This window comes from Stenotrophomonas sp. AG209 (assembly GCF_003550055.1).
Lineage (GTDB): Bacteria > Pseudomonadota > Gammaproteobacteria > Xanthomonadales > Xanthomonadaceae > Stenotrophomonas.
Genome location: NZ_QXDB01000003.1, coordinates 336259 through 392317 on the forward strand (window position 1 = coordinate 336259; position 56059 = coordinate 392317).

The window sequence follows — 56059 nt, forward strand, 5'->3', positions numbered from 1 at the left end:
AGCCACTGTACCTGACGCCCCTTCATTGCCGTGCGCACCAGCTTCCAGCCGCCCGCCAGGCGTTGCCCATGCAGCACGAAGTCGATCTTTCCAGCGGCCAGCGCCTGCAGTGGATCGCCTTCACAGGCCCAGGTGCCGTGATCGAAGACATCCACGTGGCCAGCACCATAGTGGCCTTCAGGAATGTCTCCTTCGAAACCGGCGTAGGACAGCGGATGGTCTTCCACTTCCACGGCCAGCCGCTTCTCACCGACACGCAGCGAAGGTCCCTTCGGCACCGCCCAACTCTTCAGTACACCGTCCATCTCCAAACGGAAGTCGTAGTGGCGCGAACTGGCATGGTGCAGCTGGATGACGAAGATCGGCCGCCGCTTGGGATCAGCACGTACAGGCGTTTCGTCAGGTTCCGGCGTCTGCCCGGCGCCACCTCCAAGTCGGCGCTTGCGCCTGTACTGGTGCAACGACATGGCTCAACCTGCCTTGCGCCGTGGTGCGGTCTTCTTTGCAGCCTTCTTCGTCGCCTTTTTTGCGGCCTTTTTCACCGTCGACTTTGTGGCTGCCTTGCGCGTTGCGGTCTTCTTCGCTGGCGTACGTTTGTTCGCATCAAGGCTCTTCTGCAGCAGCGCCATGAAATCAACCACATTGGTGGTGGCGTCCTCGCGTGGTGCGGGCTCATCTTCCACCCGGGTGGTGCCGCCCTTGGACTTGATGCGCTTGTTCAACACCTGCTGCAGTCGCTCGCGGAACTCGTCGTGGTATTGGGATGGGTCCCAATCACCGGCCATCGACTCGATCAGCTGCTCTGCCATTGCCGTTTCCTTGCTGCTGATGCGGTAGTCGGAGAGTTTTCCGGTGGGCAGCTTGTAGTCCTCGGGATCCACCAGTTCCTGCGGATAGCGCAGGATCATCAGCACCAGCGCGTCCTCATGCGGCATCACCGCGCACAGGTATTCGCGCGTGCGCACCACCACCCGTGCGATGCCCACCTTGCCGGTGCTGCGCAAGGTCTCGCGCAGCAGCACGTAGCCCTTTTCGGCCTTCTTGCCGGGTACCAGCAGGTACGGTTTCTCGTAGTAGCGCGGGTCGATCTGCGCCGCATCCACGAACGATTCCACTTCCACCGCTTCGTGGCTTTCCGGTGCTGCCGAGCGGATATCCCCTTCCTCCAGCACGACATAGCTCCCCTTGTCGTACTCGTAGGCTTTGACGATATCCTTCCACGGCACTTCCTCGCCGGTATCGGCATTGACCCGCTCGAAGCGGATCGGTTTGCGGTCGCGCGAGTCAAGCATGCGGAACTGCAGGTCGACCTTGCGTTCGCCTGACATCAGCGACACCGGCACGTTGAGCAGGCCAAACGACAGCGTGCCGGTCCAGATCGGGCGGGCCATGGGTGCACCTTTGATGGGGCAGGGTGCCCAGCGTGTTCCGGGCGGTGTAAACCGGCCGTGTCGATGTCGTGCAGGTGGCTTCTACGGAAAACGGTAGTGCCGGCCGCTGGCCGGCAACCACAGCACACCCGCGCGTGTACGCAGAACCCCAGCGTTACTGCAGCAACGGCCTCACTGCCGCCGCCGGAATATGGTCCAGCGCACGCCAGGCGTCTTCCACCACCGGCCGCGCCTGTGACCAGCCCAGCCGCGACTGCCCGCGCATCTGTTCCCAGTGCTCGGCCAGTTCCTCGCAGGTATCGGCGGCGTCACCGCGCGGCCAGTCGGCAGCATGGGTGGTCAGCGCGAAGGCATAGACCGGGCACAGATCTCGCCAGTTGCGATGGCTTTGCCCGCGACGTTCCTCGTAGTCAGTGAGCATGTATTGCAGGTAGTCCTGGGCCACCGCCTGCGGATCCTCATGGCGACGCGTGCGGCGCTGCGCGGTGCGCTGGCCAAGCGGATCGAGCAGGGCGTTGAACACGGACGGTGCGGGTCGTTCAAGACGGGGCATGGCCGGCTCCTGCAGCGGGGGCGGGTGGGCAGGAATACGCGCGGTGCCGTTACCGGGGGGTGAGCGAGATGTTCATGACGCCAGGTTCGCGGTGGCTTTACCTGTGGCGCGGTGTAGTGGGAACCCCCGAGCGCAGGTAGCCAGACCATGAGCCGAGAGACCTCCCGCGATCCGCTGCGCGCGAACCATCCGCCCATTCCCGGCGAGCAGCGCGGCAAACATGATGCCGACAATGCCGACTACCGCGGCACCGGCGCGCCGTTCTTCGATGCCGGGCACGCCGGAGAGCATCTGCCGGTGAAGCACGAGGCTGAACAGGCAGCCCAGGACCGCAAGGACGGCGGTGACCGCCATCGCGGCGGCCAGGAAAGCCCGCTCAAGCGGCGCGAACGCAAGCAGCGCGCCAGCGACAACCAGGACGAGGCGCTGGAGGAGACGTTCCCGGCCAGCGACCCGACCTCGCCCTTCGTGCCGGCCAAGGCGCCTGACTGATGGGTAGTGCCGGCCGCTGGCCGGCACCTTGAATACCCGAGGCGAAGCGATGCCGGCCAGCGGCCGGCACTACCCTCCTAGCGCCACGACCATTGCAGGCCGACGTTGGCCCGCCGTCCTGGTCCCGGCTCGTAGAAGCGCCCGTTGCCATCGTTGACGATCACCGAGCCGATGTAGGCCTGGTCCAGCACGTTCTCCAGCCGGGCGAAGGCGCGCAGCTCGCCACCCGGCAGGGTCCAGCGACGGCCGGCTTCCAGATGCAGCAGGGCGAAGCCGGGCGCGCGTTCGGTCGCCACGTCGTTGACCACGGTATCGCTGCTGGCGGCGGCCTCCAGCGCCCACTGCCACTCGCCGGGTGACCATTGCAGCCGGGCGAAGGCCTGCTGGCGCGGTACCCCGGGAAGGCGGCTGCCGGCAGCAACCAGGGTATTCGAGGTCAGGTACGGCGAACGCACCTGCGCCTGCAGCCAGGTCCACGCCAGCTGCAGCTCCAGCTGCTCGGCCAGCGGCTGGCGATACTGCAGTTCAACCCCCTGGCGGCGGGTGCGGCCGATGTTGCGATAGGTGCTGCGACCTCCGTTGTTGCTGGCAACTGCCAGCTCATCGTCGGTATCTGCGCGGAACAGGCTGACATCAAGCTGGGTTCCATCCTGTGCGCGCCACTTGCTGCCGACCTCCAGGCTGCGGCTGCGCGCCGCCGCCAGATCCAGCGCCAAGCCCGCCTGGCCGTCGGCGCGATAACCCAGCTCGTTGAAGGTGGGTGTCTCGAAGCCGCGGCCCACGGCGGCATGCAGGCGCCACTGCGGGCTGGCCTCGAAGCTGATCCCGGCCACCGGCGTGGTCGCCTGGTAGCGGCGGCGGCCACTGTCATCGGGGTTGGCGCCGACGATGTAGCGGTCGTCGGACGCGAAGCGCACCGCGCTGTGGCGCACGCCGGCCAGCAACGACCAGCGCGGGCTCCACTGCCACCAGGCCTGGGCGAACTGGTCCACGTTCTGCACGGTGTCGATCTGGTCGCGGCGCAGGCGCCCGCGCACACCCAACGTACTGCCGATGAAGTTCTCGAAGCCGGTGCGGTGCTGGCGCTGCCGGTCCGCGCTGAGCCCGGCCACCACGTCCAGCGGCCGGCCGACGAGGTCGCCGTGCCAGCCCCAGCGCGCGTCCAGCCCACCATAGCCGCCCTCCAGATCGATCACCCCGCCGGCATGCAGTGGGTTGGCCTGGGCAGCCGGCGGAATCGGCAGGTATTGGGTCACCGCGCGCTGGCCGGCATAGCCCATCAGCTGCCAGCGCTGCGCCCCGGTCTCCCGGGTCCAGCGCAGACCGGCCTGCTGCTGGCGCACCGATTTGCGGGTGTTGTACTGGTGCGCCACGGCGGTGGCCTGGCGCGGATCCGCCGCCACCTGGGCACGGCTCAGGCCCAGCGGGTCCTGCGCATCGGGGGCATCCAGCGCATTGAGCAGCAGCTCCAACCGCCCACCGCCCAGATCACCACCGATGCGCGCATTGAGCGATTCACGGCGCGCGCGGCTGTGGTCGGGCCAGCCATCGGTGCGGAAGTGGTTGGCGGCGATGTTGTAATCCAGAACACGGCCGGCACCCTTCAGTTGCGCGCCGACGCTGAGCGTGTTGTCGGCACCGGCATTGAGCCGCAGCCGCCACGGGTCGCCGGGCTGGCCCTGCGCGCTCCACACCTGCAGCACGCCGCCGGAGGAATTGCCGTACAGCGCCGAGAACGGCCCGCGCAGCACCTCGATGCGTTCGGCGCCCAACAGGCTGGCGTGCGACAGCTGGCCCTGGCCGTCGGGCATGGTCGCCGGTACCCCGTCGATCAATACCCGCACCCCGCGCACACCGAAGGTCGAGCGCGCACCGAAGCCACGGATCGACAGCTGCGTGTCCTGCGCGAAGTTCTGCCGGTCGCGCGCGACCAGGCCCGGGACCCCGGCCAACGCCTCGGACAACTGCGCGCCGGCGCCGGCGCGGCTGGCATCGATCCAGACCGTATCCAGGCTGGCGGGCAGCGCGAACGGGTCGATGCCCGGCACCCGCGCAGCCTGCACCTGCACGCTGGGCAGGGCGGTCGGTGCGGGCTCGGCCACGGCCGCCCAGGGCGACAGCAGCAGGGCGGACAACGGCAGGCAACGGCGGCGTGCGGCAGGATTCATGATTCAGGTTGATGGATCGGGCGGCAACGCACGCCATGGTACGGGGCCGCGGATGACGATGGCGGCGGCCAGCCCCGGCAGGCTTTGTTACGATGGGCTGTTTCCGGCCGAAAAGCCGCAAGCCGCGTAGCGCACTTCCTCCCCCTTTCCGTCTACCGAACGAGTACCGCCGTGTCCTTCTTTGCAAACGTGGAACTGGTCCCAGGCGACCCGATCCTGGGCCTGACCGAGGCGTACAACGCCGACAGCCGCCCGACCAAGGTCAACCTGGGTGTGGGCATCTACTACGACGAGAGCGGCCGCATTCCGCTGCTGCGCGCCGTCAAGCAGATCGAGCAGCAGCTTGCCGCTGAAGCCAAACCGCGCGGCTACCTGCCGATCGATGGCCTGCCGGCGTACACGCAGGCCACGCGTGAGCTGGTGTTCGGCAAGGACTCGCCGCTGCTGGCCGCCGGCCGCGTCACCACCGCACAGACCGTCGGTGGCAGCGGTGCGCTGCGCGTCGGCGCCGACGTGCTGAAGAAGCTGCTGCCGCACGCCACCGTTGCGCTGAGCAACCCGAGCTGGGAAAACCACCGCGCCGTGTTCAGCGCGGCCGGCTTCGAGGTGGTGGAGTATTCCTACTTCGACCCGACCACCCATGGCGTCAACTTCGATGCCCTGCTGGCCGACCTGGGCAAGCTGGACGCCGGCACCGTGGTGCTGCTGCATGCCTGCTGCCACAACCCCACCGGTGCCGACCTCACGGTCAGCCAGTGGAAGCAGGTGGCACAGCTGCTGAAGGACCGCCAGCTGTTCCCCTTCATCGACATGGCCTACCAGGGCTTCGACAAGGGCATCGAGCAGGACGGCGCCGCCGTGCGCATCATCGCCGAAGCCGGCATCGACAGCTTCATCGTCGCCAACTCGTACTCCAAGTCGTTCTCGCTGTATGGCGAACGTGTGGGTGCGCTGTCGATGGTGGCGCCGACCGCCACTGACGCCAAGGCCGTGCAGTCGCAGGTCAAGCGCGTGATCCGCACCATCTACTCCAGCCCGTCCACCCACGGTGCTGCGCTGGTGGCCGGCGTGCTGACCAACCCGGAACTGCGCGCGATGTGGGAGCAGGAGCTGACCGAGATGCGCGAGCGCATCCACGCCCTGCGCCATGGCCTGGTCGAGAAGCTGGCCGCTGCAGGTGCACCGCAGTTCGGCTTCATCAACGAGCAGGCCGGCATGTTCTCCTACTCCGGCCTGAGCCGTGAGCAGGTCGAGCGCCTGCGCGACGAGTTCGGCATCTACGCCGTCGGCACCGGCCGCATCTGCGTGGCCGCGCTGAACCAGAACAACCTGGAATACGTCGCCAAGGCCGTGGCCACCGTCGCCAAGGGCTGAAGCAACGCTCCAGTGGTTTGAAGACAAAGGCGCCGAAAGGCGCCTTTGTTTTTTGCTCTTGCTCTTGCCTTTGCCATCCCCACCGCGCTCGCGGCGAACCCTGAAGCGCGTGGGAGGGGGAGGTGATGCAGGACCGTTGGCGCCATGGATGGCGCCATCGAGCTTACATGGACGTACTTGCAGCGTGTCCTGCATCGCCTCCCCCTTCCACGCGCCTCGACAAAAGGAAGGCGCCACGAGCGCAACGCATCTGGAAACGATTACGCCTTCCCGCGCTCACGCACGGCCCCGCCATACGGGCGACAATAGGCGTTTTCCCGCTGCCGAGACCTGCCCGCTCATGTCCCGTACTTCGTTGACCCGCTTCCTGATCCAGGAACAGCACGCCGGCCGCATCAATGCCGACCTGCGCCAGCTGATCGCGGTCGTCGCCCGCGCCTGCACCAGCATCTCCATCGCCGTCAGCAAGGGCGCCCTCGGTGGCGTGCTCGGCGACGCCGGTACCGGCAACGTGCAGGGTGAAGCGCAGAAGAAGCTGGACGTCATCAGCAACGAGATCCTGCTCGAGGCCAACGCCTGGGGTGGCCACCTCGCCGCCTGCGCCTCGGAGGAAATGGACCACAGCCAGCCGGTGCCGGACATCTATCCGCGCGGTGATTTCCTGCTGCTGTTCGATCCCCTCGATGGCAGCTCCAACATCGACGTCAACGTCTCCGTCGGCACCATCTTCTCGGTGCTGCGCTGCCCGACCAACGTCGAACTGCCGGGCGATGACGCGTTCCTGCAGCCGGGCAGCAAGCAGATCGCCGCCGGTTACTGCATCTATGGGCCCAGCACCCAGCTGGTGCTGACCGTCGGCCATGGCACCCACGCCTTCACCCTCGATCGCGAGAAGGGCGAGTTCGTGCTGACCACCGAGAACATGCAGATTCCGGCGGCTACCCAGGAATTCGCCATCAACATGTCCAACCAGCGTCACTGGGAAGCGCCGATGCAGGCGTACGTCGGCGACCTGCTGGCGGGCAAGGAAGGCGCACGCGGCAAGAACTTCAACATGCGCTGGATCGCCAGCATGGTGGCCGACGTGCATCGCATCCTGACCCGCGGCGGCATCTTCATCTACCCGTGGGACAAGAAGGATCCGTCCAAGGCCGGCAAGCTGCGCCTGATGTACGAAGCCAATCCGATGGGCCTGCTGGTCGAACAGGCCGGCGGCGCTGCCTGGACCGGCCGCGAGCGCATCCTCGACATCCAGCCCGACCAGCTGCACCAGCGCGTGCCGGTGTTCCTCGGTTCGCGCGAGGAAGTGGCCGAGGCCGTGCGCTACCACCACGCGCACGACGACGCGCAGGGCTGAGGCAGTTCCTCCGACAGCGGTCGTGGCAGAACGATGACATGACCGTGGGGTGACACCGAGGGCGGCAAACGGCACCATCAAGCCGTTGCCGCCTAAGGAATGCACGCATGCACGAGCAGGGCCCGGTCGATTTTATCGAAGTCATCCACAACGCCGTCCCCAGCGAGGTCTGCGCCGCCATCGTTGAACGCCTGCGCGCCACGCGTGGCCTGCAGCCCGGTGCGGTGGGCAGTGGCGTGTTCCCGGAACTCAAGCACAGCAAGGATCTGCGCATCAGTGGCCTGGACGGCTGGCAGGATGTTGATCAGCAGCTGCAGATTGCGGTGTTCAACGGCCTGCTGACTTATCTACGCCGTTATCCACAGGCGTTGATTGCGCCGCTGATGTTGCAGATCCAGGACAGCAACGGCCAACCGCGACGCCTGTCTGCCGAGGACTTCCCCGACATGCCGCCGCAGCAGCTGGCCGATCTGGCCCGCACCTGCCTGCGCCCGGGCGCGATCAACCTGCAGTGGTATGCGGCAGGCGAGGGCGGTTACCCGTACTGGCACTGCGAGCTGTACCCGAAGGATGCGCAGGCCGAGACCCTGCACCGGCACGTACTGTGGACGCTGTACCTCAACGACGACTTCGACGAAGGCGAGACCGAATTCCTGTTCCAGGGGCGCAAGATCGCGCCGCGCACCGGCAGCCTGCTGATCGCCCCGACGGCATTCACCCACACCCATCGTGGCAACCGGCCACAGGGTGGCGACAAGTTCATCGCGACCAGCTGGATCCTGTTCCAGAGTGCGCAGAAGTTGTTTGGGGGAGGGTGAGACTGTCGCAGCTACTTGGTCGGTCCAAAAGACCGCCAGAGATTGCCGTTGCCACCTTGCCAGGCACTGAGCTTCTCGACGGGGATTTCCCTGGGTTGACAGGTGAACTGGAGATAGAAGGAACGGTCTTCTTTTCGATAGCTGTTCCATCCGACAGACGTCACTTTGACTTCCATCGGACTATCGCGCTTGTGCGGTCGATGTAGCTCGATATCCGCCGAATCGGACAACCAGTAGTCTCCCTTGTGCGCGAAGCCCGCGCCACCACTGGTCATGCGTGCGTCGAGCACCTCCGGAATCCCTTCAGCGGACGGAGTGTATCCCTTCAGGATACCGGTGACCTTGGTGAACTCTTGGGAATCCATCACGCCCGGTGATTCCGAGAACAGGCGAAGCAGAAGAAGGGTGTCGGTGCCCTTGCTCACCACCTGACCCGCATTTGCTGTCCACAAACGCTGTTCGAACTCGTCCAGGCCAGCCGGCATGTCAGTGACGACCGTGGCCTGCGGAACGACGATGCATTCGTGCAGGGCGCGGGCCTGGACCTGCAGGGTCGCAAGGCATAGAAGAAGACCACTGGCACGGAAGCAGTGACTGCATTTCATCGTGTACAACACCAGGCGATGCGGCAAGGCTTGGATTGTTACCGGTGGGTCGCACTGCGGTCCAGCGTCCTAGAACAGACTGCCCTGCGGCGTATCCTTCTTCGGCGGCAGCGGCTTCTGGAACCGGCTGCAATCCAGCTTCGGCCAGTGGCTGTTCTGTGCATTGAATCCCAACCGTTTGCGCGCCAGCTTGAAGCGGTTGTTCAACAGATCGGCATATACGCCCTGGCCGCGCATGCGGGTGCCGAACCGGCTGTCGTAGTCCTTGCCGCCACGCAGCTGCTGGATGGTGCTCATCACATGCGCAGCGCGATCGGGATGGTGCGTATCCAGCCAGTCGCGGAACAGCGGTGCCACTTCCAGCGGCAGGCGCAGCAGCACGTAGCCGGCGGTGCTCGCACCTGCATCGTGTGCGGCCTCCAGCACGGCTTCCAGCTCACTGTCGTTGATCCACGGAATCACCGGCGCCACCATCACACCGACCGGAATGCCAGCGTCATGCAGGCGTTTCATCGCGCGCAGCAGTGCATGTGGCGCTGATGCGCGCGGTTCCAGCTTCGCGGAGAGATGCGGATCCAGCGAGGTCACCGAAAAATGCACGCTGACCAGGTTCTCCGCGGCCAGCGGCGCGAGCAGATCGATGTCGCGCTCGACCAGTGCGTTCTTGGTGATCAGCGAGAACGGATGCTTGGTCTCCAGCATCACTTCAATCAGTTGGCGCGTCAGCTTGAACTTGCGTTCGATCGGCTGGTACGCATCGGTGTTGATGCCCAGCGCGATCGGCTGCGGCACGTAACCCGGCTTCGACAGTTCCTTGCGCAGCAGTTGCGGCGCATTGGTCTTGGCGAACAGCTTGGTCTCGAAGTCCAGGCCCGGCGACAGATTCAGATAGGCATGCGAGGGGCGTGCAAAGCAGTACGAGCACCCGTGCTCGCAACCGCGGTACGGATTCACCGACTGGCTGAAGCCGACGTCCGGCGAGTTGTTGCGGGTGATGATGCTGCGCGCGGTTTCGGCGCGCACTTCAGTGCGCAGGCGCGGGGCGAGGAATTCCTCGCTCTCGTCGACCGCCCAGCCGTCGTCCACCGCCTCGCTGACGGTGCTTTCAAAGCGCCCGGCAAGGTGGGACGTGGAACCTCGGCCCTTGATCGCAATACCCATTGCGGCAGGGTACGTCGCCACCGTCTCAATGGCTGCGACGGCCGCCTGAAGGGTTCAGCCCCCTCGTAGAGGCGAGCCATGCTCGACTGCCTCCGGACGGATGGGAAATGGAGTCGAGCATGGCTCGACTCTACAGGGGAGGGGTCAGAGCAGCGCCAGGTACCCGCGCACGGTGGCATCCAGCCCGTCATACAGCGCCTCGCCGATCAGCGCGTGGCCGATCGACACCTCCAGCACCTCCGGCACATGGGCCAGGAAGTCGCGCAGGTTGTCCTGCGACAGGTCGTGGCCAGCATTGACGCCGAGGCCGACGGCCTGCGCGCGGCGGGCGGCAGTGGCGAACAACGCCAGCATCGCGTCGGCGTCGCCAGCCGCATGCGCCTCCGCATAGGGCCCGGTATACAGCTCGATGCGGTCCGCACCCACGTCGGCCGCCTGCTCCAGCAGCGGGTTGCCCGCGTCGACGAACAGGCTGACCCGGCAGCCCATCGCTTTCAGTTCGGCGATCAGTGGGCGCAGCCGCTCGGCATCCCGCGCGAAGTCGAAACCGTGGTCGGAGGTGATCTGCCCATCACCATCGGGTACCAGGGTGGCCTGCGCCGGGCGGGTCTGTTCGCACAGCGGCAGCAGCCCCGGGTAGCCCTCGCGCGGCGGCGCGAACGGATTGCCTTCGATGTTGAATTCAACGCCACGCGCGCGGGTCAACGTGGACAGGGCCAGCACGTCCTCGGCGGTGATGTGGCGGCGGTCCGGCCGCGGGTGCACGGTGATGCCATGTGCACCGGCATCCAGGCAGGCCTGGGCGGCGCGCACCACGTCCGGTTCGGCGCCGCCGCGCGAATTGCGCAGGACGGCGATCTTGTTGACGTTGACGCTGAGCTGGGTCATGGAACGGGACTACTTGGAAAGAGGGGATGGGTCGTGGTCGTTGTGGTCGTCGCTGCGGCGGGCCTGGGCCTGTTCGCGCAGGCGGCGCAGCTCTTCGGCATCGATCAGGGTGGCCGGGTCACGCTGCAGGTCGCCGAAACGGGCCACGTAGCGGCCGCGTACCCAGGCCAGCAGGAAGGCCAGGGCAGCCAGCAGGCACAGGGTCATCAACCCCGCGCTCGGGGTCTTCAGCGCGAAGGCAAAGCAGCCCAGCGCCAGCAGCAGGTACAACCAGTACATAGTCGGGCTCCCCGGATGATCGCCGCAGTGTAGCGCTGCGTCAGAGCAGCGGCGAGGCCAGCCGGGCGAAGGCCTCGGGCAGGCGGTGCAGCCATAGCGAGCGGCCGGCCTGGTCATGCACCCGAGTGGCGCGGTCGAATTCGCCCTGCAGCAGTTCGGCCAGCGCGGCGACACGGTCACGGTCGCTGATCATCATCGACAGCTCGAAGTTCAGCCGGAAGCTGCGATGGTCGAAGTTGGCACTGCCGACAATGCAGACATCGTCATCGGCAATGAACGCCTTGGTATGCAGCATCCGCGGGCCGTATTCGTAGATCTTCACGCCAGCATGCAACAGCTCGTCGAAGTACGAGCGTGCGGCCTGGGTGACGAACCAGGAATCGCTCATCTTCGGTACCAGCAGGCGCACGTCCAGGCCGCCCAGTGCAGCCGAGGTCAGTGCCATCCGCGCCGCTTCGCCCGGCACGAAATAGGGCGTGACCAGCCACACCCGCTCATGCGCTTCCTGGATCGCCGCCACATGCAGGCGATGGATGGTCTCCCAGCCCGAGTCGGGCCCGGACACCAGCACCTGTGCGCTGATCGGTCCATCCGCGCGCAGCGGCATGTCGGCCGGCCACAGGCGGGCGATGTCGAAACGGGAGTGGTCCTGGCCGCTGGCGTAGAGCCAGTCCTCGGCGAACACCAGCTGCAGGCTGCGCACCACATGGCCGCGGATACGCATGTGCAGGTCGCGGTAGGCGTCTGGCCTGCGGCTCTCGTCTTCCTCGTCAGTGATGTTGATGCCGCCGGTGAAGGCGAGGCGACCGTCGACGATCACCAGCTTGCGGTGCGTGCGCAGGTTCAGCCACGGGCGCTTGAACGGCTTCAGCAGCTGCCGCGGGTGGAACCAGATCGCTTCACCGCCGGCATCCAGCAGGGGTTGCAGGAAGCGGCGGGGCAGGGCGGAGGAGCCGACCGCATCCAGCAGCAGGCGCACCTGCACACCGGCCTGCGCACGCTCGACCAGGGCATCACGCAGAGCGGTGCCGGCGTGGTCGGGATTGAAGATGTAGTACTCCAGGTGCACGTGGTCGCGCGCCTGCGCGATCGCGTCGAGCAGCGCGGCGTAGGTGGCTGCGCCGTCGACCAGCCAGGTCACCTCGGTGGCACTGCTGGGCGCCAGCCCGGTGGTGGCCTGGGCAACCTTGGCCAGCTCGGTGCAGTCCGAATCCGGCGGGCAGACGTCACTGTAGTGCTCCATGCCCGAGCGGGCGCGGCCACGGCGCAGCCGCTGCCGCTTCACCTTCTGCGGGCCCAGCAGGTAGTAGATGAAGAGCCCCAGGTAGGGCAGCAGCGCCAACGACAGGATCCAGCTCAGCGTGGCCACCGGCTCGCGCTTCTGCAGCATGATCCAGCCCGCCAGCGCGAACAGGTACAGCAGATAGGCCACCGCCAGGATCGTGCCGAGGTGGGCGATGCCGTCGAGCCAATGGCGCAGGGAGTCGAAGAGGGCGAGCATCCGCCGATCATAGCGGCGCATGCTGCCTGTTGGGGTCAGGTCCCTTTTCCGCAGGAAAAGGGATCTGACCCCGATGGGACCCCTCGGGCACAAAAAAGACGCCCCTGTTTCCAGGGGCGTCTGCAGTCGCGTCATGACTGTTGTGTTGCGGTGTAGCGTTTACTGCTGCACAAAACCGATCTTCTTCATCTGAGCATTCTTCGCGGCGGCCAGAACCTTGGCCATCACGTCGTACTCGGAATCCGGGCTGGCGTCGATGCGCAGTTCCGGCTGGTTGGTCGGGTCACGCTGGACCTCCTGCTCCATCCGCTGCTGCAGCTCGCTGGTATTGATCGGGCTGTTGTTCCACGAGACCTGGTTGCTGGCGTCGATCTTCAGTTCGATCGGCGGCGGCGGTTCGACCAGCTGCGGCGGTGGGTTGAGCACGCGCTGCGGCAGGTCCACGGCGATCGGGTACGTCATGATCGGCGCGGTCACGATGAAGATGATCAGCAGAACCAGCATCACGTCCACGAGGGGCGTGACGTTGATGTCTGCCATGGGGCCCTTGCCACCACCACTACTGAATGCCATGGCTTATTGCCCCTTTTCTTTGGTCGCGACGAAGCCGACGTCCAGCATGCCCTGCTCCTGCGCGACCTTGGTCAGGTCGTTGATGACGCGCATCTTGGTGGTGCGGTCACCACGCAGGTTCAGCGGCGGCTGCGGGGTCTGCTGGGCGGCGGTCGCCAAGCGGGACTCGAGAGTCTGCTTGTTGATTTCTTCGTCGTTCCAGTAGATCGAGCCGTCTTCCTTGACTGCCAGCGTGATCGGGTTCGGACGCTTTTCAGCATCTTCCGGCTTCTGGATCAGGTTGGCTTCCGGCAGATCCACCTTGACCTTGTGGGACATCAGGGGCGCCGTGATGATGAAGATGATCAGCAGCACCAGCATCACGTCCACGAGGGGCGTAACGTTGATGTCGGCCATGGGGCCGCCGCTGTTACCACTACTGAAAGCCATAACGGGCTCCGTCTAGATCTTGGTGACTACTTACTTCGTCGCTGGGTGACGCGCGCCGCAATTAGCGGACGCGCGAACCGGTGGCGAAGAAGTCGTGCAGGTCGTGCGCGAAGGTGTCGAACTTGCTGATGGTCGCGCTGTTGATCTTGCTGAAGAAGTTGAAGGCGAACACGGCCGGGATTGCGACGAACAGACCGATCGCGGTCATGATCAGCGCTTCACCCACCGGGCCGGCAACGGCGTCGATCGAAGCGGAGCCGGTGGCACCGATCTTGATCAGCGCGCCGTAGATGCCCCACACGGTACCCAGCAGACCGACGAACGGAGCGGTTGCGCCGACGGTGGCCAGCAGGGTCATGCCCGACTGCAGCTTGTTGCTTTCGCGGGTGACGGCCTGACGCAGAGCGCGGTCGACGAACTCCGAACGGCTCAGGTTCTCACCGACGCCGCCGGTAGCACCGCCTTCAGCGCGCTGGTGGTGGGCAGCTGCCTGGGCAGCGTCCAGGGCGATCTTCGAGAACGGCTCCGAAGCCGGCTGTTCTTCCATCGCACGGATGGCGTCCTGCGCGTTCGGGGTGTCCCAGAACAGGCTGACGACGCGATCAGCGGCGCTCTTCAGGCGGGTGGCACGGAAGATGTTGATGACGGTCCAGTACCAGGACATGGCCGACATGGCGATCAGGGTCAGCAGCACGACCCAGGAAACCGCGAAATCACCCGGCTTGGTGGTCATTTCGTGGATCAGGTGCTCGAAGCCCATCTGCGACAGGGCGTTGGACGGATTGCCCCCGGCAGCAGCGGCGATGAAAATTTCCTGCAGCATGACGCTTACCTTTGTTGTGTGTGGTGATAAAGGGTGTAGCTAAGCTAAACAATCGAACTGGGAGCGGGGGTGGCCAGGCGGCCACCCGGGCGCATCAGTTCAGCGCAAAGTTGACCGGGACGCGAACGCGACCTGCCGCCTTCTTACCGCCAGATTCAGCGGCGTTGAAGCGCCACTTGCGAGCCGCTTCCATCGCAGCACGGTCCAGGTCGCGGTTACGGCTGGACTTTTCCACCGTGACATTGGTGACGTTGCCGCTGGCATCGACATCAATGATCAGGATCACTTCGCCCTGGATACCAGCGCGGAAGGCTGCCGGCGGGTAGCGCGGCGGATTCATGGCCTTTGACGAGATGTCCACGCTGGCCTCGATCGAGGTCGGCGGAGCCGGCGGCGACGGCGGCGACGGCGGGGTGACGATGTCGTTCGGACGCGGTTCCGGCACGTCCACGACCGGCGCCTGCGGCGGCGGCGGGACCGGCGACGGCTTCGGCGGCGACAGATTCTTCACCGGCGGCGGCGGAGTATCGGTCGGCGGCGGCGGCGGCGGCGGCGGGGGCGGCGGCGGCGGTGCGTCGACGATGGTCACCATGACGTTACGCTCCTTCTCAGCCACGGCCTTGGGGGCCACAGCGGGGATCAGGAGCATCATGAAGGCGGCCAGATGCAGGGCGATTACAAACGCGATGCCGACGATGCGAGGCCAGCTCAGCCCCTTGTCATCGGGTTGTTCGTACCGGTGAACGACTAGTTGTTCCGTCATGCGCCAAGAGCTCAATAGTGGGGCCGGAATCCCGGGGGCGGGATCCCTGATCAGCGGTGCATGACACCGCAGGAACCTCCAAGCTTATACCAATCCTGAGCGCCTGCGCATCAACTGAGCAGGCATTCAGGCGTTATTCCTACTTACTTCAGGTTGATGATTTTTTTGGCATCAGCCTGGTTCTTCACGCCCTTCGCCAGCGCCTGCTGGGCGGCCTGCTTGGCCTCGGGGACGCGACCTTCGGCATGCAGGACGCGTGCCAGGTTCAGGTAGGTCTCACCGTCCTTGGAGAGCGGGGCGGCCTTCTGCCACGCATCGATCGCCTGCGGCACCTGGTCGGAGTAGTAGTAGGACTGGGCCAGCGCCAGGTAGACCTGGTAATCCGGCTTCAGGATGCCCTTCTGCAACCCTTCGTTGATGACCGCGATGACGTCCTTTTCCTTGTTCTCGGTGTTGGCATAGATCGAGTACAGCTGCTTGTACTCGCGCTCTTCGGTGAGCTGGCCGCTGCTGCGCAGCTTGTCCATCACCGCGGCGGCCTTCGGCATCTGGTCAGCCTGCATGTACATGTTGGCCAGATTCAGCTGGGCCTTCTTGTCCGTCGGGTTCTTGGCCGCCAGCGCTTCCGCGGCCTGCACGGCCTCGCCGGTCTGGCCGGCTTCGGACAGGGCCGCCATCAGCAGCTGGTTCCAGTTGTCCTTCGGCTCGGCGGCGCCGGCGATGGCCTGCTTCAGCACCGGGATCGCTTCCTGGTAGCGCTCCAGCTGGTACAGCGCCTGGCCCTTGGCGATCAGCTCTTCCGGCTTGGTCGACTTGCTCTCGGCGAAGTACTTGTCCAGGGTGGCCAGGCCTTCGGCGGTCTTGTCTTCCTGCAGCTGCAGCTGGCCCAGCATCAGCATCGACTGGAAGTGCCCGTTGTTGTCCAGGCCGTTGAACTGGATCACCTGCTTCAGATACGCGATGGCGCCCGGCACGTCGTCGGTCTGGTACGCGGCCTGCGAGGCCAGCTGCGCGGCCAGCGACTTGTCGTACTCGTTGGAAGCGCTGTCGGCCAGGATCGCGTCAGCCTGTTCGCGCGTCTCCGGGAACTTTTCCTTGTTGTAGCTGTCGATCATTTTCTGCAGCTTGCTGCCCATCTTGGCCGAGGCCTTGGCGGTCGGCTCCTGGCGGGTCGCGTTCGGGTACAGCGGTTCGGCCTTGGCCTGCTTGCTGCTGCCGCCGCGGCTGCCACGGTCGGAGGAACGCGAGGACTGCGCAAAGGCATCGGTGACCACGGCGCCGGTCAGGGCGGTCGCGACGAGGACGGAAAGCACAGCTTTGTGGTTACGGAAAATCATCGTTCACCTCGATCGAACCGCCGGATAGCGGCAAAGTCGGACTGTCAGAAAAATCTGAGCCGCCAAACGTATCAGAAACAGATGGCGTGAGAAATCGTTTTATGTGCTGCAATACAGCATAGAACTGCGCACTCATCCGCACTTTGGCCGCAGCCCGGCCGCCTGCGCCTGCTGATAGACCGGCGTCAGGCCCGGTGCATCACGTCGCAGCTCCTGGATCCGGTTGGCCGGATCGGGGTGGGTGGACAGCCATTGCGGGCTGCGACCGCCGCTGGCGGCCATCATGTTCTGCCACAGGTCCACGGCCTGGGCCGGGTTGAATCCGGCCTGCGCCATCAGCCGCTGGCCAATCACGTCTGCCTCGCTTTCCTGGGTCCGCGAGCCCGGCAACAGGAAGGCCGTCTGCGCGCCCATCCCGCCCAGCTGGTTGACCGTACTGGCGGCGCCATCGCCATAGGCGGCACCAGCCAGCGCGCCCAGCACGGCCAGGCCGGTCTGCGCGCCCATCTGGCGGGTGATGCGTTCTTCGTGGTGACGCGCGATGACATGGCCGATCTCATGGCCGATCACGGCAGCCAGCTGGTCCTGGTTCTTGGCGACGGTGAAGATGCCGGTGTTCACGCCCACTTTGCCGCCAGGCAGGGCAAAGGCGTTCGGTTCCTTGTCGACGAACACGGCCGTCTCCCACCGTACGCCACGGTACTGAGGCGGCAACTGCGCGACCAGGGCATTGACCACGCACTGCACATAGCCGTTCTGGCGGCCATCAGTGCTGATCTTCTCTTTCTGCTTGGTCTCCGCGAACGCCTGCGCACCCAGCTGGTCCAGCTGTGCCTGCGACACGCCGCCGACCATCTGCCGTCTTCCGGTTGGCGAGGTGGTGGTCGCACAGGCACTGACCACGGTGGTGATGACTAGAGCCAGCAGCAGTTGTTTCATGGGTCCGCCCCCGTGTTCATGTGCGCAGTGTGTAGCCTACCTGCTTAATCTTTCGTCAAGCGGGCACGGCCTTACGTTGACCCCAGGAACACCATCGCGGCAAGGGCGACAGCGTTGTTCAGTGCGTGCGCGGTGATCGCTGCCCACAGCGTGCCGGTGCGCCGGTACAGCCAGCAGAAGGCGGCGCCCATGCCGCCGTACACCAGCCACAGCTGCGCCATGCCCAGCAATGAGTTCTTGCTGACACCGGGCACTTCATGGACCAGGGCGAACGCCAGGCTGCTGAGGATGAGGCCCAGCCAGGGGCGACCGGCCTGCCACAGGCGCCCGAACAGGACACGGCGGAACAGCAGCTCTTCGTAGGCGGGGGCGAGGACGACCGCAAACAACACCAGGAACAACGGGAAGCGCGCGATCGCGCTCTGCATCAGTTCCACGTTGGTGGGCACCGGCTCGATGCCGAACTGCTTGGAAAGGAAGGCGATGCCGTTGCTGCCAAGGACGATCAGCGTGGCCACCAGCAGGGTCCAGCCCCAGGTGGAAGGCCGCTGCAGCGCCTGTCGCGAGGCCAGGCGTTCGCCGGCGTTCGCCGGGCGGCGCCAGAAGTACAGCAGCAGTGCGGCGCCACCGGTGGCGATCAGGGCCATCAGGATCTGCGCCAGGGCACCGGGCTGGCCCACTGCCGTGCCGACGGCATCGGGTGTCAGTGCGCCGCCATTGGCCGCGGCGTTCGCGCGGCTGACCACGATCGCACGGTAGAAGCCCCAGAACAGGCCAGTGACCATGCTCAGGCCGACCAGCGTGACGGCGGCGATGCCCAGGTCGATGAAGAAACCTGCCAACGGTGCCACGGCGCGCGGCGGGGTAGACGCCGGCGGAACCGGAGGCGGGGCGGCGGAGACCGGGGCGGATGCGGACATCAGGTACCTGCGTTCAAGGGACGAAGGCCGGTGCAGCTCCCCGCGCACCGGCCAGGTCCCGATTGTGTCAGATATCCAGGTTGGCGACCTTCAGCGCATTGTCTTCGATGAAGTCGCGACGCGGTTCGACCACATCGCCCATCAGGGTGCTGAAAATCTGGTCGGCGGCGACCGCGTCTTCGATACGCACCTGCAGCAGGCGACGGGTTTCCGGGTTCACCGTGGTATCCCACAACTGCTCCGGATTCATTTCACCCAGACCCTTGAATCGCTGGATCTGACGGCCGCGCTTGGCCTCCTCGAGCAGCCAGTTCTGCGCCTTGGCGAAGCTGTCGACTTCGATCGACTTGGCGCCGCGGGAAATCGTCGCTCCTTCGCGCACCAGGCCGTGCAGCAGCTTGGAGGCCTGATGGATCGCGCGCAGCTCGCCGCTTTCGAACGCCGACATCGGCAGCACCTGGATGTGCTGCTCGCCCATGTGGCGACGGGTCACCAGCACGGCGGCGGGGCGCTCCTCGTTGGCGTCCTGCAGTTCCAGGCTGAAACGCGGGCTGCCCAGGCTGCCCTGGTTGAGGCGCTTGGCCAGCGCATCCAGGCCTTCGCCTTCGCCGGCATTGCGCAGGCTGTCCATGTCCATCGGCACGAAATCGACCAGCGCTTCGAGCAGGTTGCGGTCATAGCGGTGGGCGTTGCGTTCGATGGAATCGAGCGCGGCGGCATAGGCCAGCAGCAGCTTTTCAAGCGCCAGGCCTTCGATGCCCGGTTCGCCGGTGGCCGGCACCAGCGCGGCGTTTTCCACCGCACTGCTGGCCAGGTAACTGTCCAGCGCCGGGTCGTCCTTCAGGTACAGCTCCTGCTTGCCCTGCTTGATCTTGTACAGCGGCGGCAGGCCGATGTAGACGTAACCGCGCTCGATCAGCTCCGGCATCTGACGGTAGAAGAACGTCAGCAGCAGGGTGCGGATGTGGGCGCCGTCGACGTCGGCGTCGGTCATGATGATGATCTTGTGGTAACGCAGCTTGTCCGGGTTGTACTCGTCACGGCCGATGCCGGTACCCAGGGCGGTGATCAGCGTACCGACCTGGTCGGAGGACAGCATGCGGTCGAAGCGTGCGCGTTCCACGTTGAGGATCTTGCCGCGCAGCGGCAGCACCGCCTGGTTCTTGCGGTTGCGGCCCTGCTTGGCCGAGCCACCTGCCGAGTCACCCTCGACGATAAACAGTTCGGACAGCGCCGGATCCTTTTCCTGGCAGTCGGCCAGCTTGCCCGGCAGGCCGGCGATATCCAGCGCGCCCTTGCGGCGGGTCAGGTCGCGGGCCTTGCGCGCCGCTTCACGTGCACGCGCGGCGTCGACGATCTTGCCGGCGATCGCCTTGGCTTCGTTCGGGTTTTCCTGCAGGAACTCTTCCAGGCGCGCGCCGAAGGCGTTTTCCACCGCCGGGCGCACGTCGGAGCTGACCAGCTTTTCCTTGGTCTGGCTGGAGAAGCTCGGGTCCGGCACCTTTACCGACAGCACCGCGATCATGCCTTCGCGCATGTCATCGCCGGTCAGGTTGATCTTGGCCTGCTTGGCGATGCCGTTCTGCTCGATGTAGTTGTTGAGCACACGGGTCAGCGCACCGCGGAAGCCGGCGAGGTGGGTACCGCCGTCCTTCTGCGGAATGTTGTTGGTGAAGCAGTACATCGTCTCCTGGTAGGAGTCGGTCCACTGCAGCGCCACATCCACGACGATGCCGTTGTGCTCGCCGGTGACCGAGATGACGTTCGGGTGCAGCGGAGTCTTCAGCTGGGCCAGATGCTCCACGAAGCTGCGGATGCCGCCTTCGTAGTGGAAGTCATCGCGACGGCCATCGCCGCGCTCGTCGGCCAGGACGATCTTGACGCCGGAGTTCAGGAACGACAGCTCGCGCAGGCGGCGGGCCAGGATGTCGTAGTGGAATTCCACGTTGTCGTGGAAGGCGACGGTCGACGGCCAGAAGCGCACGGTGGTGCCACGCTTGGTAGTGGCTTCCAGCTTGGCCAGTGCGGTCACGGCTGCGCCGTTGCTGAATTCCTGCTGGTAGTGGGAGCCGTTCTGGAACACGTCCACCAGCAGCTTCTGCGACAGCGCGTTGACCACGCTGACGCCGACGCCGTGCAGGCCGCCGGAAACCTTGTAGCTGTTGTCGTCGAACTTGCCGCCTGCGTGCAGGACGGTCATGACCACTTCGGCGGCGGACACTTCGCGACCGAGCTTGGCGCTCATCTGCTCGTGCTTGCCGGTCGGGATACCGCGGCCGTTGTCGGATACCGAGACCGAGCCGTCGGCGTGGATCGTCACTGCAACGTGGTCGGCGTGGCCGGCCAGCGCTTCGTCGATCGAGTTGTCGACGACCTCGAACACCATGTGGTGCAGACCGGTGCCGTCATGCACGTCGCCGATGTACATGCCGGGACGCTTGCGGACAGCCTCCAGGCCTTCCAGGGCGGTAATGCTGTTGGCGTCGTAATTGCCGTTGTTTGCCGGGGTGTTCTGTTCGTCGCTCATTGCGCTTGCCGTAGGCTCCGCAGGTCGGCCACCGCTTGGAGCGATGCGCCGAGAATGAAAGGATTCCAACCCGAATTATACCAGCCGGGGTCGAGCGGCCCTGGTGTGCCCACTATGGCACAGCCACGATCTGTGCATGTTCCACGTGGAACCGGGCGATGTGGGTCAGTTCTTCCAGCGCCGCCGGCGTTTCGGTGGCGGTGATGAAGATCTGTGCCGGTCCATTGAGCAGGCGCTCCAGAACCCGCGCCTGGTGGGTGCGATCCAGCTCCGAGGCCAGATCGTCCAGCGCGATCACCGGCCATTCGCCGCGCTGCTCGGCATAGTCCTCAGCCTGCGCCAGCAGGCAGGCCAATGCCGTCAGCTTGGCCTGGCCGCGGGACAGCGCATCGCGACCAGGAATGCTGTGGAAATCCACGCTCCAGTCTGCGCGGTGCGGGCCGACCGAGGTGTACCCGGCCTGGCGGTCACGTTCCCGGGCCAGAAGCAGGGCATCGGCCAGAGGGAGCTCGTGCCGACGCCAGCCCGGGCTGAGTTCCAGGGCCTGGATGCCGAGTTGCGGGGCCAGGCTGGAAGCCAGAGCCACGGCGCGCTGCTGCAGACGCTCCAGGTAGTGCTGGCGGCGGCTGGTCAGGGGTTCGCCGGCTTCGGCGAGTTCGTGATCCCAGGTATCCAGCATCCGCGACGGGCCACCCTGCTTGAGCAGGGCATTGCGCTGTTTCAGTGCCCGCGAGTACCGACGCCACAGGGACAGGAAATCAGGTTCCACGTGGAACAAGCCCCAATCGAGGAAGCGGCGGCGGGGTTCACCACCACCGCTGACCAACGCATGGCTGCCTGGCTCAAACGTGACGACCGCAAGCGCTGCGCACAGATTGCCAAGCTGCGCCACGTCTTCACCGTCCAAACGTCCCTTCCAGTCCTGCCCGCTGTGGCGCAGGCCGGCCTTTCGGCGGTGCGGCGGGTGATTGGCACGTTGTTCGTCCCATTCCACGAAGATCTCCAGCGCTTCCTGGCCCTGGCGCACCAATCCATCGCGGACACGACCTCGGAAGCTGCGCCCATAAGCCATCAGATGCAGGGCCTCGAGCACGCTGGTCTTGCCGGCACCGTTGTCGCCGGTCAGCAGGTTCAATCCTGGCTGGGGCGACAGATCCACCGCACTGAAGCGACGCAGTTGGTGCAGGGCGAGGCGGCGGATAAGCATGGGGCGCGAAGGACCATCCGCACGGGGCGGTAGAGGGACAGGGAATCCATCAGCTTACTGCATCGGTCAAGCCGACACGGCCCGAAGCGGCTGCCGAGCTGATGGGCTGAACATGGCCGGATCCGGATCGCGTGTTCCACGTGGCGCCGCCTCAACGCGGGGCGCTATCACAGCCCTGAACTGTCCTCGAAATCTTCAAATCTGCAGTGGGTGGCAGGGTGTAGACCCTCAGAATTCAACGATTTCACGGCTCATCGCGCCCCACGTGCACAACACCACTTCGGCAGTCGCTCTGCATGACCCGCAGATTTCTTGAAATCTACGACGCCCTCTCTTGGACGGTTCCACAGATTTCAAGAAATTCGTTTCACGCTGTCCACAGCGGCCATGTATGACTTATACACAAGGTATGGGCAATCTGTGGATAAAAAAGGCCTTTTACCTTGCCCTTAAAACTATCCACAGGTTCCCCCCCAGCCTGGGGTGCCTCTATACAGGGGGTTTCAGATGCATAAATTTCTTTTAAATCAGTTAGATAATGCATTTTTCCACGAAATCTGGCCCTACCATCACCACCATGCTTTAGATTTATACCCAGATTTAGAAGCTAGCCTTGCCCCGATCTGCCCAGAACCAGGGCTGTGGACAGTGGCGTTTCCAGAAGGGCTGCGAACTTTCAGAGTCGCGTTCCAACCGCTGGCTGATGGGGTCGCAGGAGATGGAAGCTCGATCTAAGCATCCTGCGGCTGCAGCTCAAAGCGATTCGGCGTGATCCATGCACACATGGCCCGCTATCCAGCGTCTCCAGTGCAACCGTCGCGGAAGGATCAGTGGGAGCCATCAAGCATCCACCGACGGGGAACTTCCGGCTGGACAGGATCCAGCTCAATGGTTCGCCTTCAATGCTCCACGTGGAACCTAAAAAAAACGCCCGGGAAGATCCCGGGCGTCCTTCGGTTCCACGTGGAACAACGCTGCGGTCAGAGACGCAGCGGCATCACCACATGTCGCGACTTCTCGCTGCTCGATTCACGCACCAGCGCCGAGGAGTTGGAGTCGCGCAGCTGGATGATGACTTCCTCATCGCGCAGGGCGGAAAGGGCATCCAGCAGGTAGTTCACGTTGAAGCCGATGGCCAGATCGCTGACCGTGGTGTCGGCTTCGATCTCTTCCTGGGCTTCTTCCTGCTCCGGGTTGTGCGCGCTGATCTTCAGGTTGCCCGGCGAGACTTCCACGCGGATGCCGCGGTACTTCTCGTTGGACAGGATCGCGGCACGCTGCAGCGAGGCACGCAGCGCTTCGCGATCAACCTTCACTTCGCGGTCGGCGCCGATCGGAATCACCGCTTCGTAGTCCGGGAAACGGCCGTCGATCAGCTTCGAGGTGAAGGTGACATCGTCGCGCTTGACCCGGACGTGGCTGCGGCCGACTTCCAGCTCGATCTCGCGATCGCCGCTTTCCAGCAGGCGCTGCAGTTCGGTTACGCCCTTGCGCGGCACGATGATCTGGCGCTTGGAACCGCTGGGCTTGGCCAGATCGGTTTCACACAGCGCCAGGCGGTGGCCGTCGGTGGCGACGGTACGCAGGGCATCGCCGCGCAGATCGAACAGCAGGCCGTTGAGGTAGTAGCGCACGTCCTGCTGGGCCATCGCGAACGCAGTGCGCTCGATCAGTTCCTTCAGGGTCGCTTCGCCGATGGCCACACGCTCGGTGGCTTCCACTTCGTCAACCGACGGGAAGTCGTTGGAGGGCAGGGTGGCCAGGGTGAAGCGGCTGCGGCCGGCCTGCACGGTGATCTTGTCACCGGTCTGCGAGACGGTGATCCGGCTGCCGTCGGGCAGCGCGCGGATGATCTCGAACAGCTTGCGGGCGGGGATGGTGGTTTCGCCGTCCTGGGCATCTTCAACCGCGATCCGCGACACCATCTCCACTTCCAGGTCGGTACCGGTCAGCGACAGCTGGCCGTTCTGCACCTGGACCAGGAAATTGGCCAGAACCGGAAGGGTCTGGCGGCGTTCGACCACGTTGACGACCTGTGCCAACGGCTTGAGAAAGGCTTCGCGCTGCAGTGTGAAACGCATGTGGTTCCGTGCCCCTATGCTTTAAAAAATGTGGAATAAATCAAAAGCTTGGTGGTGCTGGTAGAGACAGAATCGCTGGAAAACAACGCTAAGTCTTTGTAAATAAAAGAATTTCAGACCTCGAAACCCTCTGTATTACCGACCCCCAGGGGGTGGGGAAAGCTGTGGATAAATCTCGCGCGATTTCAAGCGCCATTTTTATCCACAACGTGTCCCGCGCTTGCTACCGGATTCTGCACCGTTTTGTGCGATGACGCCTCATCGGCATCCGTGCATCATTCGCTCAGCTTCCGGATCAGCTTGTCCCAGTCCTCGCGGAGCTTGCCGTCGGTTTCCATCAGGGTCCGGATTTGGCGGCAGGCATGCAGCACCGTGGTGTGATCGCGACCGGCAAAGGCGTCGCCGATCTCGGGCAGGCTGTGCTCGGTCAGTTCCTTGGTCAGGGCCATGGCGACCTGGCGGGGGCGGGCCAGCGAGCGGGTCCGACGCTTCGACAGCAGATCCTTGATCTGCAGGCCGTAGTAGTCGGCAACGGTTTTCTGGATGTTGGGAATGCTGATCGCCTGCTGCTGGGCGCGCAGCAGGTCGCGCAGGGTTTCCTGGGCGAATTCGGTAGTGATCGCGCGGCCGGTGAAATTGGCGCGGGCGGTCAGGGTATTGAGCGCACCTTCGAGGTCGCGCACGTTGGAGCGCATCTTCTTGGCGATCAGGAACGCAACATCATCGGGAATCTCGGCACCGCGTTCGCGTGCCTTGGCCAGCACGATCGCGGCGCGGGTCTCGAAGTCCGGCGGTTCGATCGCGACCGACAGGCCCCAGGCAAGCCGCGACTTCAGGCGCGCTTCCAGGCCCTCGACTTCGCGCGGATAGCGGTCGCAGGTCAGGATGATCTGCTGCTTGCCATCGAACAACGCGTTGAACGTGTGGAAGAACTCTTCCTGGGTGCGGTCCTTGCCGGCGAAGAACTGGATGTCATCGATCAGCAGCGCGTCCACCTGCTGGAACTGGCGCTTGAACTGATCCATGGTCTTTTCCTGCAGGGCCCGGATCATCGCGCTGAAGAACTGCTCCGAACGCAGGTACAGCACCTTCGCCCCCGGATTGGCCTGGCGCATCGCGTTGCCGGCGGCGAACATCAGGTGGGTCTTGCCCAGGCCGGTGCCTCCGTACAGCAGCAGCGGGTTGTGCGCCCGGTCGCCCGGCTTCTGCGCTGCCTGGAAGGCGGCGGCCAGGCCCAGCTGGTTGCTGCGGCCTTCGACGAAGTTGGCGAACGTGTAGTGATTGTCCAGGTTGCCGGCGAAGGGCACCTGCGGTTCGCTGGACACATGCGCCGAGGGCGTGGAAACCGGCGCGTTCTGCGCCTCCACGGGACGCGGGCGCGAGCCGATTTCAAGAAAAACGTCGCTGAAACCGGCGAAATGAGCCAGCAGTTCGCGGATCCGGGCCAGGTACAGCTCGCGGACCTGGTCGACGATGAAGGCATTCGGTGCATACAGCACCAGGCTGTCCACGCGCAGATCGGCCTGCAGCGGCTTCAACCAGGTATGAACGTCTTCCGGCGGGAACTCCGCTTCGAGGCGCTCGAGACTACGGGACCAGGCATCCATCAGCAATAATCGTCCGGTGGCCGGGGCATGGACGCGACAAGGCGCCCAAACACAGGCCGGAAAGGGGGGAAATGGATGGCTCAGACTACCACCGAGCGCCCGCCTTCGGAATGCTTGTCCCCTACTTATTCACAAAAACATCCACAGCTATTGCACAGCCCAGTGAATTCGCGTAGCTGCCAGGGGTTGACGCGGGGTAGGGTACCTCTCTAGAATTTCCGGTTCTTTCCGTCCCATTCATACGAGAGGCCCCCAATGGCCACGAAGCGCACCTACCAGCCCAGCAACCTCAAGCGTAAGCGCGACCACGGCTTCCGTGCCCGTATGAAGACCGCTGACGGCCGCAAGATCCTGTCGCGTCGCCGCGCCAAGGGCCGCAAAGTCCTGAGCGCCTGATTGCCATGCCGCACCTCGCGGCAGACGCAATCCCTTCGACAGTGAATACTGCAGACCCGCGCAAGCGATTCCCTCGCTCTGCGCGGGTTCGCACGCGTGCCGAATATTCAACGGTCTTCAACGGCGCCCGCCGTGTGTCCGATCCGCTGATGACCCTGCACTGGCTGCCGGCTGACCGGCCGGCCAGGCTGGGTCTGGCGGTTTCCCGCAAGGTTGATCCGAACGCCGTTGGGCGTAACCGGATCAAGCGCGTCCTGCGCGACATCCTGCGTCAGACACGTACCGACATCCAGCCAGGCGACTTCGTCGTCGTGGCTCGTAGTGCTGCGCGTTCCGCCAGCAACGACGAGATCCGCCAGGCCTTCCTGCGCCTGCTGCGTCGCCTGCGTGCATTGCCCGCGCCGGGCGTGGACGGCACAATGCCGCCGCCTGATGGCATCGCAACTCCTTCTTTGACCGAGCCGGCATCGCGTCCCGGCCCCGCCGAGCCTGTCCGCTGATGAACCAGACCCGCGTATTCCTCATTTTTGCCTGGCTGATGGTGGCCGTGCTGCTGTGGATGGAGTGGAGCCGTGAAAAGGCTGCTCCGACCCCGGCACCGACGACCACGTCGGCCCCGGCTGCTGCACAGAGTGTTCCGGGCGCGACCCCGGGCAGCATCCCCAGCGCGCAGGTCCCGGGTGCCCCGGGCCAGGCCGCTGTGCAGGCCCAGGCCAGCGCCACCCCGGCCAGCCAGCGCGTGACCGTCACCACCGACGTGCTGCGCCTGGTACTGGACGGCGGCCGCGTGCTCGATGCCGAGCTGCTGCAGTTCCCGCAGACCAAGGACGAAGGCAGCCCGCCGGTACGCCTGCTGACCGAAGACCCCGCGCATCCGTACAGCGCGATCAGTGGCTGGGCCAGCGAAGACAAGAACACCCCGGTTCCCGGCGCTGACGGCTTCAAGCTGGTCGGTGACACCCGCGACTTCGTGCTGGCCAAGGGCCAGAACGAACTGCAGATCCCGTTCGTGTGGACCGCCGACAACGGCGTGACCATCAAGCGCACCCTGACCGTCTCGCGCAACGAGTACGCCGTGCGTTTCAAGGACGAAGTCAGCAACGCCGGTGCCGCACCGTGGAACGGCTATGTCTACCGCACCCTGGACCGCACCCCGACCATCCTGTCGCGGAGCATGACCAACCCGGATTCGTTCAGCTTCAACGGCGCCACCTGGTACGACAACGACAAGAAGTACCAGCGTCGTGCGTTCAAGGACTACCTGGACGATGGCACGCTGAACCAGAACATCACCGGCGGCTGGCTGGCGATGCTGCAGCACCACTTCTTCACCGCCTGGATCCCGCAGAAGGACCAGACCGCACACTACGTGCTGTCGCAGGTGGCCGGTCGTGACCTGATCGAAGCGCGTGGCCCGGCCTTCACCGTGGCCCCGGGCCAGTCCACCAGCACCGAGGCCCGCCTGTGGGTCGGCCCGAAGCTGGTGAACCTGATTGCCAAGGAAGACGTGCCGGGCCTGGACCGGGTGGTCGACTACAGCCGCTTCTCGATGATGGCGGTGATCGGCCAGGGCCTGTTCTGGGTGCTGAACCAGGTGCACAAGCTGGTCGGCAACTGGGGCTGGGCGATCGTCGGCCTGGTGGTGCTGCTGAAGCTGGTGCTGTACCCGCTGTCGGCGACCCAGTACAAGAGCGGTGCCAAGATGCGCCGCTTCCAGCCGCGCATCGCGCAGCTGAAGGAACGCTATGGCGACGACCGCCAGAAGTTCCAGACCGCGATGATGGAGCTGTACAAGAAGGAAAAGATCAATCCGATGGGCGGCTGCCTGCCGATCCTCATCCAGATGCCGATCTTCTTCGCTCTGTACTGGGTGCTGGTGGAATCGGTCGAACTGCGCCAGGCGCCCTGGTTCGGCTGGATCCAGGACCTGACCGCACGCGACCCGTACTTCATCCTGCCGGTGATCAACGTGGCGGTGATGTGGTTCACCCAGAAGCTGACCCCGGCACCGGGCATGGACCCGATGCAGCAGAAGATGATGCAGTTCATGCCGCTGGTGTTCGGCGTCATGATGGCCTTCATGCCGTCCGGCCTGGTGCTGTACTGGGTGGTCAACGGCGGCCTGGGCCTGCTGCAGCAGTGGTGGATGACCAAGCGCCATGGCGGCGAGCCGGTCCCGGCCACCACCGCGCCGGCCCCGGTCAAGAAGAAGTAATCGGTAGAGCCGGCTGCTGGCCGGCTGGCCCCCGCAGAAGCCCGCCGCAAGGCGGGCTTTTCGCATGCGGCGTTAGAATCGCCGGCACACTGTTCCTGCATCCATCGAGTCCGCCATGCCGCGTGCGTCGTCGTTCCGCCTGTTCCTGCCCTCGTTGTTGTTGACCCTGGTCGTTGCCGGCTGTGGCGACAAGGACGCGAAGGCACCGACGACCACCGTCACCCAGCCGAGCGCGCAGGCCGCGGCGGCCGCCGATCCGGCCGCTGCACCGCTGCTGGCGGCGCTGCAGAAGCAGCTCGACGGCTACCGCCGGATCATCGTGCTGCTGGCCGACGAGGAACAGCAGTCGGCCGCCGACCGCGGCACCTCCACGCGCGTCGGCCAGCAGCTGTTCCACGATGGCCTGGAACAGCGCACGGCGATCGCCGCGCAGTTCGACACCCTGCTGCGCGGTTCCAGTCCGCAGCGCTTCGCCACCCTCGGCACCGTGCTGGACTACATCGAATCTGCGCCGGAACTGTTCGATGCCGATCGCCTGGCCTTCCGCGAAGTGCTGCGTGATCTGCATGAGCGGGTCGGCACTGATTCGTCGCTGCCGGCGGTGAAACTGCACCAGCGCATCGGTGAGGACCTGGAGGCGCTCGATGAGATCGAGCGCAACTACAACCAGGAACTGACCCGCATCTTCAGCCGCTTCGAGCGCACCCGCGCCATCGAACTGAAGCGCGAGAAGTGGGACGACTACATCGCCCACCTGCACAAGGACTACAGCCGCGAAGCGATCCTGCGCGACTATGGCGTGATCGAGCCGTACCCGATGTCGATGAAGGACAGCGACCGCGAGATCTTCGGCCGCGACCTGCCGGCCAAGACCGTGGTGCTGACCTTCGACGATGGCCCGCACAAGGCCTATACCGATGAAGTGGTGGCCATCCTCAAGCGCTACGACGTGCCGGGCGTGTTCTTCGAGGTGGGCCGCAACCTGGGCAAGGTCGAGGCCGACGGAAAGGTCAGCCTCGGCCCGATGGCGAAGATCAGCCGCAACCTGATGGAAGAGGGCTATGCGGTCGGCAACCACAGCCTGACCCACGCCCAGCTGTCGCGCACCACCGGTGACGCGCTGCGCCAGCAGGTGCTCGACACCGACACGCTGCTGAAGGATGTCGACAGCAAGCGCGCGCCCCTGTTCCGCTTCCCGTACGGCGCGCGCAATGCCGAGGGCCTGCAACTGCTCAACGAGGCCGGGCTGAAGTCGATCATGTGGAACATCGACTCGATGGACTGGGCCGACCCGGTGCCGGAGTCGATCGTGCAACGCGTACTCGACCAGGTGAACAAGGAACAGCGCGGCATCATCCTGTTCCACGACATCCACGATCGTGCGGTGAAGGCGCTGCCGCAGATCCTCGACCGGCTGATCGCCGATGGTTACCAGTTCGCCGGCTGGAACGGCCGCGACTTCACCGTTGCCCGTGCGCGCAAGGGTGATGCCGGTGCCGCCACGGTCACCACCGGCTACGAGAAGTCCTGGGCGATCGTGGTCGGCATCGACAACTATGCCAAGTGGCCGAAGCTGGAATACGCCAGCCATGACGCACAGGCGGTGGCCGATACCCTGACCGGGCAGTTCGGCTTCCCGTCCTCGCAGGTGATCGTGCTGAAGAACGAGCAGGCGACCCGCAACAACATCCTGGCCGCCTTCCACGACCGCCTGGCCGACGACCGCACCGGCAAGAACGACCGCGTGTTCGTGTTCTTCGCCGGCCATGGCGCGACCCGCCAGCTCGCCTCCGGGCGCGACCTCGGCTACATCATTCCGGTCGATTCGGACCCGAAGGAATTCGCTACCGACGCCATCGCGATGACCGACATCCAGAACATCGCCGAGAGCATGCAGGCCAAGCATGTGATGTTCGTGATGGATGCCTGCTACAGCGGCCTGGGCCTGACCCGTGGTGGCCCCTCGTCGTCGTCGTTCCTGCGCGAGAACGCGCGTCGCAGCGCGCGGCAGATGCTGACCGCCGGTGGTGCCGACCAGCAGGTGGCCGATGCCGGCCCCAACGGCCACTCGGTATTCACCTGGGTGCTGCTGCAGGCGCTGGCCGGCAAGGGCGACCTCAACGGCGACGGCCTGATCACCGGTACCGAGCTGGCCGCCTACGTGGCACCGGCAGTTTCGGCGGTCTCGCACCAGACCCCGGCCTTCGGCAGCCTGCCCGGCTCGCAGGGCGGTGAGTTCGTGTTCCAGGTGCCGGACAGCCAGGAATTCCTCAACGCCGATACGCGCCAGCTGACCGCCGATGCGATCGCGCTGAACAACAAGGTGGATGCGGCCAGCGAGGCCAAGGGCAGCCAGGCGCCGGTGACCGTGGCCGACCTGCAGGGTGGCAAGGCCAAGCTGGTGGTGCCCACCGCCGGCCCGGCGTCCGACCGCCAGCGCGCGCAGCAGGCCAACGACCGCGGCCTGCAGCTGTACCGCGAGAAGCAGTACGACGAAGCGGCCGCGCAGTTCACCGAAGCGCTGAAGCTGCGCCCCGATTTCGCCCAGGCGGCGAACAACCTCGGCTTCGTCTACTACCGTCAGCAGCGCTACGCCGAAGCGGCGCGCTGGCTGGAGAACACGCTGAAGATCGATCCGTCGCGCGCGGTCGCCCATCTGAACCTGGGCGATGCCTACTTCAACGCAGGCGACAAGGCCAAGGCCAAGCAGGCCTATACCACCTACCTGGCGCTGCAGCCGCAGGGCAGCGGTGCCGCACAGGCGCGCGCGCAGCTGGAGAAGCTTTGAGCGATGGACGATACCTTTCGCACTGACACCATCGTAGCCATCGCCAGCGCACCCGGTGCCGGCGGCGTCGGCCTGCTGCGCCTGTCCGGCCCGCGCGCTGCGGCCATCGCCAACGCGCTGGGTGCGCCCGCGCTGCGCCCGCGTCATGCGCACTACGCACGCCTGCGCGATGCCGACGATGAGGTGATCGACGATGGCATCGTGCTGTGGTTCCCGGCGCCGAACAGCTTCACCGGCGAAGAGGTGGTGGAACTGCAGGGTCACGGCAGCCCGGTGCTGCTGCAGCAGCTGGTCGCGCGCTGCATCGCGCTCGGTGCGCGCCAGGCGCGGCCTGGTGAGTTCAGCGAACGGGCGTTCCTCAACGGCAAGCTGGACCTGGCCCAGGCCGAGGCCATCGCCGACCTGATCGCCGCGGGCGACAACCGTGCCGCGCGCGCTGCACGCCGTTCGCTGGATGGTGTGTTCTCGCGCCGCATCGACGCCGTGGTCGAGCAGCTGGTGCTGCTGCGCATCCATGTGGAAGCGGCCATCGACTTTGCCGACGAACCACTGGATACGCTCGGGGGGGCACAGGTGCGGCGTGGGCTGGAGCAGGCACGCGGCGATCTTGTCCTGCTGCGGCGGGACGCCGAGCGCGGCCGCCGCCTGCGCGATGGCCTGCATGCGGTGCTGATCGGCCCGCCGAATGCCGGCAAGAGTTCATTGCTCAATGCGCTGGCCGGCAGCGAGCGCGCCATCGTCACCGACATCGCCGGCACCACCCGCGACACGCTGCGCGAGACCATCCGTCTGGATGGCCTGGAGCTGACCCTGGTCGACACCGCAGGCCTGCGCGACGGCGGCGACGCCATCGAACGTGAAGGCATGCGCCGAGCGCACGTGGAAATCGAGCGCACCGACCTGGCGCTGATCGTGCTGGATGCGCGCGATCCGGCGGCCGGTGAAGTGGTGCTGGGCGATGCCGTGGCGGCGGTGCCGCACAAGGTCTACATCCACAACAAGTCGGACCTGCTGGATGTGCTGCCGGCGCTGGACGATCCGGACCGCGTGTTCGTCTCGGCCGCCACCGGCGCCGGGCTCGAAGATCTGCACGCGCGCCTGCGTTCGATCGCCTCGGCCGGGGCAGGCGAGCAGGTGGACGGCGAATTCTCCGCGCGCACGCGCCATGTGGATGCGATCGAGCGTGCGCAGGAGCATGCACAGCGCGCCGACGGTGAGCTGGCGCATGAACATCTGGAGCTGGCCGCCGAGGAACTGCGGCTGGCGCATGACGCACTGGGCGAGATCACCGGGCAGATGAGTGCCGATGACCTGCTGGGAAGGATCTTCTCTAGCTTCTGCATCGGGAAGTAGGCAGGGGTCGGAGCCCCTTCGGGGATCCGACCCCAGGTCCCCCACCTGTCACATTGCCGCCTCATACTGACGCCCATCACATACCGCTTGGGGAAGTCGCAGTGAAGTCGTGGGGTTGTGCGTTGCTGTTGTCGCTGGCCGTGGCACCATCGGTGGCCATGAGTGCTGAATCCTCCACCCCGGCCGCACCCAAGGTGTCGGTCTACGGCCATCGCGGGGCAAGCGCACTGCTGCCCGAGCACACCCTGGCCTCGTATGCGCAGGCCATCGCCGATGGCGCCGACTACATCGAACCGGACCTGGTCATGACCAAGGACGGGGTGATGGTGGCCCGCCACGAGAACGAGATCGGTGGCACCACCGACGTCGCCTCGCATCCGGAGTTCGCCAGCCGCCGCACCAGCAAGGTGATCGACGGGCAGAAGGTCGACGGCTGGTTCACCGAAGACTTCACCCTGGCCGAGCTGAAGACCCTGTACGCACGTGAGCGCCTGCCGGAACTGCGCAGCACCGCCTACGACGGCCAGTTCCGCATCGCCAGCCTGGACGAGATCCTGGCCTTCCTGGTGCAGCAGGCCGGGCGCGCCAACCGCGGCATCGGCCTGGTGCCGGAGATCAAGCACCCGACCTACTTCCAGTCCATCGGCCTGCCGATGGAGGACAAGCTGCTGGCCGCGCTGCGTGGCAACGCGTATACGAACGTCGGTCCGGTCACCATCCAGTCGTTCGAGACCGCCAACCTGCGCTACCTGCACGGCAAGATCGGCCGGGGCAGCAACATCCGCCTGCTGCAGCTGCTGTGGAAGGGCGATACCCAGCCGGCCGACATCGCCAAGGCCGGCGGCACGCTGACCTACGCACAGATGATGACCCCGGCCGGCCTGAAGGACATCGCCGGCTACGCCGATGGCATCGGCCCCGAGCTGCGCTCGATCATTCCGCTGGATGCCAAGGGCGCGCTGGGCACGCCGACATCGCTGGTACGTGATGCACACGCGGCCGGACTGATGGTGATTCCGTACACCTTCCGCCCGGAGAACCACTTCCAGCCCAGCAACCTGCGCAAGGGTGCCGACACTGCGCGCAACGCGGAAGGCTCGATCGCCGAGATGCGCGCCTACCTTGCGACCGGCATCGATGCCTTCTTCACCGATGATCCTGCGCTCGGCCGGCAGGCGGTGGACGGGATGGGCACGGCGGCGAATGCGGCGAACTGACGGACTCTGGTAGATGCCAACCTTGGTTGGCACACGGCAGGAGTGCCGACCAAGGTCGGCCACTACCGGTTCATGAGGTTGCCGGCCAGCGGCCGGCACTACCATCGCTCAGCCGCGCGGCTCGTCCGGGCGGCGGAACGGGATCACCACGTAGTCCTGGCCCTCGCGCGGCTGCCACAGCACCGGCACGCGCTGCGGTGACGGCGGCTCCAGCTCGTCATCGGCCAGCGGCTCGGCCTCGTCTTCTTCGTCTTCCCAGCTGTAGCGCTGGCGCGGCGGCAGCGGATCGGCGTTGCGGAACAGCAGCGCGGCGATGATGCCGGCGAAGGCCCCGCCCATGTGCGACTGCCAGGACACGCCGTCGGCGTGCGGCAGGATGGTCATCAGCATGCCGCCGTAGAACAGCATGCCGATCAGGCCGGTGGCGATCGCCGCACGGTCGCGGCGCAGCAGGCCCAGGCTGGCCAGCAGGAACATCAGGCCATGGGTCACGCCACTGGCGCCCAGATGCACGCTGCCCGGATTGCCCAGCATCCACGCACCGAGGCCCGAACCCAGCCACAGCAGGGGCAGGGCGCGCACGGTGGCTTTCGGATAGACGCTGCCGGCGAGGGTGCCAAGAATCAGGATGGCGATGCTGTTGGCGGCGATGTGCTCGACCGAGGCATGCAGCATCGGCCCGCCGATCAGGCCGAGCAGGCCCTTGGCTTCCAGCGGTGCGACCGCCCACGGTCGCCAGTCGAACGTGCCTTGCAGGGCGAACACGGCCACCAGCACCAGCACGGCGGCCAGGCTGACATTGAACGCCCGCAGGATGCGCGAGCGGTCATTGCGGGGGGCCGGCACGTCGCCGGCGGGCAGGGGCGCGTTGTTGTCCATACCTCAGCAATGGCGGTGGCTGGCGCGAAACCAAGGCCACCGCGGCGGGAGAGTGGGGGGCGGCCGGCGGGACAATCCCACCGGCCGCGCCGTTCAGCCGGTCAGGTTCAGGCCTGGCCTTCGCCTTCCTTCGGCGGGTACTTCAGGCTCAGCACCACGGTGGCGGCGATGATCACGGCGACCACGCCCAGCGAGACCGGGGTCGGGATCTTGAACAGGTCGATGATCATCATCTTGATGCCGATGAAGCCCAGTACCAGCGCCAGGCCGTACGGCAGCAGGTGGAAGCGGTCGGCCATGCCGGCCAGCAGGAAGAACATCGCACGCAGGCCCAGCACCGCGAACACGTTGGAGGTGAGCACGATGAACGGGTCGGTGGTGATCGCGAAGATCGCCGGGATGCTGTCCACGGCAAAGATCACGTCGGTGACCGCGATCAGGATCAGCACCGCGAACAGCGGGGTGAACCAGCGCACGCCATCGCGTTTCACGCTCAGTGCGTTGCCGGCGTAGTCCGGCAGCAGGCGCAGGTGCTTGCGCATCCAGCGCAGGGCCGGGTTGGTCTCCAGGTCCGGCTCCTGGCCGGCGGCGAACCACATCTTCCAGCCGGTGAACAGCAGGAAGGCACCGAACACGTAGAGCAGCCAATGGAACTGGCTGATCAGCACGCTTCCGGCGAAGATCATGATCGTACGCAGCACGATCGCGCCCAGGATGCCGATGATCAGCACCTTCTGGCGTTGCTCCTCCGGCACCGCGAAGTAGCTCATGATCATCAGGAAGACAAAGATGTTGTCGACCGCCAGCGCCTTCTCGACCAGGTAGCCGGTCAGGAACTCGAGGCCGACCTTGTTGGCCACGACCTGGCCGGCGGTCTCATTCAGGTAGTACCAGAGGCCCGCATTGAACAGCAGGGCCAGCGCGACCCAGCCGATGGACCACCACAGGGCCTCCTTGAAGGTGACCTTGTGCGGTCCACCATGGCGCATCAACACGAGGTCGACCAGCAGGGCGATGACCACCACCGCTGCGAAGCCGCCCCACAACCACACGTTACCGATCGTCTGCATTGGGAATGTCCGTTGGAAAGATGAATGCCAGGCCGGACGGCGAGGATCTGCAACGGAGGATCGGGAGGGGATCCAGGGACAGAGCTTCGCCAGTACGGCGAAGGTCTCGCTCGCAGTTCCAGTCGGCTGGAACTGCCGTTGCACCGGAGCCTGCGGGCTCGAAATGACGGCGACAACGTCTGGGAGCTACTCCCCTTCTGGCGCCGATTCTGCGGCCTGGCCGGGCTGCCGTCAAATACCGGGTGACCGGGGTCCCCGCTCTGGTGGACGCCAACCTTGGTTGGCATGCCGGCCGGGGCCAGAGCCCCTGCGGGGATCTGACCCCGGCGCCCGGTTTACAATAGGTGGATGAATACCCCCCTTCCGATTGTCCGCCTCAAGAACGCGTGGCGCTCCAGCCACCCGTGGATCTTCCAGAAACTGGTCGAGAAGCCGACCGTCCGGCCCAAGCCCGGTTCCATCGTCGACGTGGTCGGCATTGATGGCGAGTTCATTGGCCGCGGGTTCTACAATGGGCATTCGCGCATTGCCGTGCGCATCCTCGAGACCGACCAGAACGTGCCGGTGGATGCCGGCTGGTTCTCGCGCAAGATCGCCCAGGCGGTGTCGCTGCGCCGTGAGGTGCTCAAGCTCGATGCGGTGTCCGACGCCTGGCGCGTGGTGCACAGCGAAGGCGATGGCCTGTCCGGCCTGGTGGTCGACCGCTACGGCGACCTGGTGGTGGTCGAGTTCTTCGCCGCCGGCATGTTCCGCCACCGTGAGTGGATCTACGACGCCCTGCGCGAGCAGTTCCCGGGCTGCCGCTTCCACAGTTTCGCCGACGAGCACGTGCAGAAGCAGGAAAGCTTCGATTTCCACGGCAACACCACCACCGAAGCGTCGGTGATCACCGAGTACGGCATCAAGTTCCGCGCCGACCCGGCCGGTGCGCACAAGACCGGCTTCTTCGCCGACCAGCGCGAGAACCGCGAATGGCTGAGCCAGCAGGTCGAAGGCAAGAGCGTGCTGGATCTGTGCTGCAACACCGGCGGTTTTGCGGTGTATGCGGCGGCGCGCGGCGCCTCGGACGTGGTCGGCATCGACATCGATGAAGACGTCATCCAGATCGCCAAGGGCAATTCGCGCCTGAACAACGTGCGCCCGAAGTTCGTCCAGTCCGATATCTTCCCGTGGCTGCGCGATGCGGCCAATCGTGGCGAGCAGTACGACGTGGTGATCCTGGACCCGGCGAAGATGACCCGTGACCGCGACCAGGTGATCACTGCGCTGAAGAAGTACCTGGACATGAACAAGCTGGCGCTGGGCGTGGTGAAGCCGGGCGGCCTGTTCGCCACGTTCTCCTGCACCGGCCTGGTGGCCGAGGACCAGTTCCTCGACATGCTGCGTCGTGCGGCGTACTTCTCCGGCCGCACGATCCAGATCCTGAAGGTAGCCGGCGCCGGCCCGGACCATCCGTTCATGGCCCACGTGCAGGAATCGCGTTACCTGAAGGCCGTGTTCTGCCGCGTGGTCGACTGACGGTCGGCTTCTGCGTTCGCCGGGCATGAATCATGTCCACTGCCCGGCGGTCAGCTTTCCGCGCATTGCGATGCGTTCGTGAAAGTGGCGCCCCATTGATGAGGGGCGCGGCTCGGCTCTACAAAAGCGCTGGCCGCAGCGCTATGGTCGGGCTCTTCCCATTCGCGGTGAGAGCCCATGCCTTCGTTGCGCCACCTGTCCGTTGTGCTTGCCCTGGCGCTGTGCGCGCCGCTGTCCGTCCACGCCGTTGAGTTCAGCGCGCAGGAGCTGGCCCGTGCCAAGGCGCTGCAACAGCGCCTGGTCACCCTCGACAGCCATCTGGATACGCCGGCTAACTTTGGTCGCAGCGGCTTCGACATTGAGCAGCGCCACGACCGCAACGCGCTTTCGCAGGTCGACTACCCGCGCATGGTCGAAGGCGCGCTGGACGGTGGCTTCTGGGCGATCTACACCGATCAGGGCGACCGTACCGCTGTCGCCCATCTGGCCGAGCGTGACCATGGCCTGCAGCGGCTGATGGAAATCCGCGAGATGCTGGCGGCCAATCCCGAGCGCTTCGCGCTGGCGCTGACCGCCGATGACGCGGCGCGGATCAAGGCCGCCGGCAAGCGCGTGGTCTACATCAGCATGGAAAACGCCAGCCCGCTGGTGGAAGACCCGAGCCTGCTTTCGTTCTACCACCGCGCCGGCCTGCGCCTGCTCAGCACCGTGCACTTCGCCAACAACGAGTTCGCCGATTCGGCCACCGACCCCAAGGGCGCGGAGTGGAAGGGCCTGAGCCCGGCGGGCAAGGACCTGGTGCGGCAAGCGGTGAAGCTGGGCATCGTGATCGACCAGTCGCATGCCTCGGACGCGGTGTTCGACGACCTGCTGGCGATGATGCCGGTGCCGTTCGTGCTGTCGCACAGCTCGGCCAAGGCCGTGTATGACCACCCGCGCAATCTGGATGACGCGCGCCTGCGCAAGCTGGCCAAGGCCGGTGGCGTGATCCAGGTGAACGCGTATGGCGGCTACCTGATCGACACCGCGAAGACGCCCGAGCGCAAGCAGGCCGAAGAAGCGCTGAGCAAGCAGTTGGGCGGCTGGGAAGGGATGGGCATCGAGCAGGGCGTGGCCCTGTTGAAAGCCGAACAGGCACTGGACCATGAGCACCCGGTGCGGCATGCCAGCCTGGACGACTTCTTCGCCCACTTCGAGCACATCCTCAAGGTGGTCGGCCCCGAGCACGTGGGGATCGGGCTGGACTGGGATGGTGGCGGCGGCCTGAGTGACCTGCCCGATGTCAGCCAGCTGCCGAAGATCACCGCCTGGCTGCTGCGCAAGGGCTATACCGAGAAGCAGATTGCCGGCATCTGGGGCGGCAACCTGCTGCGGGTGATGCGCCAGGCGCAGGATTACGCGGCAAAACAGGGCGGGTGAAACGCCCTGCGGTAGTGCCGGCCGCTGGCCGGCATTGCCCGTATCAACAGGATCCGAGTTGCCGGCCAGCGGCCGGCACTACCGGTGAACCGGTTATTTCGCGATCAGCGCGTGGCGGCGGCTGTACAGGAAGTACAGCACCAGGCCGACCACGTTCCACAGCAGGAAGTACAGCTGCGTGCTGTGCGGCAGGCTGAGGAACAGGTAGATGCAGCCCAGCGCGGCCAGCGGGCCAACCACGAAAGCAGCCGGTGTACGGAAGCTGCGCTCGCGGTTCGGTTCGCGCAGGCGCAGCACCACCAGGCAGACGCCCACTGCAGTGAACGCGGCCAGGGTACCGGCGTTGGCCAGTGCCGCGATCTCGTCCAGGCGTGCCACGCCGGCCAGCGCCGACACCACGACCGCAGTGAACAGCGTGGTCGCCACCGGCGTGCCGGTACGCGCGTTGACCTTGGACAGGCCACGCGGCAGCAGGCCATCGCGGCTCATCACGAAGAAGATGCGGCTCTGGCCGTACAGGAAGGCCAGCAGCACGGTCGGCAGCGCGATGATCGCGATCACGCCGATCACCATTGCCGCGGTCGGGTGACCCAGCTGGCGCATGATCAGCGCCAGCGGCTCGGCGCTGTGGCCGAACACTGCATAGCTCATCGCACCAACGGCCGCGAGCGCGACCAGCACGTAGACGATGGTGCAGCCGATCATCGAGCCGATGATGCCGATCGACAGGTCGCGGCCCGGGTTCTTGGTTTCTTCGGCGGCGGTGGAGATCGCATCGAAGCCGTAGAAGGCGAAGAAGATGATCGCTGCCGCCGCCATTACGCCGTGTTCGACGCCATCAGGGCCCATCGACTTGGCAAAGCCATAGGGCATGAACGGCTGCAGGTTGGCGCTGTCGAAGGCGGGCAGGGCCACGGCCACGAAGATGGCCAGCGCGATCAGCTTGAACACCACCAGGATGGCATTGAGGGTGGCGCTTTCCTTGGTGCCGGCCATCAGCATGCCGGCCACCAGCCAGGTGATGACGATCGCCGGCAGGTTGATCATGCCGCCTTCCACGTGCGGGCCGGCTGCGAGCCAGGCTGGCAGGTGCACGTTCCAGCCGAACTGGGTGTGGACCCATTCGAGGAAGCCGACGAAGTAGCCGGACCAGCCCACCGCCACCGTACTCACCACCAGTGAGTACTCCAGGATCAGGCTCCAGCCCACCACCCAGGCGAACACCTCGCCCAGCGCGCTGTAGCTGTAGGTGTAGGCACTGCCGGCGGCCGGCATCATCGTCGACAGCTCGGCGTAGGACAGCGCCGCACAGGCGCAGACCGCACCGGCGATGGCGAAGGAGATCAGCACCGCCGGGCCGGCCAGGTTGGCACCGACGCCGATCAGCGTGTAGATGCCGGTGCCGACGATGGCACCGATGCCCAGCGCGATCAGGTGCGGCCAGCTGAGCGTCGGGATCAGGCGCCTGCCGGCTTCGTGGACGGTGACGGAATCTAGGGACTTGCGCCGGAACAGGGACATGCAGGCCTCGGAAGGGGTGACTAAGAACGACAAGTTCCCGAGTGTGACCGAACGCAGCGCAGCATTACCACTGACGGGGGTCATACGTGGGTCAGATGCGTCATCGATGCGCTTGCACTCCGGGCATGCTGCCGGAATCGGCACAATTGTCAGCAGAATTCGAATTTACTCGAGGTCCCCCGGGTGTCTGGAACCCTGTCCCTGTAGTTCACGCCACTTCCCTGCCAGGCCAGTGGCAGCCGTCTTCCTGCCAGGCCTCGACGTCATCGTGGAAGGTGGTGCGACGCCCGTCGCGGGTACGCTCGTAGCTCAGGTCCAGCACCAGCGCGCCCTGCGTGCTCAGCAGGTAGCGGCCGTTGAGGCGCCCGTTGATGCGCTCTTCCCAGACGCTGTCGAACTGGTACGGGCGGTCTTCGGCCAGCACGGTGGTCTCCATCGAAACCCGGCGCAGCAGCAGGCGTTCGTGGTGCCCGGCGTAACGCACGTCGGCCTGGCCATCCTCCAGCCAGCGCCATTCCAGGTGGATGCTGTCGTTGCGACCGCCGCTCAGGCAACGATGGTCCTGCGCGGTGCCGGCAGACGCAGTGCCGGCCAGCAGCAGCAAGGGCAGGGTGCAGCGAGCCAACCGGACCATCCGCGCGCATCCATTCGAGAAGGGAGGGCCAGCATAGCCCGCCCTCCCTGCCACGGCCTCAGCCTCCGCGTGGCCGCAGGCGTGTACCGCCGCTCATCAGCATGCGCGGCAACGGCATCTGCAGGAAATCGTGCGGGAAGGCCGGCGCCACCATGCTGATCGCATCGAGGCGGGCCAGCGCCTCGGCGGGAAGCGCCAGCTCCAGTGCGGCCAGGTTGTGCTCGAACTGCGCCAGGGTGCGGGCGCCGATGATCGGCAGCGCGCCTGCGCCAGGTCGCTGCAGCAGCCAGGCCAGCGCGACCTGGGCCGCCGAACATGAGAGATCGGCCGCGATCTTTGCAACTTCCCCGGCGATCTGCAGCGAACGCGGTGTCAACGCGCCATTGATCAGGGCCACACTGCGGCGCGATCCGCCCGGCGTGGCCTGCAGCGACTCGGTGCTGGCCAGGTCAGCCGCGCTGTACTTGCCGGTCAGCACGCCGCTGCCCAGGGGGGACCACGCCACCACGCCCAGACCCAGGGCCTCGGCCATCGGCAGCAGTTCGTGTTCGACGCTGCGCTGGATCAGGCTGTACTCGATCTGCAGCGCTACCAATGGTGACCAGCCACGCAGATCGGCCAGGGTCTGCATGCGCGCGATCTGCCAGGCCGGCGTATCGGAGATGCCGGCGTAGAGCACCTTGCCGCTGCGGACCAGGTCGTCGAAGCCCCGCATCACCTCGTCCACGCCGGTGGTGTCGTCCCAGGCATGCAGGTACAGCAGATCCAGATAGTCGGTACCCAGCCGGCGCAGGCTGTCCTCCACCGAGCGCAGCATGCTCTTGCGATGGTTGCCGGCGTTATTGGGGTCACCGGGCACGGTAGCGAGGGTGTATTTGCTGGCGATCACCAGCCGGTCGCGCTGGCCCCGGGCAAACCGGCCGAGCAGGGTCTCGGCACTGCCATTGGTGTAGTTGTTCGCGGTATCGATGAAGTTGCCCCCGCGTTCGACGTAGCTGTCGAAGATGCGGCGGGCCTCGGCTTCGTCCGCACCCCAGCCCCAATCGGCGCCGAAGGTCATCGTGCCCAGCGCCATCGGGCTGATTCGCAGGCCGGAGCGGCCGAGCAGGCGGTAGTGGTCCAGCGACATGACAGGTTCCATCACAGGAAGGCGGGCATCCCGCCGGGAGGCACAGCATCTGCCGCCCGATCCTGTGGATAAACTGGATGGAACCGGACTCACCATGAAGGTTGGCTTCACAATGAATCCCTCCGCACCGTTGTCGGCGGTGGTCGCCTTCGTCCACGTCGCCGACAATGCCAGCTTCACCCGCGCCGCCGATGCGCTGGGCATCTCCACCTCGGCGCTGTCACAGAGCGTGCGCGCGCTGGAAGCGCGGATGGGGGTGCGCCTGCTGCAACGAACCACGCGCCGGGTTGGCCTGACAGAACACGGTGCGCGCTTCCTCGAGCGTGTACGCGGCGGGCTGGAGCAGATCGAGTCGGCGTTCGCAGATCTCGACAGCGCGCGCGCGGTTCCGGCCGGCAAGCTGCGCATCACCCTGCCGAGGATCGTCGCTGAGCGCCGGGTGCTGCCGGCACTGCCCTCGTTCCTGGCGCGCTACCCGCAGGTGGATGTGGAGCTGTGCGTGGAGCCGGCGTTGACCGATCTGGTGGCCGAAGGCTTCGATGCCGGCATCCGCCTCGGCGAATCACTGGCGCGCGGCATGATCGCGGTACCGATCGGGCCGCCGGAACGGCAGGTGGTGGTGGCCACGCCCAGCTACTTCGCGCAGCACGGCATTCCGGCCAGCCCGCACGATCTGCAGGGCCATGCATGCATCGTCCACCGTCGTGCCAACGGCCGCTTGATGCCCTGGGAGTTCAGTCGCGATGGCCACGACATGGAAGTGGAGGTTGATGGGCGGCTGGTGTTCAACGATGCCGAACTGGCCTATGCCGCCGTGCTGGGCGGGCTCGGCATGGCGCAGGGGTTCGCGTCACTGGTGGCCGATGATCTGGCGAGAGGGCGCCTGCAGGCGGTGCTGCAGGACTGGCAACCGCCGTTCCCAGGCTTCCACCTGTATTACCCCGCCCGCGAGCATATGGCGCCGAAGCTGCGGGTGTTCATTGATCACCTGCGCGCGGAACTGCACGGCGGGTAGAGACCCGCCTCATGAACGCCGACGGCGCCAGCGCCGACCAGGGTCGGCGACTACCGGATCCCGCGCTCTGGTAGATGCCAACCTTGGTTGGCAGATGTAGCGCCGAGCCTGCTCGTCTGCGGTATCAGCCGTTCAGCCCCAACCGGATGCCGAACCCCACCAGGAACAGGCCGGCCACCCGGCGCAGCGCATCGCTGACCCGCGGATGCTGGATCAACCGGCTGCGGGCCAGGTTGCCCACGCCGATCAGCATCGAGCAGTAGGCGATGCTGACCACCAGGATGATGCCGGCCAGCGCGGCGAATGTGGCGATGCCCTGGTGTGCCTTGGGATCGATGAACAATGGCAGGAAGGCCATGTAGAACAGGATCGCCTTCGGGTTGAGCAGGCTGACCAGGATCGCCTGCTGGAAGTAGCGGCCCGGCTGCATGCGGATCGGGCCAGCGTCACCGCCCTCGTGCTTGGGCGTTCGCAGCAGGCTGATGCCGACCCATACCAGGTAGGCCGCACCGAGGTACTGCACTGCGTGGAACACCAGCGGGTTGGCCTTGAGCAGCGCCGCCACGCCGGCCAACGCCAGCCACATCAGGATCTGGTCGCCGACCAGCAGGCCGGCCAGCGCGGTATAGCCGCCGCGCACGCCACCACGGCCGGTGGCGGTGAGCAGGGTGAAGGTGCCGGGGCCGGGCAGGGCGAGGAACACCAGCACGGCGACCAGAAACGTCCACAGGTCCTGGATGCCCATCCACGGCATGGCGGCGTTCTCTTGTTACGGGGGGCCGCCATTGTCGGCCAGTGCCGCCGTTGGCGACAGTGGGCGGGTCAGGCCATCGGGCATGCCAGACAGCAGCGGTTGCAGGTGCTGGCGCAGCTGCGCATGCAGTTGCCGTACCGCAGGCGAAAACTGCTTGCGGTGCGGGCATACCAGCTGCAGCGGGATGCTGCTGCCAACCCCGTCGAGCAGCAGCTGCAGGCGCCCGGCCCGCACGTCTTCGCGCAGGTCCAGCCAGGACTTGTAGGTGATGCCTTCGCCGGCCACCGCCCAGCGCCGCACCACGTCGGCGTCGTCGCAGACCAGCGGGCCGCGCACCGGAATCACCGTGCGGCGTGCGTCGACCTCGAAGGACCAGCGATCGTAGGCGCGGCCATTGAGTTGATAGACCAAGCAGTCGTGCTCGCGCAGATCCTCCAGGCGCGTGGGCGTGCCACGCCGCTGCAGATAGCCGGGCGAGGCGGCCAGCACGCGCCGGTTGCCTTCCAGCAGCGGAAGGGCGACGTAGTTGGCGTCGTCGAAGTGACCGATGCGGATGGCCACGTCGACCGGGTCGCGGAACACGTCGGCCACCTCGTCGGACAGGCGCAGGTGCAGGCGCAGCCGCGGGTGCGCGGCGCGGAACGCACTCAACCACGGCAGCAGCAGGTTGCGGCCGAAGTCCGACGGCGCCGACAGCTGCAGGGTGCCGTGCAGTTCGGCGTCTTCGCCCTGCACGCGGGCCTGGCCCTCGCGCAGGGTCGCCAGTACCTCCTGTGCATAGGGCAGGTACAGCGCGCCTTCGCCGGTCAGGCGCAGGCTGCGGGTGGTGCGCACGAACAGGCGCAGGTCCAGCTCGCGTTCCAGCCGTGCTACCGCCGCGGCGACCTGGCCGGGCAGCAGATCGGCTTCGCGGGCGGCCTGGGAGAAGCTGCCCAGCGCGGCAGTGCGGACGAACAGCTGCAGGTCGTCGAAGCGGATCATCTTCATTGTTGGAGTGAAAGTGCTGCCCGATTCTGCACCTTTCTGCGGGGGTGCGCGCGGCGCAACCTGTCGCCTCCTTTCCCACTGGACCGCTGCCATGCGCGCCATTGCCTACACCCACGCCGGCCTGCCGATCGATGATGCCCGGGCCCTGATCGACATCGACCTGGCGCTGCCGCAGCCCGGCCCGCGCGACCTGCGGGTGGCGGTACGTGCGGTGGCGGTGAACCCGGTCGACACCAAGGTCCGCCGCAACATGGCCACCGACGGCCCGCGCGTGCTGGGCTGGGATGCGGTCGGTATCGTCGAGGCGGTGGGCAGCGAGGTGACCCTGTTCCAGCCTGGCGATGCGGTCTACTACGCCGGCGTGATTGACCGCCCGGGCAGCAACGCCGAGTACCAGCTGGTGGACGAGCGCAGCGTCGGCCGCAAGCCGGCCAGCCTCGACGATGCCGCCGCCGCCGCACTGCCACTGACCGCGATCACGGCGTGGGAGTTGCTGTTCGATCGCCTGCGCATCCCGGAGGGCGGTGGCGAGGGCCAGACCCTGCTGGTGATCGGTGCTGCCGGTGGCGTTGGTTCGATCCTGGTGCAGCTGGCGCGGAAGCTGACGAAACTGACTGTGATCGGGACCGCCTCGCGTCCGGATACCCAGGACTGGGTGTATGCGATGGGCGCGCATCACGTGATCGACCACAGCCTGCCGCTGGCCGAGGGCCTGGCGCGGCTGGGCATCAGCGAGGTGCAGCACGTGGCCAGCCTGACCCACTCCGACCAGCACTACGCGCAGATCGTGGAACTGCTGGCGCCGCAGGGCCAGCTGGGGCTGATCGATGATCCCGGCCAGGTCGATGTGATGGCGCTCAAGCGCAAGGCGTTGTCCCTGCACTGGGAGTCGATGTTCACCCGGCCGCTGTACCGCACCGCCGACATGCAGCGCCAGCACGACCTGTTGAACCGGGTGGCCGAGCTGATCGATGCCGGTGTGCTGCAGACCACCCTGGGCGAGCACTTCGGCCGCATCGACGCGGCCAACCTGCGGCGCGCCCATGCGCTGCTTGAAAGCCACCGCGCCAAGGGCAAGATCGTGCTGGAAGGCTGGTAACACCGGTTGTTCCCGCGCCCTTGGGGTCAGATCCCTTTCCCCTTGGGACAGGGATCTGACCCCTGCCTCAGCCCACGCCGTTGTCGACGTGTTCGGTGAAACCCGGCTGCTGTCGCAGGCGTTCGAACCACGCCGCGACGTGTGGCAGCACGGGCTTGTTGCCGGGCGTGCTGCGCCAGCGTTGGGTCGATAGCCCGAGCACGATGTCGGCCAGAGTGAAGGTGTTGCCCGCCACGTGCGAATGGCCACCGGCCAACTGTGTGTCGAGCACGCCCATCAAGCGGTTCCACTGCGCCAGGCTGGCCTCGGCGCGGGCGTCATCCGGATAGTCCGGATGCTGGCGCACACGCGCCATGAATACATGGCGCCAGGCGCTGTTGAGGTCGCTGGCCTGCCAGTCCATCCACTGCTCGACCCGGGCGCGGTCCTGCGCCGTACCGGGCAGCAGGTCGTCACGGCCAGCGCGTACGGCCAGGTAGCGGCAGATGCTATTGGATTCCCACAGCACGAAGTCGCCATCGCGCAGTACCGGCACCTGCCGGTTCGGGTTCAACGTGGCCAGCAGGTCCGCAGGCGGTTCTGGCTCGTGGTGAAGTGGCAGGTCGAGGTCGGCGCACAGCCACAACACCTTGCGCACGTTGATGGAGGTGGGCTTTCCGTACAGAGCGAGCATGGGGGCTTCCGGGGCGGACCGACCCAGCCTAGCGCAGCGGGGCTAAACTGATCGCATGAATATCGAAGTCCTCTTGATCCTGGCAGTGGTCCTGCTGCTGGCGACCCTGGTCACGCTGTTGCTGCTGTGGCGTCGCAGTGCCGGCGGTGCACCGTCCGGCGAACTGCAGCGGCAACTGGACAGCGAGCGCGAACAGCATCGCCTCGCCCTGGTCGATGCCGGCCAGCTGCGCGGCCGCCTCGATGCGCTGGGCGCTGAACTGGAAAACGAACGGAGCCGCAGCCAGCAGCACGCACAGGCCGTCACTACGCTGACCGCCCGGGTGGAGCGCGAAGCGGCGCTGTCGGCCAGCCGCGAAGCACAGCTGGCCGAACGTGAAGCGGCCCTGGCGCAGGCGCGCGCTGCCGTTGCGGACACCAGCAGCGAACTGCAGCAGGCGCAGCAGCGCTACCAGCAGCTGCACGGTGAACATGCCCGCGCGGTGGCCAATCTGCAGCACTCCGAACGCGCCAGTGCCGAACTGCGCAGCTATCTCGATACGGCCAAGGAAAAGCTGTCCGGCGCCTTCGCCGAACTGGCCGGCAAGGTGTTCGACGAACGTGGGCAGCAGTTCGAGAAGAACGTGCGGCAGGCGACGGTGCAGTCGCGCGCGGATATCGAGGGACTGCTCAAGCCGTTCGCCGACAAGCTGGGCGACTTCCGCACCCGCGTCGATACCCTGTATGGCGAGGAAGCGCGGCAGCGCGCCAGCCTGCTGGGTGCGGTGGGCGAACTGAAGACGCTCAACCAGGACATGGCCGCGCAGGCTTCGGCGCTGACCAACGCGCTGAAGGGCAATGCCAAGGTCCGCGGCGACTGGGGCGAGCTGATGCTCGACAACGTACTGCGCGGATCGGGCCTGGAAGAGGGCGTGCACTACCAGCGGCAGAAGCATGCCGTGGATGACGAAGGTGCGCGCCTGCGACCGGACGTGGTGGTGCAGTTCCCCGACGAGCGCAGCGTGGTGATCGACAGCAAGGTGAACCTGATCGCCTGGCAGGAAGCCATGAATGCCACCACCCCGGAGCAGTCCGAAGACGCCTTGCGCCGGCACGCGGTTGCGCTGCGCCAGCACGTGAAGGACCTGGGCGAGAAGAACTATCCGAAGGCGTTGGGCAGCGAGACGCTGGACATCACCATCGCCTTCGTTCCCATCGAAGGTGCCTTGTCGGCCGCACTGGGCGCCGATGGCAGCCTGCAGGCGTTCGCCTTCGACAACCGCGTGGTGTTCGCCTCGCCCAACACCCTGATGGCGCTGCTGCGCGTGGCCGAGCGCCTGTGGACGCGCGACAAGGTGCAGAAGCAGGCGCTGAAGATCAGCGAAGCCGGTGGCCTGGTGCTGGACGCGCTGACCGGGTTCCTGCAGGACTTCACCGCCATGGGCAAGAAGCTGGATGATGCCGGCAAGGCCTACGCCGATGCGCGCAATCGCCTGATCGATTCGCCGCAGTCGGCCATCAGCCGCGCCCGTCGGCTTGCCGAACTGGGCAGCAAGGCCAAGCGCGCGCTGCCACCGGAGCTGACCCCGGACCCGATGCAGCAGCTGGGCGCGCCGGAGGAGGAGGAGGACGGCAATGCGGGCTGACACGTCCCGTGCACCTGCGCCTGGCTATGCTGGGCGCCCTGGGTCCGTGGCGGGTATCGACATGCGCTTCCGCTCCTGTGCCGTTCTTCTCCTCGCTGCGTTACTGGCTGCGTGCAGCAGCACGCCCCCGGTTGCCGACACCACCACGGCCGCTCCCACGCCGGAAGCCAGCGAGGCCTACCGCGAAGCACGTGACGTCGACTGCCAGGCCGCCGGCGGCACCCTGCAGCGGCTCGGCCGCCTGCAGCGCGAGCAGTGCGTGATTCCCTATGCCGACGCCGGCAAGGCCTGCAGCCGCAAGAGTGACTGCACGGGCCAGTGCCTGGCCGGGGGCGAGGTGGCGCCCGGTGCTGTGGCGTCCGGTACCTGCCAGCGTGATGCCCGCCAGAACTTCGGGTGCCGCCAGCGCATCGATGACGGCAAGGCGCAGGGCACGATCTGCGTGGACTGATCGTCGTGCCGGCCGCTGGCCGGCAACCGCATGAACCCCCGGGAACGATCGCAGCATTGCCGGCCAGCGGCCGGCACTACCGGCGTCGCGCGGCGCTATGCTGGTGGGCCATTCCCCGACGTAGCCGGAGCCCCCGCGTGAGCACCCCGATCCAGGACATTTCCCTCACCACCATCGACGGCCAGCCGTCCTCGCTTGCCGACTACCAGGGCAAGGTGCTGTTGCTGGTCAACGTTGCCTCCAAGTGCGGCCTGACCCCGCAGTACGAAGGCCTGCAGGCGCTGTATTCGGAAAAGCACGCGCAGGGCCTGGAAGTGCTGGGCTTCCCCGCCAACAACTTCCTCGGCCAGGAGCCGGGCAGCGAGGCCGAGATCCAGCAGTTCTGCCAGCTCACCTACGATGTCAGTTTCCCGATGTTCTCCAAGATCAGCGTGGCCGGTGACGACACCCACCCGCTGTACCAGCAGCTGACCGCTGCGCAGCCGCAGTCGATCGGCGAAGGCCCGCTGCGCGAGCGCCTGGCCAGCAAGGAGATCCCGATCCATCCGGCACCGGCGGTGCTGTGGAACTTCGAGAAGTTCCTGGTCGGCCGCGATGGCAAGGTCGTCGCCCGCTTTGCGCCGGACGTGGCCGCCGATGATGCGCGCCTGCGCGAGGCCATCGAGGCGGCACTGGCGGCCTGATCGGCCGGGGTCGGATCCCTTTCCACGGGAAAGGGCTCCGACCCCACCCGCAGCGCCAAAGAAAAACCCCGCCGAGGCGGGGTTTTTCATGCGCTGCAGACCGGACTCAGTGGGTCCACTGCGGCATTGGCATCGCATCGACCGGGATCGGCGAATTGGCATCGTCGTGGCCGCGGTCGCGCTTGCTGCGCAGATCGTTCTCGATCTGGTAGTTGCGGCGCTGCATCCAGGCATCGCGGACCAGGGCGTATTCGTCCACTGCGGTGTCGCGCAGATCGTCGATCGCCAGCAGCTGTGCGCGGGTGTCGACCAGCTGCAGGCCCTGCAGGCCGATGCGGATCTTGTCTTCCTCGATTCGGCGCATCGGCGACAGCGGGATGTCACCGGCCAGGCCGAACACATCGCGCACGGTACGCGGGCCGAAGAACGGCAGTTCCACGTAGCGCGAACGACGCCAGCCCCAGGCACCCAGGGTCTGTCCGAAGTCTTCATTGCGACGCGGCACCATCGCCTTGCTGGCCGGATCGAACAGGCCACCGATGCCCAGCGTGCTGTTCATCAGGAAGCGGCCGAGGCTGTCCCACGCGTCGGCACCACGGCCCTGCAGCAGCTGGTTGGTGATGGTCACCGGCGCACGCAGGTTGCTGAAGAAGTTGCTGACGCCGGTACGCGCGAAGCGCGGCACCACATGGGTATAGGCGGTGGCCAGGGGACGGGCCACGCCGCGGTCGACCGCGTTGTTGAACTTGTGGACCTTGCGGTTGAACGGTTCCCACGGATCGTAGGCCGCCGCACTGCCGGTGTTGCCGGTGCCGCCATACAGGGCATCGAAATCATCGTCGCCAGCGGCGGCGGTGGACGCTGCGGTCTTCGGTGCGGTCTTCGGTGCGGTGGCCTCCGCGCCCTGCGGCGCAGCCGTCGGCGACGATGTGGCGGGCGCCGAAGGATTGGCCACGGGGGCGACCGGAGCAGCGTCGACCACGCCGGTATCGGCCGTTGCGGCAGGCGCTTCGGCAGCAGGGCTGGGCGCAACCACGGTGCTGGCGACCGGCGCATCGCTGCGCGCGGGCTTGCCGGCACAGGCGGTCAGGGCGGTGGCCAGGACGATCAGGGGGAAAGTGCGTACGACGTTCATGTCAGCTCGCAGCAGAAGTAGCGTTGAAATCCAGGTCGGGCGACAGCCGGTAGGCTGCGCTCAGCTCGTTGTAGCCGGCCGGCGCGCCGGAAATGGCCAGTGCATGGCCGGCCTTGCGTGCACGGGCCGCCAGTTCGGCCAGCAGGGCCAGGCCGGCGCTGTCCACGCGCTCGACCTCGCCCAGCTCCAGCCGCGCCAGCTTGGCCGGCAGGGCCTGCAGCTGCGGCCACAGCGCGATCACCGCGGCACGGTCGAGCACCCCGCGCAGGCGCAGGGTGTCGCCTTCCAGCAGCGCCAGCGCGTTACTTGCCATTGCCCGCGGGCCCGGCCTGCATGCTGCCGCTGTGCAGCTCGCTGGCCACCTGCTTGATGCCCTTCTGGCGCAGCGGGGTGTCGAACTGGTTGCGGAAGGTCTGCACGTAGGAGATGCCTTCGATGTTGACGTCGAAGATCTTCCACTGGCCGTTCACGTTGCGCATCCAGTACTCGACCGGGGTCGGTTCGCTGCCGGCGCGCACCAGTTCGGTGCTCACGCGCACGCCGCGGTTGCCCGGCAGCGGGCTCTCACCCTTCAGGCGGAAGCTCGGCTTGCCCTGGATGTTGAGCAGGGTCGAACCGTAGCGCTGCATCAGGCTGTCGGCCATGGCATCGGCGAACAGCTTGATGTCGGCATCCGAGGCGCCGCGGGCGTGCGGGCCCAGCACCAGGCGCGCGGCGTAGTCGCGATCGAAGGTGCGGTTCAATTCGCTGTCGATGTAGCTGCGCAGGCTGGCCGGGTTGCTGCTGAACTCGCTCCGGCGCTGCTGCAGGGTGGTGAGGATGCGCGTGCTGGCATCGATCACCACCTTGCCGGCCTGGCCCTGCGTCGCGGCAGCGGCGGGGGCGGCGGCCTGGGCTTGGGCGAGGAACGGCGTGGCCAGCAGCAGCGTCGAGGCGAGCAGGGCCGGGATCAGTTTCATCTTCATGGTTGCGGTTCCGTTGCAGGCGCCTGCGCGCCATCGTTGGGCTTCTGGCCTGCGCCACCACCGGCGCCGCCACTGAACATGTACTTGCCGACCAGCTGGATCAGGTCAACCGCCGGCTGGGTGAAGACGATCTCGTCACCGGCCTTGAGCACGTACGGGTCACCGCCCGGCTGCAGACCGATATAGCTCTCGCCCAGCAAACCACTGGTGAAGATGCCGGCCGAGGTGTCCGCCGGCAGGTCCTTGACCTTGCTGTCCATGCGCAGGGTCACGATGGACTCGAACTTCACCGGATCCAGGTCGATCGAGGCGACCTGGCCGACGGTGACGCCGCCGATCTTCACCGGCGCCTGCTTGCGCAGCTGGCCGACCTGGGAGAAGCGCGCCTTCAGCTCGTAGCCCTGGCTGCCCCAGCTCCAGCGCTGGTTGGTCGAGGCCACGGCCAGCACCATCAGCGAGGCCAGGGCCAGCAGCAGGAAGGCGCCGACGGAGAATTCGAGTCTGGGACCGCGGATGGCCATGTGGATTACCTGATCGAGTCGTGGTGGCCGCGCGCGCCTGCGCACCGCCGGTGGAGGGGTTAGGTGAACAACATTGCCGACAGCACGAAGTTGAACATCAGCACCAGCAGCGAGGCGTTGACCACCGCACGGGTGGTCGCCACCGAGGTGCCCTCGATGGTCGGCTCGGCGTGGAAACCAACGTAGGCGGCGACCAGCGCGGCGGTGCCGCCGAAGATCGCCGACTTCAGCATCGCCACGCCGAAGTCATCCCAGAAATCGACGCTGTTGCGCAGCGCCGACCAGAACACGCCATTGTCCAGGCCCAGCACGTGCACCGCTTCGAAGTAGCTGGCACTGATCGCCAGCGAACAGAAGATGCCGGTCAGCAGCGGCACGGTCAGCACCGCCGCCCAGAAGCGCGGCGCCACGGCCTTGGCCACCGGGTCGATCGCCATCAGCTCCAGTGCCTTGATCTGGTCGGTGGCGCGCATCAGGCCCAGTTCGGCGGCGATCGAACTGCCGGCGCGGCCGATGAACAGCAGCGCGGTCAGCACCGGCGCCAGTTCGCGGTACAGCGACAGGCCGAGCAGGGTCGACAGCGCGTCGGCCGCACCGAAGGTGGTCAGCGTGCGGTAGCCCTGCAGGGTCAGTACCAGGCCGACGAAGGCACCACCGACAGCGATGATCGGCAGCGAGCGCGCGCCGATCTTGTAGATCTCGCGGGTCAGCTCGGCCAGGAAATCACGGGTTGGCAGCGAACCACGCAGCACGGTCAGCGAGAACAGGCCGGCGCGGCCCAGCGAGCGGGTGGCTTGGACGAACGGCATCAGGCGACCCTCGCGCGCGGCGCGGCATCGAACGGAATGGGGCCATCGGGCTGGCCATGCAGGAACTGCCGCAGCAGCGGGTCCTGGCTGGACTGCAGCGCCTCGGGCGTGCCCTGGAACACGATGCCGCCATTGGCAATGGCGATGACCTGGTCGCAGATCGGCAGGGTCTCGTGCACGTGGTGGCTGACGATGATGCTGGTCAGGCCCAGGCTGTGGTTGAGGCGCTGGATCAGGCTCATGATCACCCCCGAGGCGATCGGGTCCAGCCCGGTCAGCGGCTCGTCGTAGATCATCAGCGGCGGGTCCAGCGCCAGCGCGCGGGCCAGCGCCACGCGGCGCGCCATGCCGCCGGACAGTTCGCGCGGCCAGGCATCGGCCGCGGCCAGCAGGCCCACCGCATGCAGCTTCATTTCCACCAGCCGACGCAGCACGGCGGTCGGCAGGCGGGTATGCGTACGCAGCGGCAGCGCGACGTTTTCGGCCACAGTGAGGTCGGTCAGCAGGCCATTGCCCTGCAGCAGCACACCCACGCTCTTGCGCATCTCCAGCAGCGCGCCGCTGTCATGCGGAATCGGCTTGCCGAACAGGGTGACCTCGCCGGCGACCGGACGCAGTTCGCCGGTCAGTGCCGCCAGCAGGGTCGACTTGCCACTGCCGGACGGACCCAGTACCGCGGTGATGCTGCCCTTGGGCACCTGCAGCGACACGTCGCGCAGGATCGTGCGCCCGCTCCGGTCGATGCGGACGTTGGATAACTGCACCAGACTGGAGGTGGAAGCCGACATGGGCACCATTAACGTTTTTTAGACATCGAAGGATCGGGCCCGTCGGCTGAACATAAGCAGACTGGACGGTCCAGTATTGTGGCACGGCAAGACCCTTGCCAGGCCGGGACAATCGGCTGGCAGCCCGGAACAATCCGTACCGGCGATGGGCCGGCCATTGAATACTGCCTGCCGTGCTGCACACTGTGCATGATGAGTGACCCGGGCAGCGATTTCCGCCTCTACCATTCCAACTCCCTGGACGTGCTGGCCGCGCTGCTGGCGCGCAACATGCGTGCGCCGGTTCCGGGCCAGCCGTTGCTGGCGCCGGAGGTGGTGCTGATCCCGCAGGTGGCGATGCGGCGTTGGCTGCAAGCGACACTCGCTGCCGAGTATGGCGTGGCTGCCAATCTCGAGTTCCTGACCCCGGGCGAGTTCGTTGCCCGTGCACTCAACGCCAATGTGCCGGGCGAACGCGACGACCTGGACGCGGCCGGCCTGCACTGGAAGCTGTACCAGGCACTGCGCGACCCGGCGCTGCTGGCGCAGCCACCGATGCGCGCGCTGCAGTCCTATCTTGCCGGTGGCGACGCATTGAAGCCGTGGGCGCTGGCCGGTGAACTGGCGTCGGTGTTCGAGAAGTACCAGGCCTGGCGCCGCGACTGGCTGCTGCGCTGGGAGGCCGGCGCCGACCCGGCCGACCCGCAGGCGATCCTCTGGCGCACCATCGCCGGTGGTCACGACTACCGCGCGCGCCGCATCCAGGCCTACCTGGACCGCTTCGAGGGCGCCGGCCAGCCATTGCCACAGGGCTTGCCGCCGCGCATGTCCGCGTTCGCGACGCTCAACATCTCGCCCGACGTGCTGCGCGTGATGGCCACCCAGGCGCGGGTGGGCGAGCTGCACTTCTATATGCCTACCCCCGTGCAGTCGTACTGGGGTGACCTGCAGACGCTGGCCGAGCGCCTGCGCAGTGGCGCGCCCGATCCCTTCGGTGAAGCGGCCGGTGAGAACCGCCTGCTGGAAGCCTGGGGCGCGGCCGGCCGCGACTTCATGGCGGTGCTGGGCAGCTACGAGGTGGTGCACCCGGCCGGCGAGATTGCGGCCTATTCCGATCCGGAGGAGGACACCCGGCCGACCCTGGACGAAGGTGGCCTGTCCGACAGCCTGCTGCATCGCCTGCAGCGCGACCTGTTCCATCGCCGTGCACTGCCTTCGGGGCAGCTGCGCGACGGGCTGCGTCGCGACGACCCCAGCCTGCAGGTGCATGCCTGCCATACCCGCCTGCGCGAGTTGCAGGTGCTGCACGACCAGCTGCGCAGCCTGCTGCAGGACCCGCGCTTCGATCCGCCGCTGCAGGCGCGCGAGATCGCGGTGCTGGCGCCGGACATCGATCCCTATGTGCCGTACCTGGAAGCGGTGTTCGGTGGCCGTGGCGGCGAGGAAGAGCACATTCCCTATGCGCTGGCCGACAGCAGTCCACTGGCGGGCGAGCCGTTGGCCGATGTGTTCGTACACCTGCTGGGCCTGCCGGTCTCGCGTTTCGGCCTGAATGAAGTGCTGGACCTGCTGGCCAGCGCGCCACTGGCCGAAGCGGCCGGTCTGGAAGCGGTGGACTTCGACCGCCTGCATGGCTGGCTGCAGCAGGCCGGCGCACGCTGGGGCCTGGATGCGAAGCACCGCAACCAGCACCAGGCACCGGCCGACGACGCCTACACCTGGCAGTTCGCGCTGGACCGCCTGGTGCTCGGTCACGCGACCGGCAGCGAGGCCGACCTGGCCGGTGTTGCACCGTGGATCGAGCTGGAGGGCGGCGCATTGGAAGCGCTCGACCGGCTGCTGCGCCTGCTGCGCGTGTTGGCGATCTACCAGCGCCGCCTCGGCGAGCTGCTGACGCCGGCGCAGTGGCGACAGCGCCTGCTGTCGCTGCTGGACGCGCTGCTGCCGACCGCGCCCAGCTCGCCCAACAGCCAGCGTGCGCTGGAGCGCCTGCGCAAGCTGCTCAACCAGTTCGCCGACGATGCCGCCAAGGCCGGTTTCGAAGACGGTGTGCCACCGGAGGTGGTGCGTTCGCACTTCGCCGGCGCGCTGGGCGAGGCCGATACGCGCGCGCCGCTGCTGACCGGTGGCATCAGCTTCGGCCGCATGGTGCCGATGCGCCTGCTGCCGTTCCGGGTGATCTGCGTGCTCGGTCTCAATGATGGCGATTTCCCGCGCCGCGACCCGGCGGCCGGTCTCAACCAGCTCACTGCCGAGCTGGACACGCCGCGCCGCCGTCCGGGCGACCGCTCCACCCGCGAGGATGACCGTTTCCTGTTCCTGCAGCTGTTCGCTGCCGCGCAGGAGGTGTTCTACCTGAGTTACCTCGGTGCCGATCCGCGCGATGGCAGCGTGCGCGAGCCGTCGGTGCTGGTCAGTGAACTGATCGATGCCGCGGCCGCGTATCACCTCGATCCGCCTGCGGCGGTCCGCGACTTCACCGTGCGCCACGCACTGCAGCCGTTCTCGCCGGCGGCGTTCGGTGATGGCGATCCACGCCGCTTCAGCTATCGCCGCCAGTGGCATCCGGCCGCTGGTCGCCTCACCGGCGAGCGTGGGGGCCTGCAGCCGTGGTTCGATGCACCGTTGCCGCCGCCGCTTGACG

52 protein-coding genes (2 of these 52 running past the window's edge) are annotated in these 56059 nt (G+C 66.4%); 18 read left to right on the forward strand and 34 right to left on the reverse strand.

The genetic code is table 11. The annotated features are described in order from the left end of the window. The 3 genes from ligD to DFO63_RS16640 form a co-directional block, all read right to left on the reverse strand. Positions 1–467, reverse strand: partial view of a DNA ligase D gene (gene ligD, locus DFO63_RS16630; RefSeq protein ID WP_119007390.1) — the beginning only. Its footprint begins 2026 nt before the window's first position; only the first 467 of its 2493 coding nucleotides appear in the window; it begins with the start codon at positions 465–467; its stop codon lies off the left edge, out of view. A gap of 3 nt (positions 468–470) precedes the next feature. Beyond that, positions 471–1391: a Ku protein gene (locus DFO63_RS16635; protein ID WP_049446799.1), complete on the reverse strand. Its 921-nt coding sequence runs from the start codon at positions 1389–1391 to the stop codon at positions 471–473. A gap of 154 nt (positions 1392–1545) precedes the next feature. Continuing rightward, on the reverse strand, positions 1546–1944 hold the full coding sequence (locus tag DFO63_RS16640; RefSeq protein WP_071228659.1) for a hypothetical protein: 399 nt from the start codon (positions 1942–1944) through the stop codon (positions 1546–1548). A 147-nt stretch (positions 1945–2091) separates the two neighbouring features. Between DFO63_RS16640 and DFO63_RS16645 the strand changes: the two genes are divergently transcribed. Beyond that, positions 2092–2436: a hypothetical protein gene (locus tag DFO63_RS16645; protein ID WP_071228660.1), complete on the forward strand. Its 345-nt coding sequence runs from the start codon at positions 2092–2094 to the stop codon at positions 2434–2436. Positions 2437–2513: 77 nt separating this feature from the next. Here DFO63_RS16645 and DFO63_RS16650 read toward each other — a convergent pair whose 3' ends face one another. Then, entirely contained in the window at positions 2514–4604 is a 2091-nt protein-coding gene (locus DFO63_RS16650) for a TonB-dependent receptor (protein WP_119007391.1), read from the reverse strand. Between the two features lie 171 nt (positions 4605–4775). Here DFO63_RS16650 and DFO63_RS16655 point away from each other — a divergent pair, with 171 nt between their 5' ends. The 3 genes from DFO63_RS16655 to DFO63_RS16665 all read left to right on the forward strand — a co-directional run bounded on the left by DFO63_RS16655 (position 4776) and on the right by DFO63_RS16665 (position 8153). Then, positions 4776–5978, forward strand: a complete 1203-nt coding sequence (locus DFO63_RS16655; RefSeq protein WP_049446804.1) for an amino acid aminotransferase — start codon at positions 4776–4778, stop codon at positions 5976–5978. 340 nt (positions 5979–6318) lie between these two features. After that, positions 6319–7335: a class 1 fructose-bisphosphatase gene (locus tag DFO63_RS16660; RefSeq protein ID WP_014035428.1), complete on the forward strand. Its 1017-nt coding sequence runs from the start codon at positions 6319–6321 to the stop codon at positions 7333–7335. Between the two features lie 107 nt (positions 7336–7442). Beyond that, complete coding sequence (locus DFO63_RS16665) at positions 7443–8153, forward strand: 2OG-Fe(II) oxygenase (RefSeq protein WP_014035427.1); 711 nt, start codon at positions 7443–7445, stop codon at positions 8151–8153. A gap of 11 nt (positions 8154–8164) precedes the next feature. On the opposite strand, the gene DFO63_RS16670 is transcribed toward DFO63_RS16665, so the two are convergent. The 16 genes from DFO63_RS16670 to dnaA form a co-directional block, all read right to left on the reverse strand. Beyond that, on the reverse strand, positions 8165–8770 hold the full coding sequence (locus DFO63_RS16670) for a hypothetical protein (RefSeq protein WP_235434962.1): 606 nt from the start codon (positions 8768–8770) through the stop codon (positions 8165–8167). 57 nt (positions 8771–8827) lie between these two features. Beyond that, the gene (locus DFO63_RS16675; protein WP_119007392.1) at positions 8828–9919 is read right to left on the reverse strand and encodes a PA0069 family radical SAM protein; all 1092 of its coding nucleotides are present in this window, start codon (positions 9917–9919) and stop codon (positions 8828–8830) included. A 144-nt stretch (positions 9920–10063) separates the two neighbouring features. Then, complete coding sequence (locus DFO63_RS16680; protein WP_014035423.1) at positions 10064–10807, reverse strand: pyridoxine 5'-phosphate synthase; 744 nt, start codon at positions 10805–10807, stop codon at positions 10064–10066. 9 nt (positions 10808–10816) lie between these two features. Continuing rightward, on the reverse strand, positions 10817–11086 hold the full coding sequence (locus DFO63_RS16685; RefSeq protein WP_049446808.1) for a hypothetical protein: 270 nt from the start codon (positions 11084–11086) through the stop codon (positions 10817–10819). Positions 11087–11126: 40 nt separating this feature from the next. Further along, positions 11127–12587 (reverse strand): cardiolipin synthase, encoded by a 1461-nt coding sequence (gene cls, locus DFO63_RS16690; RefSeq protein ID WP_042358375.1) that lies wholly within the window; start codon positions 12585–12587, stop codon positions 11127–11129. Between the two features lie 159 nt (positions 12588–12746). Beyond that, a complete protein-coding gene (locus tag DFO63_RS16695) occupies positions 12747–13160 on the reverse strand; it encodes a biopolymer transporter ExbD (RefSeq protein WP_005411740.1) in 414 nt (137 codons plus the stop codon). Positions 13161–13163: 3 nt separating this feature from the next. Further along, positions 13164–13589: a biopolymer transporter ExbD gene (locus DFO63_RS16700; protein WP_005421196.1), complete on the reverse strand. Its 426-nt coding sequence runs from the start codon at positions 13587–13589 to the stop codon at positions 13164–13166. Between the two features lie 61 nt (positions 13590–13650). Next, entirely contained in the window at positions 13651–14412 is a 762-nt protein-coding gene (exbB, locus tag DFO63_RS16705; protein ID WP_005411738.1) for a TonB-system energizer ExbB, read from the reverse strand. Positions 14413–14506: 94 nt separating this feature from the next. After that, positions 14507–15064: an energy transducer TonB gene (locus DFO63_RS16710; RefSeq protein WP_170871767.1), complete on the reverse strand. Its 558-nt coding sequence runs from the start codon at positions 15062–15064 to the stop codon at positions 14507–14509. Positions 15065–15318: 254 nt separating this feature from the next. Beyond that, positions 15319–16512 carry a tetratricopeptide repeat protein gene (locus DFO63_RS16715; protein WP_014035419.1) on the reverse strand — a complete coding sequence of 398 codons (1194 nt, stop codon included), beginning with the start codon at positions 16510–16512 and terminating at the stop codon, positions 15319–15321. 132 nt (positions 16513–16644) lie between these two features. Further along, entirely contained in the window at positions 16645–17451 is an 807-nt protein-coding gene (locus tag DFO63_RS16720) for a M48 family metallopeptidase (RefSeq protein ID WP_049446811.1), read from the reverse strand. 71 nt (positions 17452–17522) lie between these two features. After that, positions 17523–18371, reverse strand: a complete 849-nt coding sequence (locus DFO63_RS16725) for a type II CAAX endopeptidase family protein (protein ID WP_049446813.1) — start codon at positions 18369–18371, stop codon at positions 17523–17525. Positions 18372–18438: 67 nt separating this feature from the next. Then, positions 18439–20898: a DNA topoisomerase (ATP-hydrolyzing) subunit B gene (gene gyrB / locus DFO63_RS16730; protein ID WP_014035416.1), complete on the reverse strand. Its 2460-nt coding sequence runs from the start codon at positions 20896–20898 to the stop codon at positions 18439–18441. 112 nt (positions 20899–21010) lie between these two features. Next, positions 21011–22105, reverse strand: a complete 1095-nt coding sequence (gene recF / locus DFO63_RS16735; protein WP_014035415.1) for a DNA replication/repair protein RecF — start codon at positions 22103–22105, stop codon at positions 21011–21013. Between the two features lie 980 nt (positions 22106–23085). Beyond that, positions 23086–24186, reverse strand: coding sequence for a DNA polymerase III subunit beta (gene dnaN / locus DFO63_RS16740; protein WP_005411731.1), 1101 nt, complete (start codon positions 24184–24186; stop codon positions 23086–23088). A gap of 275 nt (positions 24187–24461) precedes the next feature. Next, positions 24462–25793 carry a chromosomal replication initiator protein DnaA gene (dnaA, locus tag DFO63_RS16745; protein WP_005411730.1) on the reverse strand — a complete coding sequence of 444 codons (1332 nt, stop codon included), beginning with the start codon at positions 25791–25793 and terminating at the stop codon, positions 24462–24464. A 255-nt stretch (positions 25794–26048) separates the two neighbouring features. On the opposite strand from dnaA, the gene rpmH reads away from it, so the two are divergent. The 6 genes from rpmH (at position 26049) to DFO63_RS16775 (ending at position 33762) form a co-directional block, all read left to right on the forward strand. Then, positions 26049–26189 carry a 50S ribosomal protein L34 gene (gene rpmH / locus DFO63_RS16750; protein WP_005411729.1) on the forward strand — a complete coding sequence of 47 codons (141 nt, stop codon included), beginning with the start codon at positions 26049–26051 and terminating at the stop codon, positions 26187–26189. 5 nt (positions 26190–26194) lie between these two features. Further along, positions 26195–26689 (forward strand): ribonuclease P protein component, encoded by a 495-nt coding sequence (gene rnpA / locus DFO63_RS16755; RefSeq protein WP_014039039.1) that lies wholly within the window; start codon positions 26195–26197, stop codon positions 26687–26689. Then, complete coding sequence (gene yidC / locus DFO63_RS16760; RefSeq protein WP_049446817.1) at positions 26689–28404, forward strand: membrane protein insertase YidC; 1716 nt, start codon at positions 26689–26691, stop codon at positions 28402–28404. Before rnpA ends, yidC begins: the two co-directional genes overlap by 1 nt. Before the next feature lie 115 nt (positions 28405–28519). Then, positions 28520–31192 carry a polysaccharide deacetylase family protein gene (locus DFO63_RS16765; protein WP_049446820.1) on the forward strand — a complete coding sequence of 891 codons (2673 nt, stop codon included), beginning with the start codon at positions 28520–28522 and terminating at the stop codon, positions 31190–31192. A gap of 3 nt (positions 31193–31195) precedes the next feature. Continuing rightward, a complete protein-coding gene (gene mnmE, locus DFO63_RS16770; RefSeq protein WP_119007393.1) occupies positions 31196–32545 on the forward strand; it encodes a tRNA uridine-5-carboxymethylaminomethyl(34) synthesis GTPase MnmE in 1350 nt (449 codons plus the stop codon). 101 nt (positions 32546–32646) lie between these two features. Further along, complete coding sequence (locus tag DFO63_RS16775; RefSeq protein WP_101766354.1) at positions 32647–33762, forward strand: glycerophosphodiester phosphodiesterase; 1116 nt, start codon at positions 32647–32649, stop codon at positions 33760–33762. Between the two features lie 108 nt (positions 33763–33870). Here DFO63_RS16775 and DFO63_RS16780 read toward each other — a convergent pair whose 3' ends face one another. Together DFO63_RS16780 and DFO63_RS16785 are read right to left on the reverse strand one after the other, a co-directional pair. Continuing rightward, positions 33871–34641 carry a rhomboid family intramembrane serine protease gene (locus DFO63_RS16780; protein WP_014039034.1) on the reverse strand — a complete coding sequence of 257 codons (771 nt, stop codon included), beginning with the start codon at positions 34639–34641 and terminating at the stop codon, positions 33871–33873. 107 nt (positions 34642–34748) lie between these two features. After that, the gene (locus tag DFO63_RS16785) at positions 34749–35711 is read right to left on the reverse strand and encodes a TerC family protein (protein WP_010487446.1); all 963 of its coding nucleotides are present in this window, start codon (positions 35709–35711) and stop codon (positions 34749–34751) included. Between the two features lie 348 nt (positions 35712–36059). On the opposite strand from DFO63_RS16785, the gene DFO63_RS16790 reads away from it, so the two are divergent. Both DFO63_RS16790 and DFO63_RS16795 read left to right on the forward strand, forming a co-directional pair. Beyond that, positions 36060–37229: a class I SAM-dependent rRNA methyltransferase gene (locus DFO63_RS16790; RefSeq protein WP_049436108.1), complete on the forward strand. Its 1170-nt coding sequence runs from the start codon at positions 36060–36062 to the stop codon at positions 37227–37229. 177 nt (positions 37230–37406) lie between these two features. Then, positions 37407–38648 (forward strand): dipeptidase, encoded by a 1242-nt coding sequence (locus DFO63_RS16795; RefSeq protein ID WP_119007394.1) that lies wholly within the window; start codon positions 37407–37409, stop codon positions 38646–38648. Positions 38649–38741: 93 nt separating this feature from the next. On the opposite strand, the gene DFO63_RS16800 is transcribed toward DFO63_RS16795, so the two are convergent. The 3 genes from DFO63_RS16800 to DFO63_RS16810 all read right to left on the reverse strand — a co-directional run bounded on the left by DFO63_RS16800 (position 38742) and on the right by DFO63_RS16810 (position 41932). Further along, entirely contained in the window at positions 38742–40169 is a 1428-nt protein-coding gene (locus DFO63_RS16800) for an amino acid permease (RefSeq protein ID WP_049446828.1), read from the reverse strand. 208 nt (positions 40170–40377) lie between these two features. Further along, positions 40378–40803 carry a hypothetical protein gene (locus DFO63_RS16805; RefSeq protein WP_119007395.1) on the reverse strand — a complete coding sequence of 142 codons (426 nt, stop codon included), beginning with the start codon at positions 40801–40803 and terminating at the stop codon, positions 40378–40380. Positions 40804–40861: 58 nt separating this feature from the next. Continuing rightward, positions 40862–41932, reverse strand: coding sequence for an aldo/keto reductase (locus DFO63_RS16810; protein ID WP_101766351.1), 1071 nt, complete (start codon positions 41930–41932; stop codon positions 40862–40864). A gap of 112 nt (positions 41933–42044) precedes the next feature. Between DFO63_RS16810 and DFO63_RS16815 the strand changes: the two genes are divergently transcribed. After that, entirely contained in the window at positions 42045–42947 is a 903-nt protein-coding gene (locus DFO63_RS16815) for a LysR family transcriptional regulator (RefSeq protein WP_101766350.1), read from the forward strand. Between the two features lie 124 nt (positions 42948–43071). Here the strand turns inward: DFO63_RS16815 and leuE are convergent, their stop codons facing one another. Together leuE and DFO63_RS16825 are read right to left on the reverse strand one after the other, a co-directional pair. After that, positions 43072–43701 (reverse strand): leucine efflux protein LeuE, encoded by a 630-nt coding sequence (leuE, locus tag DFO63_RS16820; protein WP_119007396.1) that lies wholly within the window; start codon positions 43699–43701, stop codon positions 43072–43074. A gap of 15 nt (positions 43702–43716) precedes the next feature. Continuing rightward, positions 43717–44688 carry a LysR family transcriptional regulator gene (locus DFO63_RS16825; RefSeq protein WP_049446833.1) on the reverse strand — a complete coding sequence of 324 codons (972 nt, stop codon included), beginning with the start codon at positions 44686–44688 and terminating at the stop codon, positions 43717–43719. A gap of 91 nt (positions 44689–44779) precedes the next feature. On the opposite strand from DFO63_RS16825, the gene DFO63_RS16830 reads away from it, so the two are divergent. Further along, positions 44780–45787 (forward strand): zinc-binding alcohol dehydrogenase family protein, encoded by a 1008-nt coding sequence (locus DFO63_RS16830; protein ID WP_049446836.1) that lies wholly within the window; start codon positions 44780–44782, stop codon positions 45785–45787. A gap of 67 nt (positions 45788–45854) precedes the next feature. Here the strand turns inward: DFO63_RS16830 and DFO63_RS16835 are convergent, their stop codons facing one another. Next, complete coding sequence (locus tag DFO63_RS16835; protein WP_049446838.1) at positions 45855–46460, reverse strand: glutathione S-transferase N-terminal domain-containing protein; 606 nt, start codon at positions 46458–46460, stop codon at positions 45855–45857. Positions 46461–46515: 55 nt separating this feature from the next. Here DFO63_RS16835 and rmuC point away from each other — a divergent pair, with 55 nt between their 5' ends. The 3 genes from rmuC (at position 46516) to DFO63_RS16850 (ending at position 49218) form a co-directional block, all read left to right on the forward strand. Beyond that, the gene (gene rmuC / locus DFO63_RS16840; RefSeq protein WP_049446840.1) at positions 46516–48084 is read left to right on the forward strand and encodes a DNA recombination protein RmuC; all 1569 of its coding nucleotides are present in this window, start codon (positions 46516–46518) and stop codon (positions 48082–48084) included. A gap of 61 nt (positions 48085–48145) precedes the next feature. Further along, the gene (locus tag DFO63_RS16845; RefSeq protein WP_049446841.1) at positions 48146–48535 is read left to right on the forward strand and encodes a hypothetical protein; all 390 of its coding nucleotides are present in this window, start codon (positions 48146–48148) and stop codon (positions 48533–48535) included. Between the two features lie 137 nt (positions 48536–48672). Further along, positions 48673–49218: a glutathione peroxidase gene (locus DFO63_RS16850; RefSeq protein WP_049446843.1), complete on the forward strand. Its 546-nt coding sequence runs from the start codon at positions 48673–48675 to the stop codon at positions 49216–49218. A gap of 106 nt (positions 49219–49324) precedes the next feature. Here the strand turns inward: DFO63_RS16850 and DFO63_RS16855 are convergent, their stop codons facing one another. The 6 genes from DFO63_RS16855 to DFO63_RS16880 are packed head-to-tail and all read right to left on the reverse strand — an operon-like array spanning position 49325 to position 53436. Further along, positions 49325–50353, reverse strand: coding sequence for a VacJ family lipoprotein (locus DFO63_RS16855; RefSeq protein ID WP_119007397.1), 1029 nt, complete (start codon positions 50351–50353; stop codon positions 49325–49327). A gap of 1 nt (position 50354) precedes the next feature. Next, positions 50355–50666, reverse strand: a complete 312-nt coding sequence (locus DFO63_RS16860; RefSeq protein WP_014039022.1) for an STAS domain-containing protein — start codon at positions 50664–50666, stop codon at positions 50355–50357. Further along, positions 50656–51318: an ABC transporter substrate-binding protein gene (locus DFO63_RS16865; RefSeq protein ID WP_014039021.1), complete on the reverse strand. Its 663-nt coding sequence runs from the start codon at positions 51316–51318 to the stop codon at positions 50656–50658. Before DFO63_RS16865 ends, DFO63_RS16860 begins: the two co-directional genes overlap by 11 nt. Further along, complete coding sequence (gene mlaD / locus DFO63_RS16870; protein WP_119007398.1) at positions 51315–51839, reverse strand: outer membrane lipid asymmetry maintenance protein MlaD; 525 nt, start codon at positions 51837–51839, stop codon at positions 51315–51317. Before mlaD ends, DFO63_RS16865 begins: the two co-directional genes overlap by 4 nt. Before the next feature lie 59 nt (positions 51840–51898). Next, complete coding sequence (locus tag DFO63_RS16875) at positions 51899–52648, reverse strand: MlaE family lipid ABC transporter permease subunit (protein WP_005414955.1); 750 nt, start codon at positions 52646–52648, stop codon at positions 51899–51901. Further along, positions 52648–53436 (reverse strand): ATP-binding cassette domain-containing protein, encoded by a 789-nt coding sequence (locus DFO63_RS16880; RefSeq protein ID WP_014039019.1) that lies wholly within the window; start codon positions 53434–53436, stop codon positions 52648–52650. Before DFO63_RS16880 ends, DFO63_RS16875 begins: the two co-directional genes overlap by 1 nt. Positions 53437–53625: 189 nt before the next feature. On the opposite strand from DFO63_RS16880, the gene recC reads away from it, so the two are divergent. Then, positions 53626–56059 carry the 5' portion of an exodeoxyribonuclease V subunit gamma gene (gene recC, locus DFO63_RS16885; protein WP_049446848.1) on the forward strand. It continues 914 nt past the right edge of the window, so the window shows 2434 of its 3348 coding nt (coding positions 1–2434); its start codon is at positions 53626–53628; its stop codon lies beyond the right edge, outside the window.

Excerpts from the sequence above, each read along its gene's own strand:
- DFO63_RS16635 (WP_049446799.1), bottom strand. The coding sequence starts at position 1,391 with ATGGCCCGCCCGATCTGGACCGGCACGCTGTCGTTTGGCCTGCTCAAC.
- DFO63_RS16640 (WP_071228659.1), bottom strand. The coding sequence starts at position 1,944 with ATGCCCCGTCTTGAACGACCCGCACCGTCCGTGTTCAACGCCCTGCTC.
- DFO63_RS16645 (WP_071228660.1), top strand. The coding sequence starts at position 2,092 with ATGAGCCGAGAGACCTCCCGCGATCCGCTGCGCGCGAACCATCCGCCC.
- DFO63_RS16650 (WP_119007391.1), bottom strand. The coding sequence starts at position 4,604 with ATGAATCCTGCCGCACGCCGCCGTTGCCTGCCGTTGTCCGCCCTGCTG.
- DFO63_RS16660 (WP_014035428.1), top strand. The coding sequence starts at position 6,319 with ATGTCCCGTACTTCGTTGACCCGCTTCCTGATCCAGGAACAGCACGCC.
- DFO63_RS16665 (WP_014035427.1), top strand. The coding sequence starts at position 7,443 with ATGCACGAGCAGGGCCCGGTCGATTTTATCGAAGTCATCCACAACGCC.
- DFO63_RS16675 (WP_119007392.1), bottom strand. The coding sequence starts at position 9,919 with ATGGGTATTGCGATCAAGGGCCGAGGTTCCACGTCCCACCTTGCCGGG.
- DFO63_RS16680 (WP_014035423.1), bottom strand. The coding sequence starts at position 10,807 with ATGACCCAGCTCAGCGTCAACGTCAACAAGATCGCCGTCCTGCGCAAT.
- DFO63_RS16685 (WP_049446808.1), bottom strand. The coding sequence starts at position 11,086 with ATGTACTGGTTGTACCTGCTGCTGGCGCTGGGCTGCTTTGCCTTCGCG.
- cls (WP_042358375.1), bottom strand. The coding sequence starts at position 12,587 with ATGCTCGCCCTCTTCGACTCCCTGCGCCATTGGCTCGACGGCATCGCC.
- DFO63_RS16695 (WP_005411740.1), bottom strand. The coding sequence starts at position 13,160 with ATGGCATTCAGTAGTGGTGGTGGCAAGGGCCCCATGGCAGACATCAAC.
- DFO63_RS16700 (WP_005421196.1), bottom strand. The coding sequence starts at position 13,589 with ATGGCTTTCAGTAGTGGTAACAGCGGCGGCCCCATGGCCGACATCAAC.
- exbB (WP_005411738.1), bottom strand. The coding sequence starts at position 14,412 with ATGCTGCAGGAAATTTTCATCGCCGCTGCTGCCGGGGGCAATCCGTCC.
- DFO63_RS16710 (WP_170871767.1), bottom strand. The coding sequence starts at position 15,064 with ATGATGCTCCTGATCCCCGCTGTGGCCCCCAAGGCCGTGGCTGAGAAG.
- DFO63_RS16715 (WP_014035419.1), bottom strand. The coding sequence starts at position 16,512 with ATGATTTTCCGTAACCACAAAGCTGTGCTTTCCGTCCTCGTCGCGACC.
- DFO63_RS16720 (WP_049446811.1), bottom strand. The coding sequence starts at position 17,451 with ATGAAACAACTGCTGCTGGCTCTAGTCATCACCACCGTGGTCAGTGCC.
- DFO63_RS16725 (WP_049446813.1), bottom strand. The coding sequence starts at position 18,371 with ATGTCCGCATCCGCCCCGGTCTCCGCCGCCCCGCCTCCGGTTCCGCCG.
- gyrB (WP_014035416.1), bottom strand. The coding sequence starts at position 20,898 with ATGAGCGACGAACAGAACACCCCGGCAAACAACGGCAATTACGACGCC.
- recF (WP_014035415.1), bottom strand. The coding sequence starts at position 22,105 with ATGCTTATCCGCCGCCTCGCCCTGCACCAACTGCGTCGCTTCAGTGCG.
- dnaN (WP_005411731.1), bottom strand. The coding sequence starts at position 24,186 with ATGCGTTTCACACTGCAGCGCGAAGCCTTTCTCAAGCCGTTGGCACAG.
- dnaA (WP_005411730.1), bottom strand. The coding sequence starts at position 25,793 with ATGGATGCCTGGTCCCGTAGTCTCGAGCGCCTCGAAGCGGAGTTCCCG.
- rpmH (WP_005411729.1), top strand. The coding sequence starts at position 26,049 with ATGGCCACGAAGCGCACCTACCAGCCCAGCAACCTCAAGCGTAAGCGC.
- rnpA (WP_014039039.1), top strand. The coding sequence starts at position 26,195 with ATGCCGCACCTCGCGGCAGACGCAATCCCTTCGACAGTGAATACTGCA.
- yidC (WP_049446817.1), top strand. The coding sequence starts at position 26,689 with ATGAACCAGACCCGCGTATTCCTCATTTTTGCCTGGCTGATGGTGGCC.
- DFO63_RS16765 (WP_049446820.1), top strand. The coding sequence starts at position 28,520 with ATGCCGCGTGCGTCGTCGTTCCGCCTGTTCCTGCCCTCGTTGTTGTTG.
- mnmE (WP_119007393.1), top strand. The coding sequence starts at position 31,196 with ATGGACGATACCTTTCGCACTGACACCATCGTAGCCATCGCCAGCGCA.
- DFO63_RS16780 (WP_014039034.1), bottom strand. The coding sequence starts at position 34,641 with ATGGACAACAACGCGCCCCTGCCCGCCGGCGACGTGCCGGCCCCCCGC.
- DFO63_RS16785 (WP_010487446.1), bottom strand. The coding sequence starts at position 35,711 with ATGCAGACGATCGGTAACGTGTGGTTGTGGGGCGGCTTCGCAGCGGTG.
- DFO63_RS16790 (WP_049436108.1), top strand. The coding sequence starts at position 36,060 with ATGAATACCCCCCTTCCGATTGTCCGCCTCAAGAACGCGTGGCGCTCC.
- DFO63_RS16795 (WP_119007394.1), top strand. The coding sequence starts at position 37,407 with ATGCCTTCGTTGCGCCACCTGTCCGTTGTGCTTGCCCTGGCGCTGTGC.
- DFO63_RS16800 (WP_049446828.1), bottom strand. The coding sequence starts at position 40,169 with ATGTCCCTGTTCCGGCGCAAGTCCCTAGATTCCGTCACCGTCCACGAA.
- DFO63_RS16805 (WP_119007395.1), bottom strand. The coding sequence starts at position 40,803 with ATGGTCCGGTTGGCTCGCTGCACCCTGCCCTTGCTGCTGCTGGCCGGC.
- DFO63_RS16810 (WP_101766351.1), bottom strand. The coding sequence starts at position 41,932 with ATGTCGCTGGACCACTACCGCCTGCTCGGCCGCTCCGGCCTGCGAATC.
- DFO63_RS16815 (WP_101766350.1), top strand. The coding sequence starts at position 42,045 with ATGAATCCCTCCGCACCGTTGTCGGCGGTGGTCGCCTTCGTCCACGTC.
- leuE (WP_119007396.1), bottom strand. The coding sequence starts at position 43,701 with ATGCCGTGGATGGGCATCCAGGACCTGTGGACGTTTCTGGTCGCCGTG.
- DFO63_RS16825 (WP_049446833.1), bottom strand. The coding sequence starts at position 44,688 with ATGAAGATGATCCGCTTCGACGACCTGCAGCTGTTCGTCCGCACTGCC.
- DFO63_RS16830 (WP_049446836.1), top strand. The coding sequence starts at position 44,780 with ATGCGCGCCATTGCCTACACCCACGCCGGCCTGCCGATCGATGATGCC.
- DFO63_RS16835 (WP_049446838.1), bottom strand. The coding sequence starts at position 46,460 with ATGCTCGCTCTGTACGGAAAGCCCACCTCCATCAACGTGCGCAAGGTG.
- rmuC (WP_049446840.1), top strand. The coding sequence starts at position 46,516 with ATGAATATCGAAGTCCTCTTGATCCTGGCAGTGGTCCTGCTGCTGGCG.
- DFO63_RS16845 (WP_049446841.1), top strand. The coding sequence starts at position 48,146 with ATGCGCTTCCGCTCCTGTGCCGTTCTTCTCCTCGCTGCGTTACTGGCT.
- DFO63_RS16855 (WP_119007397.1), bottom strand. The coding sequence starts at position 50,353 with ATGAACGTCGTACGCACTTTCCCCCTGATCGTCCTGGCCACCGCCCTG.
- DFO63_RS16860 (WP_014039022.1), bottom strand. The coding sequence starts at position 50,666 with ATGGCAAGTAACGCGCTGGCGCTGCTGGAAGGCGACACCCTGCGCCTG.
- DFO63_RS16865 (WP_014039021.1), bottom strand. The coding sequence starts at position 51,318 with ATGAAGATGAAACTGATCCCGGCCCTGCTCGCCTCGACGCTGCTGCTG.
- mlaD (WP_119007398.1), bottom strand. The coding sequence starts at position 51,839 with ATGGCCATCCGCGGTCCCAGACTCGAATTCTCCGTCGGCGCCTTCCTG.
- DFO63_RS16875 (WP_005414955.1), bottom strand. The coding sequence starts at position 52,648 with ATGCCGTTCGTCCAAGCCACCCGCTCGCTGGGCCGCGCCGGCCTGTTC.
- DFO63_RS16880 (WP_014039019.1), bottom strand. The coding sequence starts at position 53,436 with ATGTCGGCTTCCACCTCCAGTCTGGTGCAGTTATCCAACGTCCGCATC.